The 56,487-nt window shown below is 65.3% G+C and carries 54 protein-coding genes and 1 pseudogene (2 of these 55 running past the window's edge); 30 read left to right on the top strand and 25 right to left on the bottom strand.

Annotation, left to right across the window (positions count from 1 at the left end):
- The 5 genes from X268_RS29420 to X268_RS29400 all read right to left on the bottom strand — a co-directional run.
- Window positions 1-681: the beginning of a sensor histidine kinase gene (locus X268_RS29420; protein WP_128928183.1), read on the bottom strand. 1,167 nt of this gene lie to the left of the window's left edge; 681 of the gene's 1,848 nt are visible here — the first part of the coding sequence; the start codon lies at window positions 679-681; its stop codon lies beyond the left edge, outside the window.
- Window positions 682-830: 149 nt separating this feature from the next.
- A complete protein-coding gene (locus X268_RS29415; RefSeq protein WP_128928182.1) occupies window positions 831-1,421 on the bottom strand; it encodes a hypothetical protein in 591 nt (196 codons plus the stop codon).
- Window positions 1,422-1,623: 202 nt separating this feature from the next.
- Window positions 1,624-2,937 (bottom strand): tetratricopeptide repeat protein, encoded by a 1,314-nt coding sequence (locus X268_RS29410; protein WP_128928181.1) that lies wholly within the window; start codon window positions 2,935-2,937, stop codon window positions 1,624-1,626.
- A 16-nt stretch (window positions 2,938-2,953) separates the two neighbouring features.
- A complete protein-coding gene (locus tag X268_RS29405) occupies window positions 2,954-3,964 on the bottom strand; it encodes an aldo/keto reductase (protein WP_128928180.1) in 1,011 nt (336 codons plus the stop codon).
- A 98-nt stretch (window positions 3,965-4,062) separates the two neighbouring features.
- Entirely contained in the window at window positions 4,063-4,488 is a 426-nt protein-coding gene (locus X268_RS29400) for a PaaI family thioesterase (protein WP_164937987.1), read from the bottom strand.
- Between the two features lie 70 nt (window positions 4,489-4,558).
- On the opposite strand from X268_RS29400, the gene X268_RS29395 reads away from it, so the two are divergent.
- A complete protein-coding gene (locus tag X268_RS29395; protein WP_164937986.1) occupies window positions 4,559-5,185 on the top strand; it encodes an NUDIX hydrolase in 627 nt (208 codons plus the stop codon).
- A gap of 53 nt (window positions 5,186-5,238) precedes the next feature.
- Window positions 5,239-6,456, top strand: a complete 1,218-nt coding sequence (locus X268_RS29390; RefSeq protein ID WP_128928177.1) for a hypothetical protein — start codon at window positions 5,239-5,241, stop codon at window positions 6,454-6,456.
- A gap of 96 nt (window positions 6,457-6,552) precedes the next feature.
- Here the strand turns inward: X268_RS29390 and X268_RS29385 are convergent, their stop codons facing one another.
- Window positions 6,553-6,870, bottom strand: a complete 318-nt coding sequence (locus tag X268_RS29385) for a hypothetical protein (protein WP_128928176.1) — start codon at window positions 6,868-6,870, stop codon at window positions 6,553-6,555.
- Between the two features lie 195 nt (window positions 6,871-7,065).
- Here X268_RS29385 and X268_RS29380 point away from each other — a divergent pair, with 195 nt between their 5' ends.
- The 5 genes from X268_RS29380 (at window position 7,066) to X268_RS29360 (ending at window position 12,320) form a co-directional block, all read left to right on the top strand.
- Window positions 7,066-7,545 (top strand): hypothetical protein, encoded by a 480-nt coding sequence (locus tag X268_RS29380; protein ID WP_164937985.1) that lies wholly within the window; start codon window positions 7,066-7,068, stop codon window positions 7,543-7,545.
- 358 nt (window positions 7,546-7,903) lie between these two features.
- Window positions 7,904-8,851, top strand: coding sequence for a TAXI family TRAP transporter solute-binding subunit (locus tag X268_RS29375; protein ID WP_128928174.1), 948 nt, complete (start codon window positions 7,904-7,906; stop codon window positions 8,849-8,851).
- A 153-nt stretch (window positions 8,852-9,004) separates the two neighbouring features.
- On the top strand, window positions 9,005-11,122 hold the full coding sequence (locus X268_RS29370; RefSeq protein WP_128928173.1) for a TRAP transporter permease: 2,118 nt from the start codon (window positions 9,005-9,007) through the stop codon (window positions 11,120-11,122).
- The gene (locus X268_RS29365; RefSeq protein WP_128928172.1) at window positions 11,083-11,502 is read left to right on the top strand and encodes a DUF1850 domain-containing protein; all 420 of its coding nucleotides are present in this window, start codon (window positions 11,083-11,085) and stop codon (window positions 11,500-11,502) included. Before X268_RS29370 ends, X268_RS29365 begins: the two co-directional genes overlap by 40 nt.
- An 11-nt stretch (window positions 11,503-11,513) precedes the next feature.
- Entirely contained in the window at window positions 11,514-12,320 is an 807-nt protein-coding gene (locus X268_RS29360; RefSeq protein WP_128928171.1) for an SDR family NAD(P)-dependent oxidoreductase, read from the top strand.
- 166 nt (window positions 12,321-12,486) lie between these two features.
- Here the strand turns inward: X268_RS29360 and X268_RS29355 are convergent, their stop codons facing one another.
- Window positions 12,487-13,257, bottom strand: coding sequence for a hypothetical protein (locus tag X268_RS29355; protein WP_128928170.1), 771 nt, complete (start codon window positions 13,255-13,257; stop codon window positions 12,487-12,489).
- A 111-nt stretch (window positions 13,258-13,368) separates the two neighbouring features.
- A complete protein-coding gene (locus X268_RS29350; protein ID WP_128928169.1) occupies window positions 13,369-14,913 on the bottom strand; it encodes a cation:proton antiporter in 1,545 nt (514 codons plus the stop codon).
- A 138-nt stretch (window positions 14,914-15,051) separates the two neighbouring features.
- Between X268_RS29350 and X268_RS29345 the strand changes: the two genes are divergently transcribed.
- From X268_RS29345 to X268_RS29325, 5 genes are all read left to right on the top strand, one after another.
- A complete protein-coding gene (locus X268_RS29345) occupies window positions 15,052-15,816 on the top strand; it encodes a tetratricopeptide repeat protein (RefSeq protein WP_128928168.1) in 765 nt (254 codons plus the stop codon).
- Between the two features lie 184 nt (window positions 15,817-16,000).
- Window positions 16,001-17,392 (top strand): tetratricopeptide repeat protein, encoded by a 1,392-nt coding sequence (locus X268_RS29340; protein WP_128928167.1) that lies wholly within the window; start codon window positions 16,001-16,003, stop codon window positions 17,390-17,392.
- 344 nt (window positions 17,393-17,736) lie between these two features.
- The gene (locus tag X268_RS29335; protein WP_128928166.1) at window positions 17,737-19,647 is read left to right on the top strand and encodes a propionyl-CoA synthetase; all 1,911 of its coding nucleotides are present in this window, start codon (window positions 17,737-17,739) and stop codon (window positions 19,645-19,647) included.
- A 146-nt stretch (window positions 19,648-19,793) separates the two neighbouring features.
- A complete protein-coding gene (locus tag X268_RS29330; RefSeq protein ID WP_128928165.1) occupies window positions 19,794-20,060 on the top strand; it encodes a hypothetical protein in 267 nt (88 codons plus the stop codon).
- Between the two features lie 226 nt (window positions 20,061-20,286).
- Window positions 20,287-21,015, top strand: a complete 729-nt coding sequence (locus X268_RS29325; protein ID WP_128928164.1) for an OmpW/AlkL family protein — start codon at window positions 20,287-20,289, stop codon at window positions 21,013-21,015.
- Between the two features lie 103 nt (window positions 21,016-21,118).
- Here X268_RS29325 and X268_RS29320 read toward each other — a convergent pair whose 3' ends face one another.
- Complete coding sequence (locus X268_RS29320) at window positions 21,119-21,814, bottom strand: DUF1013 domain-containing protein (RefSeq protein WP_164937984.1); 696 nt, start codon at window positions 21,812-21,814, stop codon at window positions 21,119-21,121.
- A gap of 265 nt (window positions 21,815-22,079) precedes the next feature.
- Here X268_RS29320 and ispH point away from each other — a divergent pair, with 265 nt between their 5' ends.
- Genes ispH through rnhA form a run of 3 tightly spaced genes read left to right on the top strand, consistent with a single transcriptional unit; the run spans window position 22,080 to window position 24,499 of the window.
- Complete coding sequence (ispH, locus tag X268_RS29315) at window positions 22,080-23,048, top strand: 4-hydroxy-3-methylbut-2-enyl diphosphate reductase (RefSeq protein WP_128928162.1); 969 nt, start codon at window positions 22,080-22,082, stop codon at window positions 23,046-23,048.
- 6 nt (window positions 23,049-23,054) lie between these two features.
- Complete coding sequence (locus X268_RS29310) at window positions 23,055-24,038, top strand: homoserine kinase (protein WP_128928161.1); 984 nt, start codon at window positions 23,055-23,057, stop codon at window positions 24,036-24,038.
- Window positions 24,035-24,499, top strand: coding sequence for a ribonuclease HI (gene rnhA / locus X268_RS29305; RefSeq protein ID WP_128928160.1), 465 nt, complete (start codon window positions 24,035-24,037; stop codon window positions 24,497-24,499). The genes X268_RS29310 and rnhA overlap by 4 nt, the downstream gene beginning before the upstream one ends.
- A 116-nt stretch (window positions 24,500-24,615) precedes the next feature.
- Here rnhA and X268_RS29295 read toward each other — a convergent pair whose 3' ends face one another.
- The 6 genes from X268_RS29295 to X268_RS29270 form a co-directional block, all read right to left on the bottom strand.
- Window positions 24,616-25,101 carry a peroxiredoxin gene (locus tag X268_RS29295; protein ID WP_128928159.1) on the bottom strand — a complete coding sequence of 162 codons (486 nt, stop codon included), beginning with the start codon at window positions 25,099-25,101 and terminating at the stop codon, window positions 24,616-24,618.
- 120 nt (window positions 25,102-25,221) lie between these two features.
- Entirely contained in the window at window positions 25,222-25,776 is a 555-nt protein-coding gene (locus X268_RS29290; protein WP_128928158.1) for a DUF924 family protein, read from the bottom strand.
- Between the two features lie 15 nt (window positions 25,777-25,791).
- Entirely contained in the window at window positions 25,792-27,477 is a 1,686-nt protein-coding gene (locus X268_RS29285) for a long-chain fatty acid--CoA ligase (RefSeq protein WP_128928157.1), read from the bottom strand.
- A gap of 188 nt (window positions 27,478-27,665) precedes the next feature.
- Window positions 27,666-29,153 (bottom strand): D-alanyl-D-alanine carboxypeptidase family protein, encoded by a 1,488-nt coding sequence (locus X268_RS29280; protein WP_128928156.1) that lies wholly within the window; start codon window positions 29,151-29,153, stop codon window positions 27,666-27,668.
- Window positions 29,154-29,341: 188 nt separating this feature from the next.
- Window positions 29,342-31,150 (bottom strand): glucan ABC transporter ATP-binding protein/ permease, encoded by a 1,809-nt coding sequence (locus X268_RS29275; RefSeq protein ID WP_128928155.1) that lies wholly within the window; start codon window positions 31,148-31,150, stop codon window positions 29,342-29,344.
- Between the two features lie 85 nt (window positions 31,151-31,235).
- The gene (locus X268_RS29270) at window positions 31,236-32,288 is read right to left on the bottom strand and encodes an ABC transporter substrate-binding protein (protein WP_128928154.1); all 1,053 of its coding nucleotides are present in this window, start codon (window positions 32,286-32,288) and stop codon (window positions 31,236-31,238) included.
- 229 nt (window positions 32,289-32,517) lie between these two features.
- Between X268_RS29270 and X268_RS29265 the strand changes: the two genes are divergently transcribed.
- From X268_RS29265 to X268_RS29235, 7 genes are all read left to right on the top strand, one after another.
- A complete protein-coding gene (locus X268_RS29265) occupies window positions 32,518-32,886 on the top strand; it encodes a hypothetical protein (protein WP_128928153.1) in 369 nt (122 codons plus the stop codon).
- A gap of 118 nt (window positions 32,887-33,004) precedes the next feature.
- Complete coding sequence (gene hisE / locus X268_RS29260) at window positions 33,005-33,409, top strand: phosphoribosyl-ATP diphosphatase (protein ID WP_128928152.1); 405 nt, start codon at window positions 33,005-33,007, stop codon at window positions 33,407-33,409.
- Window positions 33,410-33,455: 46 nt separating this feature from the next.
- Entirely contained in the window at window positions 33,456-34,058 is a 603-nt protein-coding gene (locus tag X268_RS29255; RefSeq protein WP_208764398.1) for a YqaA family protein, read from the top strand.
- Between the two features lie 46 nt (window positions 34,059-34,104).
- Entirely contained in the window at window positions 34,105-34,641 is a 537-nt protein-coding gene (locus X268_RS29250; RefSeq protein ID WP_128928151.1) for a hypothetical protein, read from the top strand.
- 30 nt (window positions 34,642-34,671) lie between these two features.
- Window positions 34,672-36,072, top strand: coding sequence for an aspartate ammonia-lyase (locus X268_RS29245; RefSeq protein ID WP_128928150.1), 1,401 nt, complete (start codon window positions 34,672-34,674; stop codon window positions 36,070-36,072).
- Window positions 36,073-36,336: 264 nt separating this feature from the next.
- On the top strand, window positions 36,337-37,305 hold the full coding sequence (locus tag X268_RS29240) for an NAD(P)H-dependent flavin oxidoreductase (protein WP_128928149.1): 969 nt from the start codon (window positions 36,337-36,339) through the stop codon (window positions 37,303-37,305).
- A gap of 22 nt (window positions 37,306-37,327) precedes the next feature.
- Complete coding sequence (locus tag X268_RS29235) at window positions 37,328-38,101, top strand: thioesterase family protein (protein ID WP_128928148.1); 774 nt, start codon at window positions 37,328-37,330, stop codon at window positions 38,099-38,101.
- 99 nt (window positions 38,102-38,200) lie between these two features.
- Here X268_RS29235 and X268_RS29230 read toward each other — a convergent pair whose 3' ends face one another.
- On the bottom strand, window positions 38,201-38,974 hold the full coding sequence (locus X268_RS29230; RefSeq protein WP_128928147.1) for an AraC family transcriptional regulator: 774 nt from the start codon (window positions 38,972-38,974) through the stop codon (window positions 38,201-38,203).
- A 97-nt stretch (window positions 38,975-39,071) separates the two neighbouring features.
- Here X268_RS29230 and X268_RS29225 point away from each other — a divergent pair, with 97 nt between their 5' ends.
- The gene (locus X268_RS29225; RefSeq protein ID WP_128928146.1) at window positions 39,072-39,992 is read left to right on the top strand and encodes a DMT family transporter; all 921 of its coding nucleotides are present in this window, start codon (window positions 39,072-39,074) and stop codon (window positions 39,990-39,992) included.
- Between the two features lie 286 nt (window positions 39,993-40,278).
- Here the strand turns inward: X268_RS29225 and X268_RS29220 are convergent, their stop codons facing one another.
- On the bottom strand, window positions 40,279-41,841 hold the full coding sequence (locus X268_RS29220; protein ID WP_128928145.1) for an AMP-binding protein: 1,563 nt from the start codon (window positions 41,839-41,841) through the stop codon (window positions 40,279-40,281).
- A 108-nt stretch (window positions 41,842-41,949) separates the two neighbouring features.
- Between X268_RS29220 and X268_RS29215 the strand changes: the two genes are divergently transcribed.
- From X268_RS29215 to X268_RS29200, 4 genes are all read left to right on the top strand, one after another.
- Window positions 41,950-42,915 carry an NAD(P)H-dependent flavin oxidoreductase gene (locus tag X268_RS29215; RefSeq protein ID WP_164937983.1) on the top strand — a complete coding sequence of 322 codons (966 nt, stop codon included), beginning with the start codon at window positions 41,950-41,952 and terminating at the stop codon, window positions 42,913-42,915.
- 164 nt (window positions 42,916-43,079) lie between these two features.
- Window positions 43,080-43,328, top strand: coding sequence for a hypothetical protein (locus X268_RS29210; protein WP_128928143.1), 249 nt, complete (start codon window positions 43,080-43,082; stop codon window positions 43,326-43,328).
- A 135-nt stretch (window positions 43,329-43,463) separates the two neighbouring features.
- The gene (locus X268_RS29205) at window positions 43,464-44,174 is read left to right on the top strand and encodes a hypothetical protein (protein ID WP_164937982.1); all 711 of its coding nucleotides are present in this window, start codon (window positions 43,464-43,466) and stop codon (window positions 44,172-44,174) included.
- Between the two features lie 86 nt (window positions 44,175-44,260).
- Window positions 44,261-44,962 carry a hypothetical protein gene (locus X268_RS29200; RefSeq protein ID WP_128928142.1) on the top strand — a complete coding sequence of 234 codons (702 nt, stop codon included), beginning with the start codon at window positions 44,261-44,263 and terminating at the stop codon, window positions 44,960-44,962.
- Between the two features lie 48 nt (window positions 44,963-45,010).
- On the opposite strand, the gene X268_RS29195 is transcribed toward X268_RS29200, so the two are convergent.
- The gene (locus tag X268_RS29195; protein WP_128928141.1) at window positions 45,011-46,582 is read right to left on the bottom strand and encodes a winged helix-turn-helix domain-containing protein; all 1,572 of its coding nucleotides are present in this window, start codon (window positions 46,580-46,582) and stop codon (window positions 45,011-45,013) included.
- 312 nt (window positions 46,583-46,894) lie between these two features.
- Here X268_RS29195 and X268_RS29190 point away from each other — a divergent pair, with 312 nt between their 5' ends.
- Window positions 46,895-48,256, top strand: coding sequence for a class-II fumarase/aspartase family protein (locus tag X268_RS29190; RefSeq protein ID WP_128928140.1), 1,362 nt, complete (start codon window positions 46,895-46,897; stop codon window positions 48,254-48,256).
- 112 nt (window positions 48,257-48,368) lie between these two features.
- Complete coding sequence (locus tag X268_RS29185) at window positions 48,369-49,625, top strand: aminopeptidase (RefSeq protein WP_128928139.1); 1,257 nt, start codon at window positions 48,369-48,371, stop codon at window positions 49,623-49,625.
- Between the two features lie 161 nt (window positions 49,626-49,786).
- On the opposite strand, the gene X268_RS29180 is transcribed toward X268_RS29185, so the two are convergent.
- Window positions 49,787-50,341, bottom strand: a complete 555-nt coding sequence (locus X268_RS29180; protein WP_164937981.1) for a hypothetical protein — start codon at window positions 50,339-50,341, stop codon at window positions 49,787-49,789.
- A gap of 235 nt (window positions 50,342-50,576) precedes the next feature.
- Here X268_RS29180 and X268_RS29175 point away from each other — a divergent pair, with 235 nt between their 5' ends.
- Window positions 50,577-51,032: a cupin domain-containing protein gene (locus X268_RS29175; RefSeq protein WP_164937980.1), complete on the top strand. Its 456-nt coding sequence runs from the start codon at window positions 50,577-50,579 to the stop codon at window positions 51,030-51,032.
- 58 nt (window positions 51,033-51,090) lie between these two features.
- Here X268_RS29175 and X268_RS29170 read toward each other — a convergent pair whose 3' ends face one another.
- The 6 genes and pseudogenes from X268_RS29170 to X268_RS29145 form a co-directional block, all read right to left on the bottom strand.
- Window positions 51,091-52,167, bottom strand: coding sequence for an amidohydrolase family protein (locus X268_RS29170; protein WP_128928136.1), 1,077 nt, complete (start codon window positions 52,165-52,167; stop codon window positions 51,091-51,093).
- Window positions 52,168-52,277: 110 nt separating this feature from the next.
- Window positions 52,278-52,799 (bottom strand): hypothetical protein, encoded by a 522-nt coding sequence (locus tag X268_RS29165; protein ID WP_128928135.1) that lies wholly within the window; start codon window positions 52,797-52,799, stop codon window positions 52,278-52,280.
- Between the two features lie 74 nt (window positions 52,800-52,873).
- A complete protein-coding gene (locus X268_RS29160; RefSeq protein WP_128928134.1) occupies window positions 52,874-53,818 on the bottom strand; it encodes an EamA family transporter in 945 nt (314 codons plus the stop codon).
- Between the two features lie 70 nt (window positions 53,819-53,888).
- The gene (locus tag X268_RS29155; protein ID WP_128928133.1) at window positions 53,889-54,701 is read right to left on the bottom strand and encodes an MBL fold metallo-hydrolase; all 813 of its coding nucleotides are present in this window, start codon (window positions 54,699-54,701) and stop codon (window positions 53,889-53,891) included.
- Between the two features lie 91 nt (window positions 54,702-54,792).
- The gene (locus tag X268_RS29150) at window positions 54,793-56,322 is read right to left on the bottom strand and encodes a permease (protein WP_128928132.1); all 1,530 of its coding nucleotides are present in this window, start codon (window positions 56,320-56,322) and stop codon (window positions 54,793-54,795) included.
- Window positions 56,319-56,487, bottom strand: a pseudogene (locus tag X268_RS29145) (ABC transporter ATP-binding protein) (its annotated part continues 527 nt past the right edge of the window); the annotation flags it as partial. The pseudogene X268_RS29145 and the gene X268_RS29150, both read right to left, overlap by 4 nt.

The raw sequence follows: 56,487 nt of genomic DNA, 5'->3' as shown, positions 1-56,487 counted from the left end.
CGCCGAGGTCAGGATCGCGGAGCGGGCAGGTAGGGAGGCGACGCGATCGCGGACCTCGCGCAGCACGGCGCCGGACAGATCGGTGATTTCGAGGTCGGGCATGGCGGCCGCGAAATCCTGCTTCCAGTGTCCGTATGTCAGCGGATTCTTCCAGGCCTCGCCGACGAGCACGACACGGTTGAGATCGGGAACGACGGCGCGCGCTGCAGTCAGCAGCTGCGCCGGTCTCACGCGCGCGAAGACGGCTGTCGAGTTGGGCAGGAACAGCGCGCGCGTCTCGGGAAGATCGGGGACGAAGCCGTAGACGACGGGCGCGGCCGGCCAGATCTCCAGCTTGTGCTTCTGGAGGAATTTCGCCGCTGCGACGCCGATCGAAACGATGACGTCGATCGGCCGCTGCGCGTATTTGGTCTTGAAGTGGCCGACCAGACTCTCTTCGTAGCCGGGGTCCGGGAAGCGGGTGAGATCGAGGCTCTCGCCGTAGGTCACGGTGTGGCTCGCCCCGTTCGGCTTTGCGGCGGCGCGGATGCCGGCAAAGATCTCGGAATAGAACGGCGAGCGAAAATCGGCTTCTTCGAGGACCAGAATCGAACGCTGCCGCTTGCTGTCGGCGGCGATGCATTCGCACGACAGGCTTGCGAGCAGGCAGACAATCAGGATGCGCACCAGCCCGGTGATCATGCGCGTTGCTGGACTCTCGGCCCCGCCTTCGTTTGCAGTCGCGCCTCCGCGATGAGGACGCGCACCAGAGCATACAAGCCAGGCCTGGAGTTTCAAAACGGAAGCAAGCGCGTTCGCACCAAGACTGAGCGGGGCGAGACGAAGTGCCGCTACTTGAACGGATCCTGGATCGAGGGCGACGACTGCCGGATGCGGCGCACGCTCACCGGCGTACCGTCGGAGACGAACAGCAGTTCATACCGGCGGCCTTCGTTGTCGGTCGCCGAGCAGGTCACGTCGTTCACCTTCCTGGCCGCGAAGTTGCCAGTCTGGCGGCAGACACCGGTGGAGGTCTGCTCGGCCGGCACCGGCAGGCCATCGACCCTGGGCCGGTCCTTGGAGTTGAGCAGCATGCGGTCGATCGGCAACTCGTAGGAATTGTCGTCGGCGCGCTTGCCGTTCTCGCCGGAGAACGACACGACGTGGCTGTCGTCAGAGGGATCATCGACCGCAACTGCGAAATTGACCCGGCCCGTGTCGCCATGGGCATAGGCCACCGTCTTGCAGGCGAGGGTGCGGCCGGCAACCTTGAACGTCTTGCAATGGCCGGACATCAGCGCCAGCAGGTCGATGAAGGCGGTCTGCTGCGCCGGCGGATTGTTGACCCGGATCGGTTCGGAAGTTTCGGCAAAACAAGGACTTGCCCAAGGACTTGCCAAGGTGATGGCCAAGACGGCGAGGACCGGTCGGCGGAGGCGCATGGTCAGGCTCGTGTGCCAGGGGGCCGCGGCGGCGGGGAACTCCCGCACCATAACCATTGAACCGCAAATTGGTTGCGATCCCGTTTGTTCTGCAACACCCGTCTGGAATACCACCGCGTCACACCCCAACGGCGATTCGCCCAATCGCCCACCCCGTCCGTCCGGCACTTGCCGTCAGACTGGTGTTTTTTTCGTGGCAAAGCTAGCCCATCGCCGTCTGCCAGCGCGCATCGCGAAGCGACGGCCGGCGGTGCAGGCGGGCGTCCAGCAGGGCGCGGGCGCGGGGCAACTCGCCGCTGCGCATGAGCGCGACGATGTAGGTGTCTTCGATCAACTCGCGCTGGGCGTGGCTGCCGCCGATCCGCACGACCTCTGTGAGAACAGGCGCGAGCATCTGCACGCATGAGGCGTAATCCTCGTCCGCGAAAGCTGCGAGCGCGCGGAAGATCGCGGGCACGACGGCGCCGGCCGGCAGCTTGCCCTCGGCGAGCCGCTGCTCGATGGTTGCAAGCCGCGCGGCGAGCGCTTCGCGGTTTTGCGTCGCCGCCGAGAACAGCGCCATGTGGACGTCGGCAAAGGATAGGCTGGACTTCGGAAACAGCTTTTGCGCGGCGGCGTCGGCCTCGAGCCACAGCGCCCTCGGCACGCTGTGGCCATAAGCCGAGAGGCGCCACAGCAGCGAGGCGGCGTCGGTGATGACGTTGAGCGGCGGCGCCTGCGTGACCGACGGCTGGAGCACGTCGGCATAGATCGACAGCGCGCGGGCCGCATCGCCATGCTCGAGCGCACCGAGCGCCTGGTGCCAGCGGATATGGCCGTGCAGGATGCCGGCGCGGTCATAGCCCGGTATCCAGTCGTCGACGAGGCGATCGGCCGCCTCGATCGAGCCGTCCTCGAACATCGCATGCAGCACCGCGTGCGCGGCATGGGCATTGGCTCGGCGGAGGCCGAAGCCGCGCTCGGTGACGGCGCGGCCGCGCGCGACGTCGCCGTTCTCGGTCATTGCCCAGCCGGCCATGGTGAGAAACCACCAGTCCTCGCCATAGTGCTGCGCGACGCGTTCGCACAGCTCGTGCCGCGCGCGGTCGTGGTCCGCCATGCCGGAGAAGGCGAACAGGCCGAACGCGCCGAGCGGCAGCGACAGCACCAAGGCATCGCGCGGCCAGCTCTCGATGTGCTTCAGGGTCGATGCGATCGCGTCCGGCAGCCGGCCTTCGATCGCCAACGCCAGCGTCTCGACATGCGCGCGCTCGCGCTCCGTGCCGCGCCTGGTGACCAGCTCACGCGCGAGCGCCGCCTTCTGCCGTGCCAGATCGCCCTGCTGGTAGAAGGCGTGCACGCGGGCGCGGGCGATATGGGCCAGCGCGAAGTCGGGGTCGGCCGCAATCGCGCGCTCCAGCGTCTCCGCCGTGCCGGTCCAGCCCGCGAGCATGAGGTCGACGCCGTCGCGATAGGCGCCGGCCGCCGCATCGGATGCAGTTGAGAGCGGCAGGCCGTAGCGGTCTTCGTGTGCCATCGTCGTCCCCGAAAGTTCACGCCGTCCGTGCGCGGCGGCCTTCGATCGGATAGGCGGGATCGTTGTAGCCCGGCGTCGAGGGATGGCCCGGCACGACCAGGCGGTCGATCAGCGCCTCGTCCTCCGCAGTGAAGCGATAGTCGAGCGCGCCGATGTAGCCGTCCCATTGCTCCTCGGTGCGGGGGCCGGCGATCACCGACGAAACGAAGGCGGAGTTGAGCACCCAGGCGACCGCGAACTGGCCTGCGGTGATGCCGTTCTTCTCGGCGTGCGCCTTGATCTCCTGCGCGAGCCGCAGCGATTCGGGCCGCCATTCGGTCTGCATCATGCGGGTGTCGTTGCGGCCGGCGCGGGTCTCCTTGTCGGGAGCCGCATCCACCTTGTACTTGCCGGTGAGCACGCCGCGCGCCAGCGGGCTGTAGGGGACGATGCCGAGGCCGTAGTAGGAGCAGGCCGGAAAGTGCTCGACCTCCGGCATGCGGTTCATGGCGTTGTAATAGGGTTGGCTCACCGCCGGCCGGTCAATGCCGAGGCGGTCGCAGATGTTGCAGATCTCGGCGACGCGCCAGGCGCGGTAGTTCGAGACGCCGAAATAGCGCACCTTGCCCGCGCGGATCAGATCGCCCATCGCGCGCACCGTTTCCTCCAGCGGCGTCGCGTGGTCCTCCTTGTGCAGATAGTAGATGTCGATGTGATCTGTGCCGAGCCGCTTCAGGCTCTCGTCGGCGGCCTGCAGCACCCAGCGCCGCGACAGCCCGCCGCGATTGGGATCGTCACCCATGGGATTTGCGAGCTTAGTGGCAAGGACCCAGGCGTGGCGGTTGCCGGCGATGGCGCGGCCCACGACTTCCTCGGAGCCGCCCTTCGAATAGGCGTCGGCCGTGTCGATGAAGTTGATGCCGGCGCCGCGCACCTTGTCGATGATGAGCTTTGACGCGGCTTCATCCGTCGGTCCGCCGAACATCATGGTGCCCAGGCAAATCGGCGACACTTTCAGGCCGCTGCGGCCGAGCTGACGGTATTGCATGGGCTATCCTTGCTGCTTCTTCGTGGGAGCAGCATAGCCAGCAACGCCCGTCATTGCGAGCGCAGCGAAGGGTGTGGTCGGCTGCGGGCAGCCGCCCGCTACCCCGGCCCCTTCAAGATCTTGAACACGCCGTTCGCCATCACGATGCAGCGGTCATCGACCGTCACCTCCGTGCTCATGAAGATCAGGCTGCGGGTCGAGCGCACCACGCGCGGGCGGGAGATCAGGATGTCGCCGATCTGGCCGGCCTCGACGAAATGGGTGTCGAGCTGCACCGTCGCCATGTACTCCTTGCCGGAGACGTAACGGGCGGTCATGCCACAGGTGCGGTCGGCGAAGGTCATCATCACGCCGCCCTGGACCATGCCGCGGCGGTTGTGATGCTTGTCTTCGGTCGCGAGCGCGAATTCGTATTGGCCGTCGCCCTTGCGCTGCCACAACGGGCCGATCAGGTGCACGAAGCCGGTGGTCTCCAGAATGCTCCAGCCCTCCGATTTCAGCCTTGCGGCGGCCTTGCTCGTCATCTCTCCGTCCATCCCTGCAACGCTGTCTCTCCTCGTTTCATCAGATGCGGTCCTGGTGTAGTCAAGCATCATGAGACCTTTCGGCGATGCCACCAGACGGAATATCGAAGCCGCCTGCGCCTCCTTCGCGCGGCTGCCCGCGGAGGCCGAGCCATCGGCGCTGAAGCGCGCCGCTGTGGTTCTGGCGCTGACAGAATCCAGTGACGGCGACGACACGGCCTTCCTGCTCACCAGGCGCGCCTCGCACCTGCGTGCGCATCGCGGCCAATGGGCGCTGCCCGGCGGACGCTGCGATGCCGGCGAGACGCCGGTCGAGGCCGCGCTGCGCGAGCTCGACGAGGAACTCGCGCTCAAGCTCTCGGCCGACGCGGTGCTCGGCCTGCTCGACGATTATCCGACCCGCTCCGGCTATCTGATCACGCCGGTCGTGGTCTGGGCAGCCGACAGTGCCCCGATCAAGCCGAACCCGGACGAGGTCGCTTCCGTCCATCGCATCGCGCTCGACACCATCGAGCGCGACGGGGCGTTCGATTTCACCGCGATCCCCGAAAGCGCCCGCCGCGTGATCCGCTTCCATCACCAGATGAGCCTGATCCACGCGCCGACGGCTGCCCTGATCTACCAGTTCCGCGAGGTGCTGGCGGGGCGGCACACCCGCGTCACCGAGCTGGAACAGCCCGTGTTCGCCTGGAAGTGATGGTAAACAGCGCGTTAACGTGACGGTTACCGGATGCCTGCTAAGAGGGCGGCATGCATCGATCGATTCGAAACACATGGGCGTTGGTTCCACTTGCGCTGGCCCTGATCACGCCCGCCGCAAGCGGCGGTGAAGCCGACGCGCTGCCACCGGCCGTCCGCAATGCCAATGCGCAGTTGCTGTCGCAGTTCTTTCCGCAAGGCGCGGGCGCGTCGCCCGCCGTGCTCGAATATCGCCGCAAGCTCGCGGAGTACCAGGCGGCGCGCGCGGCCTTCGACGCCGAGGCGGGCGCCTATTGGAGCCAGATCTCGGAGAAGCGGAAAGGCCGCAACGCCAAGCGGCGCAGCGGGCAGCAGATCACGCTGGATGATTACGTGCTGGAGCATCCGCCGCTTTACACCGGGCCGAAGAAGCCGGTGAATCCCGAACCGGAGGAAACGCCGGACCGGCCGCCCCGCAAGCCTATTCCCGTGGTTGCCGATTTCCTGCGCGCGGCGCAGGAGCTCTACCAGTTCACGCCGCAGCGCCCCACAAGCGAGCTCGAGTTCAAGCGCGCCTATGCGCGCTACGCGCTCGCCTCCGGACTGACGCGCGAGCAGGCCGTGCGGGTCTATTCGTTCGAGACCGGCGGTACCGGCAGCCACGACGTGCAGGCGGGAATCGAGCATGGCGGCAAACGCGCGATCTCGACCGCGATAGGCTACAACCAGCTCCTGACCACCAACAGCGTCGAGCTGCTCGCCGAGCAGGGTCATGAGCTCGTTCGTGCGCTCTCCGAGAAGGTGGCGCGCATGTCGGGACCGGCGCGCCAGTCGCTCGAGCACAAGCTCGCTGTTCTGAAGAAGATGGTGGCGCATGCCAAGTCGGTGCCCGACACCTGGTCGGAGCACGAGAAGATCGGCAACACGGCGCAGGGCTGGGCCATGCATGCCATGGTGCTGGACATCGATGTCGGTCCGATGCTGCAGACCCACAAGCTGCTGACCTCGGTGCTGTTCGCCCGCGCCAAGGGCTACACCCGTCCGCTGACCGCCGCCGAGCTCGAGATGATGAACCTCACCGGCGACGGCACCGGGCTCGACATGGTGACGATGCCGCAGGCGATGCGCGAGCAGGTGCCGACCTCGAACTTCTTCCAGCGCGGCGGCTACGAGCGCACCCCGGTCGCGATCCGCCACAACACGGTGGCCAAGCTGCTTGCCGTGACGGATGAGCGGATGGACGCCAACAGCGGCAAGCCCGGTGCGCGGGAATTGGCGGGCGCGTTTTAGCCCTTGCCCGCCACACACTCGGTGTCATCACCCGCCTTCGCGGGTGATGACACCGAGTGTGTGACTCTGCAATCTCCCGCCAGCCCAATCAAGCTTCTACTGATCCGGCCCGAACTTGAACTTGCCGTCGCCTTCGAGATAGGGGCCGCTGCGCATGTAGAGCTGGCCGTTATGGCCGATGAAGAACAGGGTGCCCCTCGGCACCTTCTTGGCGCCCTTCAGGAGCTCGCCGGCATTGCTGGTGCCCATCTTGTAGGAATAGGTCTTGCCCTCCCGGTCATAGGCATAGCCCATGTCGGGTTTGAGCTCCCACGGGGTTGCCGTGGTTTGCGCGCATGCGGGCGCGGCGAACGCGCCAAGCAGCGTTACGATTGCAACCGAAACAAGTGCAAATGCCTTCGTTGAAAATGCCATGATCCCATCCTCCCCGTCGTTGGGAGCGTCGGCTTGAACAAATCACGAACGGTGTGCCCCGGTCAATTTGCGAAAGCGCCGCAGCGCTTCACGTCTTGCCCAGCAGTTTGTGATTTTCCCTTCGTCCCCTCGCGACTATGTTCCGCTTTCCGTCTAGAACGCAACTCGACAAAATTATTGGTGGGGATGATTCGGATGCGCCATGTGATCAAACTTTGCTGGGCTGCTGCATTGTCGTTGACGGCGCTGGCGCCGGCCGCCCGGGCCGATGACTACCAGCTCAGCCACAACCAACGCATCTCGTGCAGCCGCGGCCTTGCCCCGGGCAAGCTGAACACGGCGACCTGCAAGTCCTACACCTATCTCTTCAACACCAAGACCTCGGAATATTTCCGCTGCCAGGTTTCGCTGGCGCTGACCCGCGACAACAAGGAAGTCATCAACGTCCAGACCGACGGCGGCTGCACCAAGAAGCCGCGGGTCTTCGAGGTCGACGGCAAGTATGATTTCGACGCCACCGAGACCGAGCCGCCGAACACCAACTCGTTCTTCGGTCCCGGCGGCTATTCGGTGTGGGCCGCCGACGTCGGCGCGCAGAAGGTGCGCGGCTGCATCATCATCTCCTCCGGCCTCGGCTCCGACATCTCCAAGTGCCTGGACATGACGTTCCAGTGAGGATGCCTCTCCCCGCTTGCGGGCAGCACAATCGCATTTGAACATTCAGCGGAGGTCGTCATGCCCGGGCTTGTCCCGCCTGCGCGGCCGAAGCCGCTTCGCGAGGCGAAGGCCCGGGCATCCACGTGCTACGTGGAAAGGCGTGGATGGCCGGCACAAGCCTGGCCATGACGGAGTGGGTACTCTCGGTGCCCTGGTCCACGCCTATGCGATCGTCCACGCTGCGCCACGTCGCCGCAGCCCTCAAGTTCCCCAAAATAGAGCCGGATCGGCCGCAGTCCTGTTTTGCCTTTTGGATGGGTTGCCCCGCCCGCCTCATCCGGCCAATTTCGCCGCGGTTTGGGGAGTATAGAAAATCATGAAACGGACCATTTTTGGCGTGGCCGCGGCTCTTGCTCTGGCGGCGTCGGCACCTTGCGCGCAGGCGCAATCCTTCATCAACGTGCTGACCGGCGGCACCTCCGGCGTCTACTATCCGCTCGGGGTCGCGATCGGAAAAATCTACGGCGACAAGATTCCGAACGTGAAGACGCAGGTGCAGGCCACCAAGGCGTCGGTCGAGAATTTGATCCTGCTGCAGCAGGGCCGCGGCGAGCTGGCGTTCACGCTGGGCGACTCGCTGAAGGCCGCCTGGGACGGCGAGGAGGAGGCGGGCTTCAAGACCAAGCTCGACAAGCTGCGCACCATCGGCGCGATCTATCCGAACTACATCCAGATCGTCGCCACCGCGGATAGCGGCATCAAGACGCTGGCCGACCTCAAGGGCAAGAGCCTCTCTGTCGGTGCGCCGAAGTCGGGCACGGAGCTGAACTCGCGCGCGATCCTCAGCGCGGCCGGCATGAGCTACAAGGATCTCGGCAAGGTCGAATATCTGCCGTTCGCCGAATCCGTCGATCTCATGAAGAACCGCCAACTCGCAGCGACGCTGCAATCGGCCGGCCTCGGCGTCGCCTCGCTGAAGGACCTGTCGACCTCGAGCCCGATCACGGTGGTGTCGGTGCCGAAGGAGACCGTCGACAAGATCGGCCCGCCCTTCATCTCCGCGGTCATTCCGGCCAACACCTATACCGGCCAAGACAAGGACGTGCCGACCGCTGCCGTCGTCAACTACCTCGTCACCAGCTCGGCCGTGTCGGACGATCTCGCCTACCAGATGACCAAGCTGGTCTATGAGTCGCTGCCGGAACTCGCCAACGCGCATGCGGCCGGCAAGGAGATCAAGCTCGAGACGGCGGCCAGCGGCAGCCCGGTTCCGCTGCATCCCGGCGCGATCCGCTATTACAAGGAAAAAGGGCTGATCAAGTAATCCACTTCATCCGTCATTCCGGGGCGATGCGAAGCATCGAACCCGGAATCTCGAGATTCCGGGTTCGGCTCTTACGAGCCGCCCCGGAATGACGAAGTGAGTGAACGCCCGGGTCAAGCCCGGGCATGACGATTTCAGGGCGGGGACATATCGATGTTGCAGGCAGAGGGCACCGAAGCTGCGCCCGAGAAGGTCAAGGTCGAGTTCGACAATTTCGAGCACGGTTTCCCGGAAGGATTCGGTCCGGGCGGGTGGGGCGCGCTCGCTTATTGGATCGGCATCGCCTTTGCCACCTTCCAGCTCTATGTCGCCGCCTTCAACTATCTGCCGAGCCAGGTGGTGCGCGGCGTCCATGTCGGCTTCCTCGTTCTCCTCACCTTCGGCCTGATCGCCAATTTCACCGCCAAGAGCAATTTCGGCCGCGCGCTCGGCTGGGTGATCGGCGGCGCCGGCTTCTTCTGCGGCCTCTATCAGTGGATCTTCTACGCCGACCTGATCGCGCGCGACGGTGATCCGACGCGGCTCGATCTCGTGGTCGGCACGCTGCTGGCGGTGCTGATCTTCGAAGGCACGCGGCGCCTGATGGGCGCGGCGCTGCCGCTGATGTGCGGCGCCTGCCTCGTCTACTGGTTCTTCGGCCAATACCTGCCGTCGCCGCTCAATCACCGCGGTTACGACTTCGACCAGATCATCACGCATCTGTCGTTCGGCACCGAAGGCTTCTACGGCGTGCCGATCTACGTCTCGGCGACCTACATTTTCCTGTTCATTCTGTTCGGCTCGTTCCTGGAGCGCGCCGGCATGATCCAGCTGTTCACCGACGTCTCGCTCGGCTTGTTCGGCAAGACGCGCGGCGGACCGGCCAAGGTCGCGGTGTTCGCCTCGGGCATGATGGGCACGATCTCCGGCTCCGGCGTCGCCAATGTGGTCACCGTCGGCCAGTTCACGATTCCCCTGATGATCAAGTTCGGCTACCGCCGCGCTTTCGCGGCCGGCGTCGAGGCCACGGCCTCGATGGGCGGCCAGATCATGCCGCCGGTGATGGGCGCGGTCGCCTTCATCATGGCGGAGACGCTCGGCGTGCAATATTCGGAGATCGTCAAGGCGGCGGCGATCCCTGCGATCCTCTATTTCGCATCGGCCTTCTGGATGGTGCATCTGGAAGCCGGCAAGCACGGTCTCGTCGGCATGAAGCGCTCGCAGATCCCGAGCGCCTGGAAGGCGCTGGTGACGCGCTGGTACCTCGTGCTGCCGCTCGCCGCGCTGGTCTACATGTTGTTCGAGGGCTTCACGCCGCTCTATGCCGGCAGCATGGGCCTCGCGCTGACGGTGGCGCTGATCCTGGGGACCAGCATCACGGCGGGCGTTTCGGCGACGGTCGTCCGCTACATCTTCTGGATCGGCCTTGCGCTCGTCGTCGCCGCACTGTCGCGCGACGGCCTTCAGATCGTGCCGGTCGCTTGCGTCGTCGTCGGATTGATCGTGATCACCGCCTTCGTCCGCGGCGGCATTGCGGCGCTGCGGGCCTGCCGCGACGCGCTGGCCGAGAGCGCGAAATCCGCCATCACCGTCGGCATGGCCTGCGCCATCGTCGGCGTCATCATCGGAATGATGTCGCAGACCGGCGTCGGCACCATCTTCGGCGGGTGGGTGATCGGGCTCGGCGAGAAGAGCCTGTTCCTGGCGCTGATCATGACCATGTTGCTGTCGATCCTGCTCGGCACCGGCATTCCGACCATCCCGACCTACATCATCACCGCCGCGCTCGCCGCGCCCGCGCTGGCCAAGCTTGGGGTGCCGCTGATCGCGAGCCACATGTTCGCGTTCTACTACGGCATCATGGCCGACCTCTCGCCGCCGGTGGCGCTTGCCGCGCTCGCGGCGGCGCCGATCGCGAAGGAGAACCCGGACAAGATCGGCTGGGAGGCGATGCGCATCGCGCTCGCCGGCTACGTCATCCCCTTCATCTTCGTCTATTCTCCGGCCTTGATGCTGCAAGCCGGCGATCCCATGGCGGCCAAGCTCGGCTTCTACGGCGCGGTGGCGCTGGCGGGCCTGAAGGCACTGGTGGCGATCGGCCTGTTCGGCACGGTGGCGATCGGCTTCCTGTTCACGCGGCTGACGCTGATCGAGCGCCTGGTTGCACTCGGCGCCGCGTTCTGCCTGCTCGGCGAATTCCCGTTCAGCGACACCGCGGGCTTTGTGCTCGCTGCGGCGATCGTGCTGTGGCAATGGCGGCAGCGTCCGCCGGCGCCGGTCGAGGCGGTGTGAGCCTCTGCTTCGCAACCGCTGTCGGCGTGAAGGCGCTGGCCCTGTCCGCGTTCACGCTTGCATGGACCCATTCGATCGCGAAGGTCGACTGGCAGGAAGACTGGCGCGTCACGCCCGCTGGCCTCGAACTGGTGCAGGCCCGCGTCAAGGGCACCGGCCCCGGCATGGAGCCGCCGCCCGAGGCGCGGCTGGTCGATGGCTGGTTTCAGTGGCAGCCGAAGCGAGCCGCCATGCAGGAGGTCGTGCTCGGCAATTCGGGCGCAGCCGGGGAATGGCGGCTGTGCCATGACGGAGAGTGCCGGACGCTGTCGGAGATTGTCGGGCATCCCATTGGTGCTAACGTCATCAAGATGAGCATCTGCAAACAACAAGAGAAATAAGGGAAATCATGATGGATCGGCTCAAGGGCAAGGTTGCAATGGTGGTGGGGGCCGGCTCGATCGGGCCTGGCTGGGGCAACGGCAAGGCGACCGCGGTGACCTTCGCGCGCGAAGGCGCGCTGGTGTTTTGTGTCGACCGCAATGGCGCAGCGGCCGAGGAGACTGCGAAGATCATCAGCGGCGAGGGCGGTAGAGCGACGGCGTTCACGGCCGACGTCTCGCGGCCGGCGGAGATCGAGGCGATGGTGGCGGCATGCCTGAAGGCCTATGGCCGCATCGACGTGCTCGACAACAATGTCGGTATCGCCGAGATGGGCAGCGTGGTCGAGGTGACCGAGGAAAGCTGGGACCGGGTCTTCAGCGTCAACCTCAAGAGCGCCTATTTCGCCATGAAGCACGTCATTCCCCTCATGGTGAAGCAGGGCGGCGGCTCGATCATCAACATCTCCTCGATCGCCTCGATCCGTCACATGGGCATCTCCTACGTGACCTACGGCACCTCCAAGGCGGCGATGAACCAGATGACGCGCACCACGGCGATCGAGTTCGCGCGGCATCATGTCCGGGTGAATGCGATCCTGCCCGGCCTGATGAAGACGCCGATGGTGGAGCATTCCGCCGGCCTCGCCAACAGCTACGCCAAGGGCGATGTCGAAGCGATGTGGCGCGCCCGCGATGCGCAGGTGCCGATGGGCCACATGGGCGACGCCTTCGACGTTGCCAACGCCGCGCTGTTCCTCGCCTCGGACGAATCGAAATATGTGACGGGGATCGAGCTCGTGGTCGACGGCGGGATCACCTGCAAGGCGGGGGCGTAGCCTCCCAGGCCAGTCCCGTCATCCTGAGGCGCGAGCCATGGCGCGCAACGCGCGACATGGGGAACCTCGAAGGATGAACGGGGCCGGTGCAGCCGGGCCGTCGCCCTTCGAGGGCCGCTGAAGAAGCGGCCACCTCAGGGTGACGGATTAGAGCTTAAGCGGCTGCCTACTGCGCCAGCGCCAGAATTCCGCCGGCGAACGAATGCCACGCGGCGCTCTCGCTGACCGGCCAGTTCAGGACCTTCACTGCCAGCAGCGCCAGCGTGCCGTAGATATAGACCGGGTGCACGCGACCTTCGCTGCGCCAGTCGCGCACCATGGCGGCGACGAGCAGGAGCGAGGCAACGACGGCCGGCGCGATGGTCACCGGCACCGGCGGCGGGCCGGGCGGTCCAGGAGGGGCCAGGAAGGTCAGGAACCAGCGTGCAATCGCAGCGTCGAGGATCGAAACTGCGGCCAGCAGCATCAGGCGCTTGTGAATCTCGGGTCTACGCGTGTTCGCGATGGCAAGCACGAACACGACCGCGAAGAATGCGATCCCGCTCATCGGCACGATCGAGAAGCTGATGCCGGCCTCCTTCTGCCCGAGCGCTGCGGAATGCTGCATCACATGCACCGAGGCGAGGAAACCGAAGATCGTCATCGCGGTCGCGAGCGACACCCCAGCGATGCCGAGCGAGCGGTGATTGACCACCCGGCCGGAGGCCGCGAGCCAGGTCTGCAGCACGAAATAGAGAGACCAAGTGAAGAACAAGAAGCCGTGAAAGTGGATCACGGGGCTTGCGGACAATGTCCGGCTGGCGAGGGGCACCCAATAGGTCGGTGCGAAGCCTAGAAAGGCGGTGGCCGCGCAGGCCAGCGCCATGTGGAAATAAAAATATCGTGCGGGCGACGCATCTCGCGCGCGGACACGACGGTCGTCGGTCAGGGTCGTCATCAGGAATGAGTCTTGGGAGGCGGGGTTTGGTTCAAACTGCGGGACGCTGTGTGTGGCTTGGCGCACGTTGCTGAACGCCCCAAAACCCGCCGTGGTCCCGGACAGCGGGGTCTAACCGCCCGCGCTCAATTCTGCGCGATCGAGCTCCTCTTCGATCCGGTGGAAGGCGTCGTCGCCGATCACCTCGGTGGCGCGGAGGTCGAAGATCGATTTGCGCGCGGCCGCGATGGCGCGGCGGCGCAGGGGATCGGCGGGCAGTTCGCCATTGGCGACGCCGCCGTTGGGATCGCTCTCGGCCTGCATCAGGATGGCTCGGTATTCGAGCCGCAGGATCTCCGCCTCCTCCGATGGATCGCTCTCGATCGCATCGAGCGCGGCACGATAGGCGACGGCGCGCGCATACGCGACCTCGGTGCCGACGGGATCGTCGTCCTTGAGGCCGAACGCCAGGATCAGCGGCCGCAAGGTCAGGCCCTGGATCACCAGCGATCCCAGCACCACCGCAAAGGCGATGAAGACGATGAAGTCGCGATAGGGAAAATTCTCCGGCAGCGCGAAGGCGGTGGCCAGCGTGACGAGGCCCCGCATGCCGCACCAGGAGATGATGAGGCCGCCCTCGGGCGAGGCGACGGCTTTGGGATCCCTCGGATGATAGATCCCCTGCGCGACCAGCACACGCAAGGTCGTGCGATAGAACGTCACCCAGCCGAGGCGCACCAGGATCACGGTCAGCAGGATCCAGGCCGCGGCCACGCAATATTCCCAGCGCACGTCCGCATCCAGCCGCGTCCAGATCGGCCGCATCTGCATGCCGATCAGCATGAAGGCGAGCACGTTGAGCACGAACACTGTGGTCTCCCAGACCGCATAGGATGGCACCCGCAGCCGCGCCGGCATGCGCTCGCCTGCCGTGCGCGCGAGGGGGATGGCGTAGACCACGATGGTGAGGATGCCGGAGAGGCCGAGATGCTCGGCGCCGATCCAGATCATGAAGGTGGTGGCGAATTGCACGATGATGGCGCTCGGCGCCTCGGTCACCCGATCCATGAACAGCGGGATGATGCGGCCCGCAAGCAGGCCGGCGATGACGCTGCCGACCAGTGCCAGCGCCATGGTCGGCGCGACCTGGGCCCATGTCAGATGCTCGGCGGCGACCGCGCCGACCGCGATGCGGTAGATCAGAAGCGCGCTCGCATCGTTGAGCAGGCTTTCGCCCTCCAGCACCTTCACCATGCGGTAGGGTAGTTTCACCTGGCTCAGGATCGCGACCGCGGCGGCCGCATCGGGCGGCGCCACGATGGCGCCGAGCGCAACCGCGGCGGCCCAGGGCATGTCAGGCACCAGCCGGTGCGCGACGAAGGCGACGCCGGCCGTGGTCAGGCCGACCGCGGCGACGACCAGAGTCGAGACCGGAACCCAATTGTTGCGCAGATCCCGCAGCGAGGTGTCGAACGCGGCATCGAGCAGGACCGGTGCGACAAAAAGGGCCAAGGCCAGGTCCGGCTGCAGCGCCCAGGACGGACTGGACGGCACGAAGGCGATCAGCGCGCCGCCGATGGCGAGAAAGGTCGGGTAGGGGACCTTGATCCGTCGCGCCAGCGCCGATAATCCAACAGCGCCGAGTAGAAGCGCGATGATCCATTCGAATGTCGACACGATGATCCCCGAACCGATAGGAGTGACGCCGCAGGCTAGCACCAATCCGGCCGCATCATGGATAGCACGGCGCCGAAGCGAGACTTAAAGGCAAGACTGAAGGCGAGACCGAAAACAAGATTTCCGACTGCAAAGAGCATGCGTTTTCGAAAACTCATTCAATCGTCAGGTGCCGTATTGCTGAGCGCGCTCTCGCTCGCCGCCGCCCAGGCTGCGACCGGCGGCGAGCCGGCTGCGGTGATACAGGTCGATGTCGCGCCATGCCTCGCGGCCACCGCGGCGGACGACATCGATAAGGCCGCGATGGCCTGCGCGGCCGTAATCGACAACGAGAAGACGGCGAAGGGCGATCTGATCAAGGCGCTGATCGCGCGCGCGGCGCTCTATGCGCGGCACGACCAGGTCGACCGCGCCATCGCCGACGACAGCCGCGTGCTGTCGCTCGACCCCACGCTTGCCGACATCTTCAATGCGCGCGGCGAGCTCTGGCTCAAGAAGGGCGACAAGCCCAAGGCGGTGCAGGATTTCGGCGCGGCCCTCAAGATCGATCCGAACCACGAGAAGGCCAAGGCCAATCACAAGGCGATGGCGCGCGAGCTCGAGCGGATCGGCGCGCAGATGGCCGTCGCCGGCAAGCCCAGCTTCAATTGCGCGCGGGCGCGCCGTGCGGTGGAAAAGGCGATCTGCGCCAATCGCGAGCTCGCCGATCTCGATCGCGAGATCTACGGATCGCATCTGCGCGTCATCCGCGAAGCCCAGAGCCCGGCGGAGGCACGCAAGATCCAGCGCGAGCAGGACGATTTTGTCGCGCGCAGGAACGCCGGATACGGCCGGCCGGGCTATGATCTGAAGAAGGCGATGCAGGACAGGCTGCAGCAGATCAACGGGGTGGATAGGTATTGAGGCCCTTCGCTTTACGGAGGCGTCATGCCTGGGCTTGTCCCGGGCATCCACGTTCTTCGTGCGGCGGGTTGGATGTGGATGGCGGGGTCAAGCCCGGCCATGACAGCGTGGACAGATGTGGTTTGAACCCATCCATTCCCTGCCGCGACAATGGTGAAAACCTGACGTCACGGAGCCCAAAGTCATGTGCGGCATGCATCTTCCCGCGCAGGCGTCCTCGTTTACCAAAACCTCGCTGTGTGCGCTCCTCCTCGGCACGGCGATGAGCCTTGCGCTCGTTGTCCCGGCCTCGGCTGCCGCCGATTGTGTCGCCGGCAGCAACGCTGCCCCGACCGAGTTGATCCCGGCCTGCACCGTCATCATCGACCAGGCCGCAAATCCCGCGTCCGACCGCGCCGCGGCCCTGCTGGTTCGCGCCGACGCCAATGCCCGGACGTCGGGCGGCCTCACGCAGGCCTTGAGGGACATCGACCGCGCGCTTGCGCTCGACGGCAGGAATGCGAAGGCCTGGCGCCTGCGCGGCGACCTGCTGCGCGAGGCCGGCGGCGATCTCAATCGCGCCGCGGCCGACCTCGGCAAGGCCATTGAGCTTGATCCGGCGGATGCGGAGGCCTACGAGCTGCGCGGCGTCGTCTACACCAATCAGCGCCGGCTCGACCGCGCGCTCGCCGACTACGACCAGGCGATCAAGCTGAAGCCGGACAATGCGCAGGCCTGGTCCGACCGCGGCGTGGCGCATTACCTCGGCGGTGACAACGAAAAGGCGATCAGGAATTTCGACGAGGCATTGCGGCTCGACCCGAACCGGGCGCGCACCTACACCAATCGCGGTGCGGCTTATAAGAAGCTCGGCCAGCTCGACAAAGCGGTCACCGATGACGGCGAGGCGATCAGGCTCGATCCAAAGGTGCCGGAGTATTACGACAATCGCGGCCTCGCCTATGCCGCGATGGGCGAGTACGACAAGGCGATTGCCGATTACGACCAGGCGATCCGGCGGGAGCCGCGCGCGAACTTCCTGACCAACCGCGGCGATTCCTACCAGTTCAAGGGCGAGCTCGGCGCCGCTCTGAGTGACTATGATGCCGCGCTCAAGCTCGATCCGAATTTCGCGAAAACCTACAACAACCGCGCCGTGCTCTACAAGAAGATGGGCGAGCGCGCAAAGGCCCTCGCCGATTACGAGATGGCGCTGAAGCTCGACCCCGACAACGAGAACGCAGCGAATGGCCGCCGCACCATGGTCGCCGAGATCGCGAAATTCGGCGCGGCGTCCCCGGGCCCGATGCATGCGCGTTCGTCCGATGATCGCGGTCCGTCATTCGATTGCGCCACCGCAAAGCGCGAGGTCGAGAAGGTGATCTGCGCCGATCCACAGCTCGGTGTGCTCGACCGCCAGATCGCCGAGGCTTACGAGCGTGTGCTGAAATCCGCGAGCAGACGCGCGGCGGACGGCCTGCGCAAGTCCCAGCGCGATTTCCTCGTCACGCGCGATGCGAGTTTCCGTCGCCCCGGCTATGACCTGAAGAAGGTCATGCAGGATCGCCTGCAGCGGCTGAATGCGATGGAGAGCTAGGCGGGTTCTTCGCCTCTCCCAGCCTGCGGGGAGAGGCCGGAATTTGCGAGAGCAAATTCCGGGCGAGGGGGAGTCTCCGCGAGCTTTGCCGATGCTGCCCCTCGCTCCAACCCTCTGAGCGCGAGCGAAGCTCGTCGCGGCCCCGTAAGAACGGGGCGAGGGAGGGCACCGCCGTGCGGCCAGGCCGTACCTCCACCAAAACACCTCCTTTTCAGCTTGAACCGCGGCCCGTTCCCGGGAAAATAGCCCGCAACCAAGGCCGGCATTGATCCTGGTCATGGCGGGACGCCCGTCCTGCCATGAGGCTCAAAGCCAGGCAGAATAAAGGGAACGGGAGCGCGGGAATGAACGTCGACGGTAAAAGTCGTTATCACGAGGTCCATGCGCGTTCGCTCGCCGACCCCGATGGCTTCTGGGCCGAAGCCGCGAAAGAGATCGACTGGATCGAGCCGCCGAAAAAGATCTTCGACCCCTCGCAAGGAACCTACGGCCGCTGGTTTACCGGCGGCGTCGTCAACACCTGCTACAACGCGCTCGACCGCCATGTCGAACGTGGCCGCGCGGACCAGGTCGCCCTGATCCATGATTCGCCGCTGACGGGCAGCGTCACCAAATTGAGCTATGCCGAGCTGCTGAAGGAGGTGCAGGCGCTTGCCGCCGTCATGCAGGATTTTGGCGTCGCCAAGGGCGATCGTGTCATCCTCTATATGCCGATGGTGCCGGAGGCGGTGGTTGCGATGCTCGCCTGCGCGCGGATCGGGGCGGTGCATTCCGTGGTGTTCGGCGGATTTGCCGCGAAAGAGCTTGCCACCCGCATCGACGACGCGCAGCCGAAACTCATCCTCTCCGCAAGCTGCGGCATCGAGCCCGGCCGCATCGTGCAGTACAAGCCATTGCTCGACGAGGCGATCAAGCTTGCCGGCAGCAAGCCCAAGGCCTGCATCGTGCTGCAACGTCCGCAGCTCACTTGCGATCTGACCCCGGGCCGGGACTACGATTGGGCGAGCCTGCGCCGCAAGGCGCTGAACGACGGCAAAAAGGCGCCGTGCGCGCCCGTTGCTGCGACCGATCCGCTCTACATCCTCTACACCTCGGGCACCACAGGCATCCCGAAGGGCGTCGTGCGCGACAATGGCGGCCATCTCGTCGCGGTGAAATGGTCGATGTTCAACCTCTATGGCGTCAAGCCGGGCGAGGTGTGGTGGTGCGGCTCCGACATCGGCTGGGGGGTCGGCCACAGCTACATCGTCTACGGCCCGCTGCTGCACGGGGCGACCACAATCATGTACGAGGGCAAGCCGGTCGGCACGCCCGACGCCGGCGCGTTCTGGCGGGTGATCTCCGAGCACAAGGCGGTTGCGTTCTTCACCGCGCCGACCGCGTTCCGCGCGATCCGCAAAGAGGATCCGGACGGAAGGTTCATCCGGCAATATGACCTGTCGAAATTCCGCACCCTGTTCCTCGCCGGCGAGCGGGCCGATCCGCCGACGGTCGAATGGGCGGAAGCGCAGCTCAAGGTGCCGGTGATCGATCATTGGTGGCAGACCGAGACCGGCTGGTGCATCGCCGGCAACCCGGTCGGGCTCGGCATGCTGCCGGTGAAGCATGGCTCGCCGACGGTGCCGATGCCAGGCTACCAGGTCGATGTGGTCGACGAGGCGGCGAAGCCGGTGGGACCCAACACCATGGGCTCGATCGTCATCAAGCTGCCGATGCCGCCGGGCTGCCTGCCGACGCTGTGGAATCAGGATGCGCGCTTCAAGGAAGCCTATTTGAGCGAATTCCCCGGCTATTACAAAACCTCGGACGCCGGCTACAAGGACGAGGACGGCTATGTCTTCGTCATGGGCCGCACGGACGACATCATCAACGTCGCCGGCCACCGGCTCTCGACCGGCGGCATGGAGGAGATCCTGGCCTCGCATCCCGATGTCGCCGAATGCGCCGTGCTCGGCGTCAAGGACGCGATCAAGGGCGAGGTGCCCTGCGGCTTTCTGGTGCTCAAGGCCGGCGTGAAACGCGCCCCCGCCGAGATCGAGAAGGAGATCATCGCACTGGTGCGCGACAAGCTCGGACCGGTCGCCGCCTTCAAGCTCGCGATCACCGTCGGCCGCCTGCCCAAGACGCGCTCCGGAAAGATTCTGCGCGGCACCATCAAGAAGATCGCCGACGGCGAGTCCTGGACCATGCCGGCGACGATCGAGGATCCCAAGGCGCTCGACGAGATCGGGGAGGCGCTGAAGGGGCGGGGGTGAGGTGCTCTCTGTCATGCCCGGGCTTGCCGTCTTCGCATAGCTGGCGGGCGCCGGGACCCGGCATCCATCAATGGGCAAGCAACTGCCTTGATTTCGATGGATTGCCGGGGCAAGCCCGGCAATGACGAATGAGACAGGACCGACCAATGTCAGCCAAGCTCGCGCAGTATGGGGCCATCTCCCTGCTCGCCATCGTTCTTTCCGCCTGCTCCGCGCGCCACCAGAATGCGGTGGCGGTCGGCGGCGACGATGACGATGCCGTCTGCCAGAGCCGGGGCTATGCGCAGGGCTCACCGGAATACGTGGCCTGCCGCAAGGACCGCGACGTCCAGCGCAATGCCGCGACCGCCCGCGCCGACCGCCGCCAGCGCGATCTCGGCGAATACATGCTGAACCATCCCGAGCGGCCGTAGTCATCTGAGCACGTGCAGGTAATAGACCGAAGCGGCTCGCCGTTCTCAGGGGCTATCACCGCGCCAGTCGCTCGCAGTGTCGTTTACCGTTGCAGATATGCAACGCCGTGGCCGAATTGCGACGCATCAGTCCGGATTTGATGCAGGTCAAATCCGAGAGCGCCCCCTTTCTGCTGTGACATCTGTGATCGCGCAACGGAGCGCGCATGGCTGTAAGGGGAATTCAATGCGAAGGACTATTCGGAATGCCGCACGGCTGGTGGTGCTCGCCGCCGCGTTCGGTGGGGCGCTTGCATCGGCGCAAGCTGCGGATCTGCCAATCTATACCAAGGCACCGCCGGCAGCGGAGGCGTGGAATCCTTGGATGATCCGTCTGCGCGTCCTTGGCGTGTTGCCGGACGGCGGTGGCAGCTCGGTCAATGTCGCGGGTGTGCCTGCGCTATCGTCGCCGAATTCGGGCCTTCACATCAGCAACCAGGTCGTTCCCGAACTCGACATCTCTTATTTCTTCACGCAGAACATCGCGGCTGAGTTGATCCTCGGCGTCACGCGGCATCACCTCACCGGATCGGGCACGCTGCAGGGGCTTGATATCGGCAAGACCACGCTGCTGCCGCCGACGCTGACCCTGCAATATCACTTCACCAATTTCGGCGCGTTCAAGCCCTATATCGGCGCCGGCGTCAACTACACGGTGTTCTTCAATAACTCGGCATCCAACATTCCGTTCGCGGGGCTCGCCGTCACCAACCTGCACGTCAGCAACCAGTGGGGCGGTGCCGTGCAGTTCGGTTTCGACTACATGCTCAACAAGCATTGGGGTCTCAACGTCGACGTGAAGAAGCTGTGGCTGCAGCCAAATTACTCGGCGATGGTCAACGGCGCGATTCCGGTCACCGGCACCGCGCATATCGATCCGTGGCTGGTCGGCGCGGGTGTGACGTACAAGTTCTGAGGTCTTGCGGCGTCCGTCTCGACGGCCGGATGCTCACAAAACAAAAACGCGGCAGGTTTCCCCTGCCGCGTTTTTTGCATTCGATCGAAACGAGAGCGGAGCCTTACTCTTCTTCGTCTTCGTGCTTCTTGCCGCCGAGCGTTTTCAGCTTGGCGAACACGGCGTCGACGTTGAGGTCGTCGCTCGACTTCTCCGCGGGCTCGTATTCGTCCTTGCGGGTGGTCTCGGAGGCTGGCAGCAGCGTGGCGCCGCCATAGGCTGCGTCGATCGGCTTTTCCTTGGCCGCGCGCTGCACCTCGAAATCGAGCTCGATCTGCGAGCAGAGGCCAAGGGTGACGGGATCGATCGGGGTGAGCTGGGACGTGTTCCAGTGGGTACGATCGCGCACGCTGGCAATGGTGCTTTTGGTGGTGCCGACCAGGCGCATGATCTGCGCGTCCTTCAGCTCCGGGTGGCTGCGCAGCAGCCAGAGGATGGCGCTCGGGCGCTCATGACGGCGCGAAACCGGGGTGTAGCGCGGGCCCTTGCGCTTGGGCTGCGGCGGCAGCACCACCTTGCTCTCCTGCAGGCGGAGCCGATAATCCGGATTCTTCTCGCCCTTCTCGATCTCCTCGCGGGTGAGCTGGCCGTTGGAGAGGGGATCCATGCCCTTGATGCCCTGGGCCGCATCGCCGTCGGCGATCGCGCGCACCTCGAGGGGGTGCATCTTGGTGAAATCGGCGACCTGGTCGAAGGTCAGCGCGGTGTTGTCGAGCAGCCAGACGGCGGTCGCCTTGGGCATCAGAGGTGCGTTGCTCATGGCAAATCTCCTTTGTGCTTCGCCCGCCCCTCTGGAGGCGAAACCGGTGGTCATCAGCGATGACAGGGAATTCGCGCTATATAAGCCCGGAGGGGGTAGCCACGCAATGGTTCTGCTATAGATAGTGCCTTGACAGCGCCCGAAAGGGGGCCCAATTCCCTTAGAAATCGCGGTATAGTTCAAGCCGACCGTTTTAAGCCCCATTCCATCCATCGACCGCCCCCGCCAGAAGGCGAAACGGGTGATTCGGTCACGAGATCGCTCAATGTCAGCCAAACCAGACCTCAAGATCGTGCTTTGTTCTCCTCGCGGCTTCTGTGCCGGGGTGGTCCGGGCGATCGACACCGTGGAACGGGCGCTCGATAAGTACGGCGCCCCCGTCTATGTTCGCCATGAGATTGTGCACAACAAGTATGTCGTCGACGGGTTGAAGAAGAAGGGCGCCATTTTCGTCGAAGAGCTCGCCGAGATCCCCGAAAATACCTCGGCGCCGGTGGTGTTCTCGGCCCATGGCGTGCCGAAATCGGTTCCGGCTGACGCCCAGTCCCGCAACCTGTTCTCGCTGGATGCGACCTGTCCGCTGGTGACCAAGGTGCATCGCGAGGCCGCGATCCACTTCAAGCGTGGCCGCGAGATCTTCCTGATCGGCCACTCCCATCACCCCGAGGTGGTCGGCACGCTCGGCCAGCTTCCCGTCGGCGCCGTGACCCTGATCGAGACCGCCGAGGACGCCAAGACGATCCCCCCGAAGGACCCCAACAACCTCGCCTTCGTGACCCAGACCACGCTCTCGATCGATGACACGGCGGAAATCGTGGCGCTCCTGAAGGAGCGCTTCCCCAACATCAACGGCCCGCACAAGGAAGACATCTGCTACGCCACCACCAACCGCCAGCTCGCGGTGAAGAAGGTGGCGCCGGTGGTGGACGCGCTGATCGTAGTCGGTGCGCCGAACTCCTCGAACTCGCAGCGCCTGCGCGAGGTCGCCGAGCGCGAGGGCTGCAAGATCGCGGTGCTGGCGCAGCGCGCCGCCGATCTCGACTGGGGCAAGTTCGGCAACATCACCAGCCTCGGCATTACCGCCGGTGCCTCGGCCCCGGAAGTGATCGTCGAGGAGATCATGGACGCCTTCGCCGAGCGCTACACGCTGCATGTGGAGACGGTCTCGGCCGCGGAAGAGAACGAGTTCTTCCCGCTGCCGCGTCAGGTGCGTCCCGAAGCTGCCGCCGAGTAGACCTCTATGGCGGTCTACACCGACGTCGCCGCCGACGAGCTTGCGGATTTCCTGAAGCAATACGATCTCGGCGAACTGCTCTCCTACAAGGGCATCGCCGAGGGCGTTGAGAATACCAACTTCCTGCTGCATACCAGCCAGGGGTCGTTCATCCTCACGCTCTACGAGAAGCGCGTGGCGAAGAACGATTTGCCGTTCTTCCTCGCGCTGATGACGCATCTGGCCGAGCACGGCATCAACTGCCCGCTGCCGGTCAAGGGAAAAGACGGCGAGGCGCTGCGCGAGCTGTCGGGGCGCCCTGCGGCGATCATCACCTTTCTCGAAGGTATGTGGCCGCGCAAGCCGAACGTGGCGCATTGCGCCGGCGTCGGCGCGGCACTGGCGAAGATGCATCTGGCCGGCGCAAATTTCGCGATCAAGCGTGCCAATGCGCTGTCGGTCGCGGGCTGGCGGCCGCTGTTCGATGCGGCCTCACACCGTGCCGACGAGGTGCAGCCGGGCCTGCGCGCGTTCCTCGCCGCCGAGCTCGACCATCTCTCGAGCGGGATCTGGCCGGACGATCTGCCGGAAGGCGTGATCCACGCCGACCTCTTCAACGACAACGTCTTCTTCCTCGGCGACCAGCTCTCCGGGATCATCGACTTCACCTTCGCCTGCAACGACATGCTGGCCTATGACGTCGCGATCTGCCTCAACGCCTGGTGCTTCGAGCCGGATCATTCCTTCAACGTCACCAAGGCGCGTGCCTTCCTCAACGCCTATGGCCGGGTGCGCAAGCTCTCCGAAGCCGAAGAGGTCGCGCTGCCGCTGCTGGCGCGGGGCGCTGCGATCCGCTTCCTGCTGACGCGGCTGGTCGACTGGCTCAATGTGCCGCCGGGCGCGCTGGTCAAGCCGAAGGATCCGCTCGAATATGTCCGTAAGCTGCGCTTCCACCAGAGCGTGACGAGCGTGCGTGATTATGGGCTGATGCCATCGGGGCTGGTGGCGTGAGCGAGCGTCCCAATGTCACGATCTACACCGACGGCGCCTGCTCGGGAAATCCCGGGCCGGGCGGCTGGGGCGCGATCCTGAGGTTCGGCGACAAGGAAAAAGAGCTCAGTGGCGGCGAGCGCCACACCACCAACAATCAGATGGAGCTGATGGCGGCGATCTCGGCGCTCGAAGCGCTGAAGAAGCCGTGCATCGTCGATCTCTACACCGATAGCCAGTATGTCCGGCAGGGCATCACGGGCTGGATATTCGGCTGGAAGCGCAACGGCTGGCGCACTGCCGACAAGAAGCCGGTGAAGAATGTCGAGCTATGGCAGCGCCTGGACGCCGCGCTGAAGCAGCACGACGTCCGCTGGCACTGGGTCAAGGGCCATGCCGGTCACCCCGAGAACGAGCGCGCCGATCAGCTGGCGCGCGACGGCATCGTGAAGGCAAGGCTGCAGCAGCGGGTGGCGGAGTAATTGAATGTCATTCCGGGGCGCTCGCGTCAGCGAGCGAACCCGGAAGTTCGAGATTCTCAGGTGCGCAATTGCGCACCATAGTTCGGTGCTGCGCACCACCCCGGAATATCTTCAGCTTACAGCTGCCCGAGCAGCGTGTCGCCGCCGGAGACCTCGACCTTGCCGGGCATTGCCTCGAGGTTGAGCTTCTTGACCACGCCGTCCTCGACCAGCATCGAATAGCGCTTGGAGCGGATGCCGAGGCCGTTGGCGGAGGCGTCCAGCTCCATGCCAATCGCCTTGGTGAAGTCGGCATTGCCGTCGGCGAGGAAGATCGCCTCGTCGCGCTGGTCAGTATCGCGCTTCCAGGCGTTCATGACGAAGGCGTCGTTGACGGAGACGATGGCGATGGTATCGACGCCCTTGTCCTTCATGGCATAGGCGTTGAGGAAGATGCTCGGCAGATGCATCTTGTGGCAGGGGCCGGGGTAGGCGCCGGGCACCGCGAACAGTGCCACCTTCTTGCCCTTGAAGATGTCGTCGGTGGTCTTCACCTGCGGGCCTTCCGCCGTCATCACGCGGAATTTCGCCTCGGGCAGCTTGTCGCCAGTCTGGATCGCCATCGTCGTTCTCCCTGAAAATCGATCCTGCCTTTTAGACCGTGCGGCGGGCCTGCACAATATTGCCGGCGGGCGAAGCGGCGAGAGCTTGAAGCGCTCGCTGGGCCCTTCACCCTCATGTCATCAACCGGCGAAGCCGCCATTGTCGAGAAAATCCTGCTCTTCCGCGGTGGTGTCGCGGCCGAGGAGTTGGTTGCGGTGGGGAAACCGGCCGAACCGCTGGATGATCTCGGCGTGCATCCTCGCGTATTTCAGGTTCTTGGCATTCTCGGTGTTCTGAAACAGCGCGATGCAATGCAGCTGGTCGGGCAGGTGCTCCGAATGCATGAAAGGCAGATAGAGGAATTCGAGCAGGAGCGGGTCGACCCTGCCATCGACTCCGCGGTCGATGGCGCGGCGGGCAGCGTCGCGCGCCAGGCCGTCGCTGGCGAAGGTCTGGGAGGTGCCGCGGAACATGTTGCGGGGAAATTGGTCGAGCACGATCACCAGCGCGAGCGTGCCGTCGTCGGTGTCTTCCCACGATGCCAGTCCGCCGGCGGCCGCCTTCTGCCAGAGTGGAAGAAAGCGGCGCCTCACCTCCGCGTCGAAGGCGTCGTCACGCGCGTACCAGCGCTCGCTGCCGGCCTCGCGCCAGAAGGCGAGCACGTCTGACGGCGCGATGTCGCTGCCGGCTTTCATGAACCGCAGAGGCGCTTACGCGGCCTGCGCGTTCTTCTCGTCGCGCAGCTGCCGACGCAGGATCTTGCCGACATTGGTCTTGGGCAGGTCGTTGCGGAATTCGATGTGCTTGGGCACCTTGTAGCCGGTGAGCTGCTCGTGACAGAACTTGATCACCGCCTCGGCGGTGAGGTTCTGATCCTTCTTCACCACGAAAGCCTTCACCGCTTCGCCCGACTTGGAATCGGGGATGCCGATCACGGCGCATTCGAGCACGCCCGGATGGCTCGCGATCACTTCCTCGACCTCGTTCGGATAGACGTTGAAGCCGGAGACCAGGATCATGTCCTTCTTGCGGTCGACGATCTTGGTGTAGCCCTTCTCGTCCATCACGCCGATGTCGCCGGTGCGGAAATAGCCGTCCGCGGTCATCACCTTGGCGGTCTCCTCCGGCCTGTTCCAGTAGCCCGACATCACTTGCGGACCCTTGGCGCAGATCTCGCCGGCCTGGCCGAGCGGGACTTCGTTGCCCTCGTCGTCACGGATCGAGATGTAGGTCGACGGCACGGGGATGCCGATCGTGCCCGTGAACTCGGTCGCCGTTGCCGGATTGCAGGTCAGCGTCGGCGAAGTCTCCGACAGGCCGTAACCCTCGGCGATGAAGCATCCGGTGACCGCCTTCCACTGCTCGGCCACGGGGCGCTGCACCGCCATGCCGCCGCCGTTGGAGATCTTCAGCTTGGAGAAGTCGAGCTTCTTGAAATCGGGATGGTGCATCAAGCCGTTGTAGAGCGTGTTCACGGCCGGGAAGCTGTTGACCTGGTATTTCGCCAGCTCCTTGATGAAGCCGGGAATGTCGCGCGGGTTGGGGATCAGCAGATTGCAGCCGCCGGCGCGCACCGCGAGCAGGTAGCAGGCCGTCAGCGCGAAGATGTGATAGAGCGGCAACGCGCAGACGATCATGAGCTGGTCGACATGCGGCGGTGCGGCGATCGCGGGCTGCAGCCAGGCGTCGTTCTGCAACACGTTGGCGACGATGTTGCGGTGGAGCAGGGTGGCGCCCTTCGAGACGCCGGTGGTGCCGCCGGTATATTGCAGGAAGGCAACGTCGCCCGGCGAAAGCTTCGGCTTGTTGAAGGTCATGCCGCGGCCGGCCGACAGTGCGTCGTTGAAGGAGACCGAACCCGGCAGCGACCATGCCGGTACCATCTTCTTGACGCGGCGGACGACGAGATTGACGATCACGCCCTTGAAGCCGAGTAGGTCGCCCATGCTGGCGACGATGACGTGCTTCACCTGCGTCTTGGCGATCACCTGCTCGACGGTGTGGGCGAAATTCTCCAGCACGATGATGGCTTCAGCGCCGGCATCCTTAAGCTGGTGCTCGAGCTCGCGCGGCGTGTAGAGCGGATTGACGTTGACCACCGCAAAGCCGGCGCGCAGCACCGCGGCGGTCGCGACCGGATATTGCAGCACGTTCGGCATCATGATGGCGACGCGGGCGCCGCGCTGCAGCCCGCGGCCCTGCAAATAGGCGGCGAGCGCGACCGACATCTGGTCGAGGTCGCGGTAGCTGATCGACTTGTCCATGCAGATGAACGCCCTGCGGTCGGCGAACTTGGTGAAGCTCTCCTCCAGGAGGTCGACCAGCGATGCGTATTGGGTCGGCTCGATATCGGCGGGCACGCCAGGCGGATATTGCTTGAGCCAGATGCGCTCCATGGAAAACTCCCCTCATCTACCAGAGCCCGTTGTGTCTCGGGCTTGCCTCATTGCCGCCAGTATCGAGCCTGCCGGAACGGGTGGCAAGCCGTCGAGGCTTAAGGCAAAGGTCGGGGAGTAGCTACTGGAATCGTCGCGAACGGCGCTGCCGCGGGTGCGAAGCGCCGGCCGTCGCGGCGAGGCCGCCGCTAACTGTTGTTGGCCGGCTTGGCGGCGGGCTTGGTCGCGGATTTGGGCTTGGCGGGCTTCTGATCGCCGCCTGCCACCGGCTTCTCGGCGGGTTTTGCCGCCGTGTCGTGCCTGGCGGCAGCATGCTTGGGCGCCGCAGGTTGCGCCGCGGTCTTAGCGTCGTTCTTGCCGTCGCTCTTGGCCTCCGCCGGCTTGACAGCTGGCTTCGCCGCCGCCGTCTTGATGTCCTTGCTGGCGTCCTTGCCCGCGTCTTTGGGCTTGTCGGTCGCATCGGGCTTCTTGGCCACGCGCGGCTTCTTGCCACGTGGCTTGGATGCGGCCTGCTGGTCGGCATCGGCCGCAACCGCCGCGATCAGGGCGGTGCCGGTGCGGGTCGGGCCGGTATAGACCAGCACGGGCTCGGTCGGCGCCGGCGCCGAGGCCATCAGCTCGGATGCCTTCATCAGCGGCGGCTGGAGGCCGGCGGGGAAGAACGTTATCTGGGCTTCGCCACCGGTGGCCGAGGCCGATCCTGAAGTGCCGCCATTGGCAGCAATCAGCGCATCGTCGTCGTCGCTGGCCGGCCGCTTGCGATGGCCGCCGCACATCTCGTCGCGCAGGTTCGGCGGCGAGGTGTCGACCGGCACGAGATTGTCGACCGTGCCGAGCGAGGGGCGCAGCCAGGTGAGATTGTCCGGAGCGAAGCCGCGCTCCAGCAGCTGCGCCGCCTTCACCGCGCGCGCGGTGCCGGAACTGGCGCCCAGCACCACTGCGATCAGCCGGCGGCCGTTGCGCGTGGCCGAGGCGACGAGATTGTAGCCGGAGGCGCAGATGAAGCCGGTCTTGAAACCGTCAGCGCCGGGATAACGGCCGATCAGCTTGTTGAAATTGCCGGTGATGCGTTTGCCGAAGCGGATCGCAGGGATGTGCACGAAATATTCGTATTCCGGCAGGTCGCGCAGGAACGAGCGCGCCAGGATGCCGAGGTCGCGCGCCGACGTGATCTGGCCGTCGGCGGGCAGGCCGTTCGGATTGACGTAGCTGGTCTGCGTCATGCCGAGCTTCTTCGCGGTGTCGTTCATCATCGCGGAGAAGCCGTCGATCGAACCGCCGACGCCTTCGGCAAGCACCACGGCCATGTCGTTCGCCGACTTGACCATCATCATCTTCAGCGCGTTGTCGACGGTAAGCTGCGTCCCCGGACGGAACCCCATCTTCGAGGGCGATTGCGAGGCTGCCGTCGGCGAGACCGTGAGCAGCGTGTCGAGGGTCAGCCTGCCATCCTTGACCGCCTTCAGCGTCACATAGGCGGTCATGATCTTGGTGACGGAGGCCGGATACCAGGGAATGGTCGCGTTTTCCGCCTGCAGCACCTTGCCGCTGTCGGCCTCGATTAGCAGCAGCGCTTCGGCGCTCGCCGCGCGCGGCGAGAGCAGCGCGGCACATGCGAGGCTCGCGGCGAACAGGTTGAACAGGGACTTGCGAAGCAGCGGGCGTAGGGCGTGCACTATCCGATTCCGGTCCTTGGAGACCCGCCGGTTCCGGCGGCTCTCGTGATCTGATTGTCGGTTCTGAAATCCAGCGCCGCCGCTTGCGGCGTCGCAAACCTATACCGGCTGGTGCGTCGAGAATAGGGGGCTGGGCGCGGTATTCCGCAATGAAATAGGCCGAATTTCGACGGCGCTGTAGGGACTTCCTAGGGAGACTTGGCCGCCGTTGCGGCAGCCTCGGACGCCGTCACGCTGGCCCGCGTGCTTGCTTGAGCGGTTTCATGGACCATGAACTGCGCCCGGGCAAGCTCGGCAAAATGGCCGCCTTTGGCCACGAGTTCATCGAAAGTTCCGCTTTCGATCACGCGCCCATTCTCGAACACCAGGATCCGCGTGGCGTTGCGGATGGTGGAGAGGCGGTGGGCGATCACGAAAGTGGTGCGGCCCTTCATCACTTCGTCGAGAGCGGCGTTCACCTTGGCCTCGGTGACGGCGTCGAGCGCGGAAGTCGCCTCGTCCAGGATCAGGATCGGCGGGGCCTTCAGCAGCGCGCGGGCGATCGACAGGCGCTGCCGCTCGCCGCCGGACAGCATGCGGCCGCGCTCGCCGGCATTGGTCTCGAAGCCTCCGCTGCGCTCGATGAATTCGAGCGCCTGTGCGCGCTCCGCCGCCTGGCGCATCTCGGACTCGGTCGCATCCGGCTTGCCAACGCGCAAATTCTCCGCGATCGAACGGTTGAACAGCAGCGCTTCCTGGAACACGACGCCGATGTTCCGCCGCAGCGAGGTCAGTGTCACGCCGCGCACGTCCATGCCGTCGATCTTGATGAAGCCGGATTGCGGATCGAAGGCGCGGTGCAGCAGCGCGATCGCGGTCGACTTGCCGGCGCCGGTCGGACCGACCAGCGCGATGGTCTGGCCGGGCAGCGCGGTGAAGGTGAGGTCCTCGATCGCCGGCCGCTTGCCGTCATAGGAGAAGGTGACGTCGTTGAACTCGACGAGGCCGGACAGCCTGCCGGCGTCGATCGCGTCGGGCCGGTCGTGTACTGCGGGCACGGCGTCGAGCACATTGAAGAACTCGCGCAGGCGCGGCGCTTCCATGAACACGCTGTTGATGAAGCTCACGACCTGCTCGAGCTTCTGGATCAAGAGCGTGGCAAAGCTCACGAACATCACGATCTCGCCGACCGAGGTGAGGCCCTGGTCGTGCAGGGCGATGCCGAGCGTGAAGATCGCCAGCACCGTGATGGTGGTGGAGGCGCGGGTGATGACGGTGACGAGCGCCCACCACGACAGCACCGGCATCTGCGCGGCGAGCAGCTCGTCGGCGACCGAGCGCAGGCCCTTCACCTCGGATTCGACGCGGACGAAGCTCTGCACCAGCGCCACGTTGCCGAGCGCATCGGAGGCGCGGGCGGAAAGCTCGCTGTAGTGCTCCTCGACTTCCATCTGCATACCGAAGGTCTTGCGCACCACGAAGGTCGTCAGCGCAGTGAAGACGATGCAGAGCACGAACAAGAGGATCGCGAGCCGCCAGTTCAGATAGAGCGACAGCGGCAGCAGCACCGCGACCGAGAGGATCGCGGCGAAATGCTCGCGGAAGAAGCCGAGCCACAGTCGCCACAAGGCGTCGGTACCGTTGAGCATCACCTTCATCAGGCGGCCCGAATGGGTGCCGGAGTGAAAGGTCAGCGGCAGTTGCAGGATGTGCTCGAAATAGCTGGTCAGCACCGCCTGGCGCTGGCGATGCGAGAGCCGGTCGGCTTGCAGGGCCACGAGCGCGCTGCACAGGATGGTGAAGAGCCCGAACGCGACCCAGGCCGCCAGGAACGGCCAGGCCGAGCTGGAGCCGGCGACCGTCTTGCCGGAGAGCACGTCGACGATCCGGCCGAACAGCACGGGTTCGGCGAATTGCGCCCCCGCCAGCAGCAGATTGGCCACCGCGAGCAGCCAGCCCAGCCGCGCCTCCTTGCCGAGCAGCTCGAGAACGCGGGTATAGAGACGGAGGATGGACATGCGGGCGACGAACTCGAGCGGATGACGGAGCCCGCATTCTAAGCAGGGATCGCGCGCGAGATATAGCGGAAGCTGTCAGTTTTTCTCAGTTGATCAGCCGCCCCGCGACCGGCGGCAGGAACCGGTCGTCGAAGATATCGCTTGCGGCAGGGCGCTTGCGGGATTTGAAGTCCTGCGCGATCTGGCCGATCGAGCGCTCCAGGCGCAGTGGCTCGATACCGCCGAGACCGTTGCGCCTGACCTCGTCGCTGAGGATGTTGTCGGCGAGGACGGTACGCACACGTTCCAGCTCGAGCTCGCGGTCGCCGCCGTCGATGCGGCTCGCAACCTCGTCCGCCGCGCGCGCCGGCTCCTTGACGGTCGCCGCGATGCCGGCGATCAAGGCGCGGACGAAGCCTTTCACGGCCTCCGGCTTTGCCGCGGCGAAGGCGGCGTTGGCCACCACGGCGAAGCCATAGGCTTCGCAGCCATAGTCGGCATAACGCAGCACGACGAGATCGGCATCGGGCACGCCGCGATCGCGCAGGTTCACCGCCGAGAGATAGCTGAAGCCCGCGACGGCATCGACCTGTCCCGCGGACAGGATCGGCTCGCGCACCGCGGGGCTGATCCTGTGGAATTTGACATTCGATGCCTTGATGCCGTTCTGCTGCGCCAGCGCCGGCCACAGCCGCATCGACAGATCGCCGTCGGCGACGCCGACGGTCTTGCCGTCGAGATCGGGCAATGCCTGGATGCCGCGGCTCCTGCGCGCGACGATCGCGTAAGGGGCACGGTTGAACAGCACGAACACCGCCTTGACCGGCGCAGCGTCCTCCTTGTCGCGAAACCGGATCAGCTCGTTGATGTCGACGAGCGCAAGCTCGCTGTCGCCCTTGGCGACGCGTGCGAGCACCTCCGGCGATCCGGTTGCGCTGCTGAAGGCCACGTTGAGACGCTCGGCGCCGAAGCTGCCGTCCTTCGCCGCAAGAAAGAACGGCGCCATGCTCGCGTCGAGCGGGCGGTCGAAGGTGAAGTGGATCGCAACGGAGGGCGGCGCGGCGGTCTCGGCCGCGCTGACATCGCGTGCAACGAGTGTTGAAAGCGAGATCGAGAGGGCCAGCAGGCAACGAAGCGCGATGGTCTTGAATTCCGACATCAGTTGCGCCGGTCCCGCATTGTTATGGCTTTGTGACGCTTGCAGCGCCGGCTGGCGAGCAGTCTGTCCGCATCAACATGAACGGCGGATGAGCGGCGGTTGCGTCACGATTACGCAACCCCGTTCAGCTTGTGTTGGGGTTGGGGAACCCAACTTAGGCTATGCGGGTTTGAAAGGCATGAGCCTGTCCGCAGGCGTCCATTCCAGGTCCCAAAGGAGGGCCCAAGACATGTTCGAGCGATTCTCCAAGTTTGCGGGCCGAAAGGCCGTTCTTGCGACCGCCGCGGCGCTGGCGTTGACCGCGGTTGCCCCGACCGCTTCCTATGCGGGCGGTCGCCACTGGCATGGCGGCGGAGGCGGTGCGGCCGCTGCTGCGGCTTTCGCGGCCATCGGCACCGGCCTTGCCATCGCCGCGACCCGTGACGCCTACGCCTATGACTACGGTCCGGGCTACGGCTATTACGGCGGTCCGGTCTATTACAGGGGCCCGGCCTACGGTCCCTATTACGGCCCGGGCCCGAACTACCAGTATCAGCGCTATGGCGGCACGGCTCCGTCCGAGTTCTGCGGCCAGGGCTATTACCAGAATTGCTACTAGAGCCCCGGCAGCCGGGGTTAACCGGGACAGGCCGTCGCGCTTGCCGCGCCGGCCTGTTTTTTGCTTTTATTGTAGCACGTTAACGCGCTCGCCATTTGTTTAGAGTAGTTTGAGTACCATGAGTGATTCGCTTGAGCGGCTATATCTGGCTGTGCTCGCGGCCAGAGATCTTGATCCGGCAACATCGCGCACGGCCCGGCTGTTTCAGCGCGGGCCCTCGAAAATGGCAAAGAAGCTCGCCGAAGAGGCGATCGAGGTCGTGATCGATGCGGTCAATGGCGACACCGACGCCGTAATCCGGGAAAGCGCCGATCTCTTGTACAATCTCACCGTGCTCTGGGCCTCGGCCGGGGTGCGCCCCGAGGACGTCTGGCGCGAGATGACACGGCGGGAAAACATGCTCGGCATCGCCGAGAAGCTGCCGAAATCGTCGATGAAGCTGCCTAAGGTCGCGTCATCGCGCGTGGCCGCCAGGCGGCCAATTGTCGCGCTCGAGGGCCGTGCGGCGCGCAAGCGCCACTAAAGCGCGACGAAAACGTCACAAAACTCGCGATGGACAAATCCGTCCCATGGTGCTTCATCGCGGCGCCATGCTGAAACGTATCTACGACTGGTGCATCGACGCCGCCCACAAGCCCTACGCGCTCTGGATCATGGGCATCGTGTCTTTCGCCGAAAGCTCCTTCTTTCCGGTCCCGCCGGATGTCATGCTGATCCCGATGTCGCTGGCGCGCCCGCAGCGCGCCTGGCTCTATGCGGCCGTCTGTACCGTGACCTCGGTGCTCGGCGGGGTTCTCGGCTACGCCATCGGTGCGCTGCTCTACGACTCGCTCGGTCATTGGCTGATCCAGCTCTACGGGCTCGGCGATCAGGTCGACGGCTTCCGTGCCAAATACGCCGAATGGGGCGCGGTGATCATCCTGCTCAAGGGGCTGACGCCGATCCCGTACAAGCTCGTCACCATCACCTCGGGCTTTGCCGGCTACAATCTGCTCTTGTTCGTCCTGTTCTCAGTGGTTGCGCGCGGCGGACGCTTCTTCATCGTCGCGATCCTGCTCAACCGCTATGGCGACTGGATCCGCGTGAAGATCGAGAAGCATCTCGGTCTCGTGGTGGCGGTCGGTGCCGCGGCGCTGGTGCTCGGCTTCGTCATCGCCATCAAGCTGATGTAGCGCCAGCGGCTTTGCCGCCGGGCCGGCTTCGGCTACGGTTGCCGTCATGATGGTTCGATCCGGCAATCCCGCCCTGCGGCTCGGGACGCTGATGTCAGCAGTGCTGCTGCTCCTGCTTGCCGGCGGGACGGCTTGGCCGCAATCCGCGCCGCCGGCGCTCGGCCTGCGGGAGCAGGGGGCGCAGGCCGCGCCGCCGCCATCGACCCCCGCAGCTTCGGCGCCGCCGGCGGCAGCGGAAAATCCCGGGCTGATCAACGAAATGGGCAAGCTGTTCGACAAGCTGCCCTCGATCCTGCCGCCGATCAAAAGCCCCGGTGAAACCATGAACGACCTGTCGCGGCTGACCAAGCCCTCGACCATGGTCTCGGGCCGCATGGCCTGTCCGGCCTCGTCGAACGGCGCGCCCGATTGCAAGCAGGCCGCCGACCTCCTGTGCCAGAGCAAGGGTTACAAGGAAGGCAAGAGCCTCAATGCCGACTCCGCGGAAAAATGCTCGGCCAAGGTCCTGATCCCGGGCAGGCAACGCAAACCGGACGACTGCCGCACCGATACATTCGTGACCAGCGCGCTGTGCCTGAATTAACGGACGTCGCGCGAGCAACAAGGAGTGCCCATGAGCCGTACGGAGCAGGACTTCCTCGGACAGCGTGAGATCGCCGACGACATCTATTACGGCGTCCAGACCATCCGGGGTAAGGAGAACTTCCACATCACCGGTATTCCGATGAACCAGGAGCCTTACTTCGTGAAGGCGCTCGGTTACGTCAAGAAGGCCGCCGCCATGGCCAATCGCGATCTCGGCGCGATCGACGCCAAGGTCGCGGACGCGATCATCCTCGGCTGCGACCGCGTCATCGCCGGCGACATGATGGACCAGTTCGTCACCGACTTCATCCAGGGCGGCGCCGGCACATCGACCAACATGAACGCCAACGAGGTGATTGCGAACCTCGCGCTGGAATTGCTCGGCTTCGCCAAGGGCGACTATCAGCACGTCAGCCCGAACGATCACGTCAATTACGGCCAGTCGACCAACGACACCTATCCGACCGCTTTTCGTCTGGCGCTGATCCTGCGGCTCGAGAGCTACATGACCGCGCTGCGCCAGCTCCAGGAAGCCTTCTTCACCAAGGGCCGCGAATTCGATCGCGTGCTGAAGATGGGCCGCACGCATCTGCAGGACGCCGTGCCGATGTCGCTCGGCGCTGAATTCCGGGGCTGGGGCACCACGATCGGCGAGGAGGTCGATCGCATCTCGGAAGCACGCGCGCTGCTGCGCGAGATCAATCTCGGCGCCACGGCGATCGGCACCTCCGTGACCGCGGCCGTCGGTTATCCCAAGCTCGCGGTCCGGCACCTGAGCGCGCTGACCGGCGTCGACTTCATCCTCGCCGGCGACCTGGTCGAGGCAACCTCGGACACCGGCGCCTATGTGCAGCTTTCCGGCGTGCTGAAGCGCACCGCGAGCAAGCTGACCAAGATCTGCAACGACATCCGCCTGCTCGCCTCCGGCCCGCGCGCCGGCTTCAACGAGATCAACCTGCCGCAGCTTCAGCCGGGCTCCTCGATCATGCCCGGCAAGGTCAATCCCGTCATCCCCGAGGTCGTCAACCAGACCAGCTTCCTCGTCATCGGCCTCGACACCACGGTGACACTGGCAGCAAGCGCCGGTCAGCTCCAGCTCAACGTGATGGAGCCGGTGATCTCGTTCGCGCTGTTCTTTTCGATCCGCACCATGGAGCGCGCCGTCAACAGCCTGCGCGAGAACTGCGTGGTCGGCATCACCGCCAACGAGGAGCACACCCGCAACATGGTGCTGAACTCGCTCGGCATCGTCACGGTGCTGAAGCCGCTGCTCGGCTACAAGCAATGCGCCGAGATCGCGCGCGAAGGCTACAAGAGCGGCAAGTCGCTGCACCAGATCGTGGTCGTCGAACGCAAGCTGCTGACGCAGCAGAAGTGGGACGAGATGTTCTCGTTCGAGCGGTTGATCAACCCGGATTTAATTTCTTGACGTCATTCCGGGGCGCGCGAAGCGCGAACCCGGAATCCATCCTACCATTCGCGCTGAGGCCCGATGGATTCTCTGATGCGCAATCGCGCATCATAGCTCGACGCTTCGCGTCGCCCCGGAATGACAGGAGAGGAATTCCGCTGCTTGGAATTGCGGCGGTCGCTCCCCCGCGGCGGCCAAACGCAATACTTGACAGTGGAAAGATTGCCTTGTTGGTATGCTGCCCAACCTTCCATTGACCGGCTAACAGAGGATCGTTTCGCAATGTCCATGCCCGCCTTGTTCAAGGGGCGTCTGTCGATCCCCGTGATCGGCTCGCCGCTCTTCATCATCTCGGTGCCCGATCTCGTGATCGCGCAGTGCAAGGCGGGTGTGGTCGGCTCGTTTCCGGCGCTGAACGCGCGGCCGCCGGAGCTGCTCGACGAATGGCTGGCCCGCATCACCGAGGAGCTCGCGGCCTATGACCGTGCCCATCCCGACAAGCCGTCGGCGCCGTTCGCGGTCAACCAGATCGTGCACAAGTCGAACAACCGGCTTGACCACGACATGCAGCTTTGCGCCAAGTACAAGGTGCCGATGATCATCTCCTCGCTCGGGGCGCGCGAGGAGCTGAACCAGGCCGTGCACGGCTGGGGCGGCATCGTCTTTCACGACGTGATCAACCAGAAATTCGCGCACAAGGCGATCGAGAAGGGCGCCGACGGCCTGATCCTGGTCGCGGCCGGCGCCGGCGGCCATGCCGGCACCATCTCGCCGCTGGCCTTCGTCGCCGAGACGCGCAAGTGGTTCGACGGCCCGATCGCGCTGTCGGGTGCGATCGGCAACGGCAAGGCGATCCGCGCCGCGCGCATCCTCGGCGCCGACTTCGCCTATATCGGCTCCGCCTTCATCGCGACGAAAGAAGCCAACGCGGTCGAACGCTACAAGGAGATGATCGCCGGTTCGAGTGCCGACGACATCGTCTATTCCAATCTCTTCACCGGCGTGCACGGCAACTATCTCAAGCCCTCGATCCTCGCCGCCGGCATGGATCCCGACAATCTGCCGACCTCCGATCCCTCCAAGATGAATTTCGGCACCGACGCCTCCGGCGAGCGCGCCAAGCCGAAGGCCTGGAAGGAAATCTGGGGCTCGGGCCAGGGCATCGGCAGCATCGACAAGGTCGTCCCCGCCGCCGAACTGATCGCGCGCTTCAAGAAGGAATACGACGAAGCGGTCGATCCGCCGCTGTGATCGTCCCGAGATCGAGTGCAGCATGACCGCCATCTACCGCGTCGACGGCAACAACGTCGTCACCAGTCCGGATGCCGCCGGTCCCTGGGACCGGCGCATGCAGCACGGCTCGGCGCCCGCGTCGCTGGTGACATGGGCGGCCGAACGCATTCCGGCGCCTGTTACGATGGACATCGCGCGCGTCACCATCGATCTGATGCGCCCGGTGCCGGTGGCGCCGCTCGCGATCGTGACCGATGTCTTGCGCGAGGGTCGCAAGATCCAGCTCTGCGAGATCAAGCTGCTGGCCGACGGCGTGCAGGTCGTCGGCGCAACCGTGCTCAAGATCAAGCGCCAGGCACTGTCGCTGCCCGAGGACGTCAGGGAGCTGCCGGTCACGCTGGCCTCGCCTGAGGATTCGCTGGTCGAGGACGGTCACGCCGCCACCAGCCCGTTCGTGCGTTCGGTCTCGATGCGTGCTGCGCGCGGCCGCTTCGGCCAGGCCGGCGCCGGCGCGATCTGGTTTCGCGTCGATCATCCGTTGATCGAGGGCGAAGCGATCTCCCAGGCCATGCGCGCAATGGTCGCCGCCGATTTCTCCAACGGCACCGCCTCGACGCTGGATTTCCGCGCCTGGACCTACATCAACGCCGACCTCACGGTCAGCTTCGCACGCCAGCCGGTCGGCGAATGGATCTTGCTCGACGGTGAATCCTGGATCGGCCCCGACGGCACCGGGCTCGCAATGTCGCGCCTCGCCGACAGGCAGGGTTATTTTGGCCGTGCGGTGCAGAGCCTGGTGATCGAGAAGCGGTGAGGCACTCTGGAACACCTGATTCTGCCGGGTCGAGCCAGGCGATGACACCTGACGCGCCGTGAGCGCTCGCGGACTCGGCGCCTGCGCACCGTCACCGCCTCAACGATAAAACATCGACGGCGGCACGCCAAAGTGCCGGCGGAACATTGCGGCAAAGGCGCTTTGGCTGGCGTAGCCGCAATCGAAGGCGACGTCGATGATCTTCTCGCCGGAGGCGATGCGACGCAGCGCATGCAGGAGGCGCGCCTGCTGTCGCCATTGCGCGAAACTCATCCCGGTCTGTCTCGCGAACAGGCGGTGAATTGTCTTGGCGGTGACCCCGACGCGCCCGGCCCAATGCTCGACGGTCGAATTGTCCGATGGGTTGTCGGCGATGGCTGAGCAGATCGTTCGAAGCCTGGTGTCTTCGGGGAACGGCAGATGCAGAGGCAGTACGTCCGAGACGCGCAGTTCGTCGAGCAGCAGCCGCATCAACCGTCCGTCGCGGCCGGCCTCGTCATAGTCGACGGGAATGCGCGTTGCCGCAACGACCAGCTCGCGCAGTAGCGGCGACACTGCGATGACGCAGTTCTTCTCCGGCAGATGCGCTGCGGCGTTCGGGTCGACGAAGACGGTGCGGATCCGTACCCGCCCCGACATGATCGTCTCATGGTCGAGACCGGGTGGGAGCCATACCGCGCGGTTCGGCGGCACGATCCACGTGCCCGCCGCCGAACGCACCACCATGACGCCTTCGATGGCGTAGAGCAGCTGTGCGGTCGGATGCGCGTGCACGCCGGTGGAGGCGCCATCGGGATAGTCCACCTCCATCGCAGTCAGCGCGCGCCTCGTGGCATGGAACGCAAGATGCCGTGTGGTGAGCTCGTCCAGCATGTCCCAATCTCGACAGTCCCGGTCATTCTAGAGCGATACGGACGCTGGCGAAAGCATTACGCTTGGCCTCGACGGTTTGAATTCAAGAGTTGAAGCCATGACCAACAAGGCCGCCTTCCTCTATCCGTTCTTCGCGATTGTGCTGTGGGCGGGCAACGTGATCGTCTCACGGTTGTCCGCTCACACCATCGGGCCCGAGGCGATCACGTTCTATCGCCTGCTGCTCGCGACCGGATGCATGAGCCTGTTCGTCGCCGCGCCGGCCTGGCGCAACCGGACGGTGATCTGGCGGCATTTCGGACAGTTCGCGGTGCTCGGCTTCCTTGCGATGTGCCTGTTCCAGAGCTTGTCGTATCTCGCTGCCGAGACCACCAGCGCGACCAACATGGCGGTGTTTACGGCGCTGACGCCGCTGCTCACAGTGCTGCTGAGCGCGGTGCTGCTTCGGGAGACGCCGACCGTCGGACTGGTCGGCGGCGGCATGCTGTCGCTCGCCGGCCTCGTCTATCTCGTCAGCGGCGGCGATCCGGTCGCACTGCTGCGGGGCGGCGTGCGTCCCGGCGATCTCCTGATGTTTGTCGCCGCGCTGGTCTATGCGCTCTACGGCGTCCTGCTGAAGCGTTGGGACCTCCCGGTCGCGGGCTGGCAATCGACCTACATGCAGGCGCTGTGCGCGCTCGCGATCATGTTTCCGGCATTCCTCGCGACGCCCGCTCCGATGCGCGCGCTGAACACGGAGACGTTGCCGCTGATAGCCTATGCTGGAGGTCTTGCCTCGATCGTGCTTCCGTTCTTGTGGGTTCGCGGTGTGCAGGTCCTCGGTCCCAACCGCTGTGCGATCTTCATGAACTTGCTGCCTGTGCTCGCCGCGCTCGGCGCCATCGCGCTGCTCGGCGAACCCGTCCGCGCCTTCCACATCATCGGGGGAGGGGTCGCGCTTGCTGGCGTCGCCTGCGCTGCGCTGTTTCGTCGGCCATTATGGATGTCGGACCCGGCTGTGCCGGCGCTGGGTGATTGAACGGCAAGCTTCCGCCGCCGCGGAAGGGATGCTTGCCATCCTGCCAGTTCACATTCCGTAGAAGATCTTGATCTCCCACAGCACCACGACGATAGCCGTGATCAAGGTGATCGCGGCGACTGCACTTTCCAGGGAAGCGACTCTCATGCCTTACTCCGCTTCCCAGCCCCATCAGCGGTCTAGGTGATTCCCCGATTCGCCGGCAATTGTGCGGGCGTGGCGGGCGCACACTCCGTTGCGCGTTGTGGTCTCCGGGCCACAACGACACCGTAGAATTCCGGGGTATCTACCCCACCATCCGGTCCCTTCCGCTCCAGAACCCCGCACGCAGTACCTTCTTGTCGATCTTGCCGACGCCGGTCATCGGCAATTGCTTGACGAACTGGATCTGCTTGGGCGCATGCGCCGAGCCCTTTCGCACCTTCACCAGGTTGATCAGCTCGTCCGGATCCGGTCTTGCGCCATCGCGCGGGACTACGATGGCGGTGACGGCTTCGCCCCATTTCTCGTCGGGAATGCCGACGACCGCGACCATGGCGACATCGGCATGTTGCGACAGCACGTCCTCGACCTCGCGCGGGAAGATGTTGAACCCGCCGGACACGATCATGTCCTTCTTGCGGTCGAGGATGAACATGTAGCCGCGCTCGTCCTTGCGCGCGATGTCGCCGGTGTGGACCCAGCCGTTCTTCAGCGTCTCGGCGGTGATGTCGGGCCGCTTCCAGTACTCCGCCATCACATGCGGGGCGCGCACGCAGATCTCGCCGGCCTCGCCCGTCTTCACCTCCTGGTCGTTGTCGTCGAGGATCTTGACCTCGCAGGCTGCGATCGGGAAACCGCAGGACAGGAACAGTTCCGGCGTCTTGGGATCGTGATCCGCCTTGCGCAGCACCGAGACCGGATAGCATTCGGTCTGGCCATAAAGCTGGGAGAACACCGGCCCGATGCGCTCGATGCCCTCGACCAGCCGGCTCGGCGACATCGCTGAGGCCCCGTAGAGCACCAACTCGAGCGATGACAGGTCGGTCTTGTCAAGCGCAGGATGGTCGAGCAGCACGTAGATCATGGTCGGGACGAACAGCGTGAAGTTGATGCGCTCGCGTGCGATCGTGGTGAGCACGGCCTCGGGATCGAAACCTTTGAGCATATGCACCGTGCCGCCGCGCATCAGGGTCGGCAGCACTTTGGTGCCCGCAACATGGCTGATCGGCGCGACGGTGAGATAGCGTGCCGCGTCGGGGATCTCGAAATCGGCGAGGATGGCGCCGGCGGCTCCGGCATTCTCGCGGTGATAGCGCAGCGCGCCCTTGGATTTTCCGGTGGTGCCGCCGGTATAGTTCAGCGTCGAGAGATCGTCGAGGCTGGCGAGATTTCGCGCGCTGGCGTGTCCCGCGCTCTCGATCGCTGCCAACAGATCGAGACCGTAGCCGGCCGGTCCTATGGTGAAGACCGCCCTCAGCCGGCTCGCCCTCGTGGCAAGCTCGCCGCCGCGGTCGCGGAAGGCGGCCGCATCGACCACCAGCATCTCGGCCTCGGCATCTTCGAGCTGGAACAGCTGGTCCTCCAGCGATCCCAACGGATGCAGCCAGGTGACGCAGAGCCGCGACAATTGCGCGGCAACGCCGGCGCACCAGGTGTCGGCGCGGTTCGCAGTGAGGAAGGCGACGCGTGCGCCCGGCGGCAATCCGAGCCGCATGAATACATTCTGGACGCGCCCGATCAGGTCGATGGTGCCTTGGTAGCTCAGCGATCCGCCGGGCCAGGCGAAAGCGGTGCGGCCGGGATAGCGCGACAGCGCCCGTAGCGTCTGCGCACAAGTCGGGGACGATGCGTGGAGCGGATCGGACATATGTTTCCTCGTTGCTTTGTCACCGGCTTCTGGCGTGCCAATGTTGCCGATGACGCTAGCACAGAGACTGCGGGAGGAAACGACAAAGCCCGCACGAGGGAGGAATGCGTGCCATCAGATCGAATGCAACGCTTCGGCGATCGCCTCGCTCTGCCACTGATCGCAGCTCCGATGTTCCTGGTGTCGGGCGTCGAGCTCATGGTCGCGGCCTGCGGCAACGGGGTGATCGGCAGCTTCCCCACCGCGAATTGCCGCAGCACTGACCAGCTCGATGAATGGCTGACCGCGATCGAGACGCGCTTGCGCAGGCACGAAGATCAGGCCGGCCGCAGGGCCGCGCCGCTTTGCCCGAACCTGATCGTGCACCGCTCCAACGCGCGGCTGGAGCAGGATCTTGCCGTGCTGTTGCGGCACAGGCCCGAGATCGTCATCACCTCGGTCGGCTCGCCCGCGCCCGTGTTGACGCCGCTGCACGATGCCGGGGCGCTGGTGCTGGCGGACGTCGCTTCCATCCGCCATGCCGAGCGCGCGGCGGAAGCCGGCGCCGACGGGCTGGTGCTGCTCACCGCGGGCGCGGGCGGGCAGACCGGCTGGCTCAACCCGTTCGCCTTCGTCCGCGCGGTGCGCGCGTTCTTTGACGGCATCATCGTGCTCGCAGGCGGCATCAGCGACGGCCGCGCGCTGCACGCGGCAGAAATGCTCGGCTGCGATCTTGCCTATATGGGCACCAAGTTCATCGCGACGCGCGAGAGCATGGCGGACGAGCGTCACAAGAAGATGCTGGTCGAGAGCAGCGCCGACGACATCTTGCTGACCACGGCGTTCACGGGCTTGCAGACCAACATGCTGAGGCCATCGATCCTGGCCGCCGGGCTCGATCCCCACGATTTGCCGGGACGCGGCGCGATTGACATCGCCAAGGATATCGACGTCGCCGCGCGCGAAAGCCGCCCCAAACGCTGGCGCGATATCTGGAGCGGCGGGCATTCGACCTCTGGGGTCACCGATGTGCCCGCCGTCGAGGGTCTCGTTGCGCGGACCCTCGTCGAATATCGGGAGGCGGTTGGGCGATAGGTTCTGCGCGTCTCCTCGCAAGAACGGGGAGGGGGAGCGAAGACGCCGGTGCATCAATCACAGTTAATCCCGTGCTGTTCCGGCCCGCCCCACTTAACGGCGGATTAACCATCGCCCGCCAAGAATCCCCTCACGGCCGCCAATCAGGACGAGAGGGACAGGCGATGGACTTCGATTATCTCAACAGCAAGACAGCCGCGACGCTGGACGAAATCCGAATTCGCGTCGCCCATGCGCTGGCCCGCCACCCGCTGTGCCGCAACGTCCGCTTCGACGTCGTCAGCGTTCCCCGCACCCGCCGGGGCGGCAACTGGACGGTGACCCTGCAATCGGTCGAGCCGCGCGCGGTCTGGGAGGCCTCGGAGATCGTCGCCGACATCCAGGACGCCTACGATCTCAGCGCAGCGGCCTGATTTCCCTGGCTTTTTCGGAGCGTGTCGCTGCTGGCACACGGATTGTCGCAACGAAAGCACACTCAAGCCTTAATTCGTGCCCTTTTCCCGGGCAACGTTAACAAACTCGTGAAGCGGTCGTTCCCGGAGAGACGTTTGTCCAGAGCCATCACCATCGTCGTCCTGACCTGCTTCCTCGTCCTGGGCGCCGCGACCACCGCCATTCTCGGTCGTGACAGCGTGCCCAGCGTCAGCGCCGAGATGATCACGCAGGCCCCGCCGAAGCAGCTCTCCACCAACCGCGCCGCCAAGGCCGATCGTCTGGTCCCGACCCTGGCCCTGGCCTCGGCTGCGATCGAGCCGGTCCAGGTTCCCGCCGACAGGCTCGCCCAGGCGCCGGTGTTGACCGAGCCGCTGCGCCAGGCCTTTGCCGCGGCCACGCCGTCCGATTTCCCGATGCCAAAGTCGTCGAGCGTGTCCGAAGCGCCCGCCGCGGCGGAGGTTCCCGCGGTCGAAGTTCCGGCCAAACCGAAGGTGGTGGCCAAGCCGCAGCCGCCGAAGACTTACGCGCTGCTGTCCGACGCACAGATCGCGGGCATCAGGGATCGCCTGAAGCTGTCGTCGTCGCAGGAATATTACTGGCCGTCAGTCGAGACCGCGCTGCGCAACGTCGTGCGCAAGATCTCGGCCAACAAGCTTTCCAATCCGCAGGCGCCCGGCGTGCCGATCGATCCGAATTGCGACGAGGTCCAGCAGCTGAAGTCGGCGGCGATGCCGCTGCTGTTCCAGCTGCGTGACGACCAGAAGGAAGAAGTGCGCAAGCTTGCTCGCATCATCGGGCTCGAAAAGGTCGCGCAGCAGATTTGACCTGCAAGTTCCTCCGGGAACTGCTTCCACATCAGGAACATCCGGCAATCGACGCGCGTTGCTCGCCCCAATGAGGGAGTGGATCAATGCGCGCCTCGACAGCCTATTTCGTCGGTGCCGGAACGATCATCGCCGCCATCGCCGTTGGTTTGGGCGGCGGCATCGTCGCCGGCAACATCATGAACCCCGTCACGTCCAAACAGGGCCCGGACACCAGCAAGATGGCGCAGCGCGCCGAGTCCGCCGGCACGCCGGCGATCAACGCACCCTCGGAACGCGTCAATTATCTCACCGGCTCGCAAGCCTTCGGCACGATGATCGCGACGCCGGCGCAGGCCGAAGCGACAAAGCCTGAAGCCGCAAAGCCTGATGCGCAGCCCACCCAGGCGAGGGTCGAACCCGCAGCACCGCCGCCTTCACAGGCGGCCGCGGGCGAGCCGCCCAAGGAACAGTCCAAGCCTCCGATCGCATCGTCCGCGAAGGCCGCAAAACCGGCCGACCAGCAGGCCTCGGCCGACGCGGTCTCTTCGCCCGAAAATGCCTATGCCAAAGCCCGGGACTCCGACGTGAAGCGCGCCGCGTCAGATCGGCGCCGGATCGAGCGCCGCGAGCGCTGGGTCGAGCGCCGCCACTCCTACGAAGGCCGCGAGCAGCGCGGCATGCGCGACCGCACCGACTGGGACGACGTCGCGCGCAACATCCGCGAAGATTCCGATACGCGCGATTACGCCGGCCGGCCGCGCGGCGGCTTCCCGCAGATCAGGCTGTTCGGCCCCGACGACGATTAGCGCGCAGCGCGCGATGAGAGAACGTGCATCGTCATCCTCGCGCGGCCGTCACGTCATTCCCGCGCGCTGCAATCCTTCCAGATAATGCGCCCGATCCTCGTCCCGCAGCATCGGCAGCTCGCGCGTGATCCAGCCGAGCGAGATGCCGGGTTGAGCGCGGCGCAGGCCTTCCAGGGCGGAGGCTGCGAGCGCCGGATCTCCTGACATCCCGGCGGCGGCCGTCAGCACGCGGTGCGCGCCGACGAAGTCACCGCGCTGCCGCAGCGACTCCCGCGCCATCTGCACGGCTCCCTCGTAGTCACGGCCGACGAACCGGGCGTAGGCCGCAACCCCGCAATAGATCGCAGCGAGTGGATCGCGCGGGCTCAGTCGCAGCGCGCGGCGCGCGGCGGCATCGCCGTCCTGCCATCGCCCGGCGTAGCACAGCGTCACGCCGTAAAAGGCATGCGCCATCGCGAAGTTCGGATTGAGCTGCAGCACCAGCTCGAACTCCGCCAACGCGTCGTCGAAGCGGCGGCGGAACAGATAGGTGTAAGCGAGGCCGTGATGGGCCCAGGCGTCCTCGCGATCGGCCTCCACCGCCGCGAGCGCGGCGCGTTCGGCGACCGGCACCGTCGCGGCCATGTCGGCCCAGCCCATATGCGCACCGAAGATATGGCTGGGTGCGAGCAGCCCCAGCGCCTTGCCATAGGCCGGATCGATCGCAACGGCCTTGCCGAGCAGCGCCTGTGCGGCGGCATTGTCCTCGCGGGTGATGCGCCAATGATGCGACAGCGCGCGCATCACGAGGTCCCAGGCATCGAGACTCCCCGGCGGCTTCTGCTGGGCGCGAAAACTTTCGGCGGCATAGAGCTGTGGCTCGATCGCGGCGACGATCGCCTCGGTGATCTCGTCCTGCACGGCGAAGATGTCGGCGAGCTCGCGGTCGTAGCGCTCGGCCCACAGATGGCTTCCGGTCGAGACGTCGTTGAGCTGGGCCGAGATGCGCACGCGATCGCCGCTTCGACGCACACTGCCTTCGACCACGTAGCGTACCCCGAGCTCGCGCGCGACCTCGCGGATATGCACGGCGCGCCCCTTGTAGACGAACGAGGAGTTGCGCGCGACGACGAAGAACCAGCGCAGCTTCGACAGCGCGGTGATGATGTCCTCGCTGATGCCGTCGGAGAAATAGTCCTGCTCGGCTGCGCCGCTCATATTGGTGAAGGGCAGCACGGCGATGGCGGGTCGGTCGGGCAGCGCGAGTGCGGCGCGCTGCGCCTCGGCGGTGCGGCCGGGTTCCGGCAAAATCGCGCCACTCATCGCGCCATTCTTGGCCTCGACATCGCCGACGAAGCGAAAGCCCTTGCGGGCGATGGTGCGGATCAGCGTCTGGCTTGCGCCGCTGTCGCCGATCGCCTTGCGCGCGGCGTTGATCCGGCTGGTCAGGGTGGATTCGGAGACGCTGCGCCCGTGCCAGATTTTGTCGATCAACTCGTCCTTGCTGACAACCCGGTCGCGGTTCTGCATGAGGTGGACGACGAGGTCGAAGACCTGCGGCTCCACGGCAACGGGAACCTCCTCGCGGCTCAGCTCGCGCCGGTCGGTATCGAGAAGGTGGTCCCGGAACAGAAACTGCACGTCGAAAACTCAGACCTCACAACGACATCAGGCAATGATCAAATCAAAAAGGGATTTCAGCTCGATATCTGTGAGTCCGCTCACCGGCCTGCCAGGTTCACTTCAATCGCGTGATGGCAGCCATGCTGTCTGGGATGGGAATACAATCAACGGGATTTTGACGGCTTTGCCGGCAGACCTGCCAGGCCCCGTCATTCCGGGCTCACGCTCCGCGCGGCGGAATGTCGGGCGTATCGGGCTTTGTCCTTTGCCGAACTGCCCCGACTGCGTAAGCTATCGGTTCCACACAAAAATCAAACATAAAGAACGCCCATGCCCGCCTTTCCCGCCTCCACCACCGTGCTCGATTCCATGCTGTTCCGCGACGCCTTTGGCACGGCCGAGATGCGGGAGGTGTTTTCCGACGTCGCGCTGGTCGCGCGCTATGCCGAGGTCGAGGTGGCGCTGGCGAAGGCGGAAGCGAAGTGCGGTGTGATTCCGCAGGAGGCGGCCGAGGCGATTGCGGCGCGGACCGACGCCGCCGCGCTCGATTTCGACCTGCTCAGGCAGGAGACCGACATCGTCGGCTATCCGATCCTGCCTTTGGTGCACCAGATGGTGAAGCAATGCGGCGACGCCGGCCGCTACGTGCATTGGGGCGCGACCACGCAGGACATCATGGACACCGCCGTGGTGCTGCAGCTCCGCGCGGCGCTGGAGATCGCCGAACGCGACATCGCCGAGCTCCGCGGCATCCTGGCGAACCTCTCGAAACGCTATCGCGATACGCCGATGGCGGGGCGCACTCACCTGCAGCAGGCGCTGCCGGTGACCTTCGGCTACAAGACCGCGATCTGGCTCGCCATGTTCGATCGCCACGCCGAGCGGCTGGCGCAGTTGAAGCCGCGCGTGCTGGTCGGCCAGTTCGCCGGCGCGGCCGGCACGCTGGCCTCGCTCGGCGACAAGGGGTTCGAGGTGCAGGAGGCGCTCTGTGCCGAGCTGAGGCTCGGCGTTCCCGCCTCGACCTGGCACGTCGCGCGCGACGGATTTGCAGAAGCCGTGAATTTTCTCGCGCTCGTCACCGGCTCCCTCGGCAAGATCGCGCTCGACATCATGATCATGGCCTCCACCGAGTTCGCCGAGGTCTACGAGCCCTTCGTCAAGGGGCGCGGGGCCTCCTCGACCATGCCGCAGAAGCGCAACCCGATCTCGTCGGAACTGATGCTGGCAGCGTCCAAGGCGGTGCGCCAGCACGCCGGCCTGATGCTCGACGCCATGGTGCAGGATTTCGAGCGCGCCACGGGTCCCTGGCACGCGGAATGGATGGCAATCCCCGAAAGCTTCGTGCTGACGGCAGGCGCGCTGCACCAGGCGAAGTTCGCGCTCGCGGGCCTCATCGTGGACGAAGCCAGGATGAATGACAATCTCGCCGTCAGCCGCGGCCTGATTGTGGCCGAGGCGGTCATGATGGGGCTGGCGCCGCAGATCGGCCGGCAGGAGGCCCATGACGTGGTCTATGACGCCTGCCGGCAGGCCAATGAGAAGGGCATGAGCCTGGCCGACGCGCTGTCCGCCGACGCGCGGATCGCGAGCCGCATCGATCGCGCCACGATCGAGGCGCTCACCTCACCAAGAAATTACCTCGGGCTCGCGCCCGCGATGGTTGACCGGGTGCTGAAATCGGCAACGCGTTGAAAACCAAAATGCGCAAAACTGCGTATCTTCTCGGTGTCGCAAGGTGCTCGCGCACTTGCACCTCGTGATGCTAGACTTAGATTGAACGATAGACTTCGGCAGAGGGCACCGCATGACTGATCACCGCAATTCCGCCGCTCCCATCGATCCCGTAAAACTCGACCGGCTGGCCGAGGTGGCGGTGAAGGTGGGCCTGGGCTTGCGGCCGGGACAGGATCTGCTTCTGACGGCGCCGGCCATCGCGCTGCCGCTGGTGCGGCGGATCGCCGTGCATGCCTACAAGGCCGGCGCAGGTATCGTGACGCCGATCCTGTCGGACGAGGAGATGACGCTGGCGCGCTACCGCCACGGCCACGACAGCAGTTTCGATCGTGCCGCCGGCTGGCTCTACGAGGGCATGGCCAAGGCGTTCTCGGACAATACCGCACGGCTCGCCATCGTCGGCGACAATCCGATGCTGCTGTCGGGCGAGGATCCTTCCAAGGTGGCGCGCGCCAGCAAGGCGAATTCGATGGCCTATCAGCCCGCCCTCGAAAAGATCGTCAATTTCGACACCAACTGGAACATCATCGCCTATCCGAGCCCGTCCTGGGCCAAGCAGGTCTTCCCGGACGATCCCGAGGACGTCGCGGTCGGCAAGCTCGCGGATGCGATCTTCGCGGCATCCCGCGTCGATCGCGAGGACGCGATGGGCAATTGGGCAAGCCACAATGCGGTGCTGCGCGAGCGTACCAACTGGCTCAACGGCCAGCGCTTTCGCGCGCTGCAATATTCGGGGCCCGGCACCGATCTGACCATCGGGCTTGCGGACGGCCATGAATGGGAGGGCGGCGCCTCGCTGTCCAAGAACGGCATCAGCTGCAACGCCAACATTCCGACCGAAGAGGTCTTCACCACGCCGCATTGCCGCCGCGTCTACGGCCATGTCGTGAGCTCGAAGCCGCTGTCCTATCAGGGCACGCTGATCGACAACATCGCGGTGCGCTTCGAGGACGGCAAGATCGTGGACGCCAAGGCCTCGCGCGGCGCGGAGGTGCTCAACAAGGTGCTCGACACCGATGAGGGCGCCCGGCGCCTCGGCGAAGTGGCGCTGGTGCCGCATTCCTCGCCGATCTCGCAGAGCGGGCTGTTGTTTTACAACACGCTGTTCGACGAGAACGCGGCGTCTCACATCGCGCTCGGCCAGTGCTATTCGAAATGCTTCGTCAACGGCGCGCAGCTCACCCCGCAGCAGATCGCGGCGCAAGGCGGCAACCAGAGCCTGATCCACATTGACTGGATGATCGGCTCCGCCGAGACCGATATCGACGGCATCTTGCCCGACGGCAGCAAGGTGCCGGTGTTCCGCAAGGGCGAGTGGGCGAAGTAACGCGCTTGCGGCCATCCTTCGAGACGCCCGCCGCTGGCGGGCTCCTCAGGATGAGGTCGTGTTTCGTTGCGAGACCTTAGACCCTCATGGTGAGGAGCGCCGCCTTACGGCGCGTCTCGAACCATGCAGGCCGAGGACATTCGTCCCCTCAAAGCCTTTTCTCACGCCGCCGCATTGCGCAGCATCGGGTTGTTGTCGATGCTGAAACGGTTGAACAGCGTCGTGAACGGGCTGCCGTCGGTGGCCCGCACGATGGCGTCGGACGCCGCGATCGCCTCGTAGAGTGCGCCGACGGGATCGGCGGCCTTGCCGAGGTCGAGACTCCTGTGGATCTCCTCGCGCGCCGCGTTGATCTCGTCCTCGTCGTCGAGCGTTGCCTCCAGCGCCTCCGCCGCGCGCCGCATTTCCTGGAGGTCGCCGCCGCCCGAAAATTTGAGGATGTCGAGCCAATAGGGGCGGGCCACGACGAGCTGGACGAACGCCTCGAAACTGTCCGCGATGATGCCTGCGCGGCCCTCCGACGAGACGTAGAGCACTTTCTGCGACGGCAGCAGCACGAACGCGCCGCCGGTGCCGTTACTGCCGATCTGCCGGGGATCCTCGATGCCGTCGATGGTGAACCAGGCCTCCTCGTCCGGCACGAAGGAGACGTCGAGGCTGGCAAGCCGGGCGACGACCGCACGATCGGCTGTTACAACCTCGGGCGTGAGGGGCATCGGCATGGCTCCGTTTTGGTGATTCCGCGCACTTTGTCGCACCCCGAAAGGGATCGGTTCATGTGCGCGAATTTGCAGGGAAATCGCGACGTTAACCGCGTTGTGCCTGCAACTACCGGCTGATTTTCAAGGCCTGCGTAAGAAAGAATTAAAAACCGATGACTAGCGTTCCCGACATCTTTCGAAACATCCGGGCCGAGGCCCGGCATACTTATTATATCCCCTGGGGAAGAAGATGTCGCGCGCATTGATTGAAATCGGGAATTGCAATGTCGACCTCGAGCTGCGGCCGATCGAGCCGTCCTGGATCATCGAGGGCAACCCGGTCTCGCGTTCGCACATCCTGTCCACCAGCGCCGACGGCACCGCCTCGACCATCATCTGGCACTGCACCGAAGGGCGCTTCAACTGGTACTACGACATCGACGAGACGATCATGATCATGGAAGGATCGATCGTGCTCGAGAGCGATGGGCTCCCGCCGAAGCGCTACGGCCCCGGCGACGTCATCTTCTTCCGCGACGGCGCGCATGCCAAATGGCATGTCGAAGGCTACGTCAAGAAGATCGCCTTCTGCCGCAAGACCAATCCCGTGATGATCGGCTTCCTGATCAGGGTCGTCAACAAGCTGAAGAAGATCTTCACCTCCACCGGCGAGCGCCGCCCGGCCTCGCTGATGGGCGCAGGCTAGAGCTCTCAACAACGTTTCAAGGACGCTTCCCAGCGGCCACGACGAAGAGGGGGCGGGATCACCCTCCCGGCCCCTCTTCTCGTCGTGACGGCAGCTGGAGCCGATAGACGTCTATCGCGGTCTGCGAGAACAATGCGGTCTTCTCAGCCTCGCTCAGCTTTGAGGTGATACGCTTGAAGGCGTTGAAGATCACCTGGTAGCTGCACTGGCCCTTGTCCGGCGGGAAATTGCTCTCGAACATCGCGCGCGTCGGACCGAACGCCTCGATGCAGGTCTCGACATAGGGCCGCCAGGCCGCGGCCAGCTCCTCGGACGTCGGCGGCCTCTCGCGCAAATGGAAGTCGTAGCCGAGCAGGCACATCGCGAGCCCGCCGAGCTTCACCACCACGTTCTCGCATGTCGCAATCTCCCGGATCGAGGCGCGCCATTGCGCAAACACCTCCTCGCGTCGTCCTGCGAAGCGGCCGGTTGCTGCCGGGCCGCCGCAATGGTCGAGCACGATCCTGGTGTCAGCGAAGGCGCGTGCCAGCTCGGTGAGCTCGCCGATCTGCGGATGGAACAGCCAGGCATCGAAGCTGAGTTTGAGGGGCGCGAGGCAGGCAAAGCCTTTGCGGAAGGCCGGGTCCTGCAACAATCCCTTCGGCCTGTTCGCATACATGCCGGCGACAACAGGGTCTTCGTCCCAGGCCGAGGAATGCCGGATGCCGCGAAAGCGGCCGTTGCCTGCGGCGATCTCGGCTTCCAGCACGCCCTTTGCGGCATCGCCGAGCAGCAGATTGGCGTGGCTGACGATGCCGGCGCAGATCGCGGCCTTGCCGTAGCCACCGCTCGCGCTCATGGCGGCGACGCCGTTGGCGAACTCGACCTCGCCGACGGGCCGGAACGCCTCGGGTCCATGCGCGCGGTACATCGACCGGCAATCGACATAGACGGTGGCGATGACGTTGTGGCCGGAGCCGATGTCGGCCGCCATCTCCTCGATCAGATAGCGGTGCCCGCGATTCCACAGATGGTGATGCGGATCGACGATCGGCCGCAAGGGATCGATGATCTCCTCCCGATGCAAGGCGAGCCAATCCTCACGCGGCTCGACGAACAGCCCGCTCGTGTTGGCGGGCACACCGCTTGCTGCCATCGGCGTTCGCTCCCTGTGTTGTTGTGTGGGGAGCCTAGCACCTCATCTCCGTATGCAGCAGCGCGCCTCGCGCAACCGCACCCATCATCGCAAGCAACGCGGCATCGTCGTCAGCCCGTCCGCCGTGTCGCTCTCCCCTCGACTACCAGCCGCCAGTCCGCTGCCGTGGCCGGCTTGACCTCCCCACGCCAAAGGAAGGAGTCGCCGGTGATCTCGGTAAAGCTCCAGCGCGTCAGGTCGCCGGCTTCGGTCGTGCCTTCCTGCACGATGTCCTGCCCGCGCGGACGGCCGATCTGCTGGCGGAATACGCTCCGGCCGGGATCGAACCAGGAGATTCGCCACGCATCGATGCCTGGATCGTAAACGCGCAGCGTCGTGCCGTACCAATTGCCGGCGATCGGAAAGGCCGGACTGCCTGCGGGACGGGGAATGATCCAGACGTCCTGGACGGCGCGGCCCTCCAGAATCCAGCCGAAATGAATTTCGCCCGGCGCGACATGTTTCGTTTCATCAGGGCCATGGGCCGTGATCTCGGCCTCCCAGTCGCCGACGAAGCGGCCGTAGAGCTGGAGCGCCGCGGCGTGCTCCGGGTTCGGTCCATCGGCGTGTAACAATCGTGCAAAATCGGTCATGGCAATCTCCTGTCATGGCGAGATCAGCACGGCCGGCCCGCGGAGGACTTGGAGAAAATTGCCGTCGGCGATCGTCAGATCTTGCGCGGGGACAGACGCGCCATACTCGTGTCGGCACTGTCTTTCGTCTGCCTGCTCCCTGAACGTTCCGCCCACCAAATGACGATGACGGAGACGATGACGAGGCTCGTGCCCAGCATCATCATGCGTGAGAACGGCTCGCCGAGCACGACGGTTCCGAGCAGCACCGCGATCACCGGATTGACGAACGTGTAGGTCGATACCAGCGAGGTCGAGACGTTCTCCAATAGCCAATTGTAGGCGACGAATCCGATCACACTGCCCGAAACGATCAGCCAAAGCACCGCTGCAAGCGAAGTTGGCGAGACGTCGCCCGGGCTGAAGGTTTCGATCTCGCCCGCCAGCCAGCTGATCGCGAACAAGACGATCCCGCCGATCGAAAGCTGCATGCCCGACAGCGGGATCGCGGACGTCTCGCTCGCCATGTTTCGGGACAGGACGGTCCCGGCCGACCATGACAAGGCCGCAGCCAGCAGCCAGACGATGGGAAGAATGCTGATGCCGGCCTGCTCGACATTTTGCCATGCCACGAGGCCGACGCCGAAGAAACCCGGCACCAGCGCAAGAAGGGCTGCGGGCTTGGCTCGCTGATCGCCGGGGGACAAGGGGTCGATCAGCAGGATCCAGAACGGGATCGTTGCGAGCACGATGGCTGCCACGCCCGAAGGAACCGATTGCTGCGCGAAGGCGAGCACGCCGTGGCAGCCGACAAAGAAGAGCAGCCCGCACAGGCACGCCGTCGCCCAGGTCTGCAACGATACATTCGCAATCTGCCGGCCGCTCATCGCCAGTAACACGATGCCACCACAGAACGAACGCAACGCCATCAGCAGAAACGGCGGAATCGATTTCAGGCCCAACGTGATGGCGAAGTAGGTGGAACCCCACAGCAAATAGATGGCGGCGAACGCGCCGATGACCAGGAACCTTCTGCTCATGATTGCTCCGATCGAAGACGATCTCGAAGCAACCAAGTCGGAGGAGGTTGATGCGTTCCGGTTTCGCGCCTCAGACGCCGTCGAGGATGATCACCGTCGGCTTGGTCGGCAGCGTATCCCGCGACATCCGGAACGAGCGATCGATGCGCCGGTCGATCTCGAACTGCTGGCCGATGCGGCGCATGAAGTCGTCGAGCGGGGTGGCGAAGCGGTGCATCGGCAGCACCACCGAGGCGCGCAAGCGCTTGGTGATGTCCGATATGCCTTCGAGCGACATGGTGTAGGTGCCGTCGATCGGCACCATCACGATGTCGAGCCGCCCAATCTGGGCGAAATGGCTATCGTCGAGCTTGTGATGGAGGTGGCCCAGATGGCCGATGCAGAGGCCCGCGACCTCGAAGATGAAGATCGAATTGCCGTCGCGGATCATGTCGGCGCCGGCATCATCGCCGAAATAGCGGCGGATATCGGTGGTGACGTTGCGGACGAAGGTATCGCCGATGCGCTCCGACACGATCGCCGGCTTGCCGTCCTCGCTCCAGCCATGCAGCACGTGGGGAATGCGCCTGTCCGGAAACAGAGTGTAGTGGGTGCTGTGGGCGCGGTTCATGGTGACGACGTCGGGCAGCCGGCCGACCTGATAGGCGCCGCTGTAGTCGGTGGCGATGCGCAAGCCGCCGGGCGTGTCGATGTAGTAGGTGGAATGGCCGGCATAGGTGATCTCGACCTCGGCGGAGCCGGCGGCCGGCCGGAACGCGACCGGCATGACCTGCGGAGCCGCATTGGCCATCGCCAGGCATTCGCTGCGCTGGGGCTGCTGGGCGAGGGCAGGGGTCAGGAATGCGCCGAACAGCGCCAGAGCCGCCGAAACCAGTCGCCGCATCGATCCGTCCCCGATGACTTCACGGCGAAGTCTAGCGTGCAATGCAGCGCCTCGCCAATGGGGCGGGATCAACAGCGCGTCAGTGTCGCACCTATGGCTCGCGTTTTGGGCTGAACTTCCAGGTGACCGCGACGAGCCCTGCGGTGATCAGGCCGCTGATCAGGCCGGCGATTGGCAAGGCGAGCAGCAGGGCGGCGCTGGCGGCCCAGCCGATCGAGGAGAAGGCCTCGGCAATGGTCGCCAGCCGCGACGAGGTTTGCCGGCGTCGGAATTGGCTGCGCCGGGCCTGCACCCGGAACCAGAGCTGGATCGCGGTCGCGGAGGCTGCGCTGATGATGATCGCGGCGGCACTGATCGCAGCCTGGGAGGGCGAGGCGAACGCCAGCGCCGCGACCAGCGGGCAGAAGATCACGGCGATCGCGATCAGCACTACCTCGGTCTTGGCACGAATGACGCTGGACGGCGTCAGCGGCGCGGTGGCGACCAGGTCGGGGGCGTCCTCGCCCGAGATCGTCAGCCAGGCGAGCCCACCGGCGAGCTGTCCGGCCGCCATCACGATGACGGGCGTGATCAGCGTCAGCGCCGCGGCGCTGTCGGCAAAATTGCGCCAGAGCAACAGCGCCGGCGGCACCAGGTAAAGCAGCTGCATCAGGGTCTGGGAGATCAGCCAGGGATCGCGCCACAGCAGCGAAAATTCCTTGCGCCGCAGCGCCTGCTGCCGCGAGCCGGCGCGGAACGGGCGCTCCTTCGCCCGCCTGCTGCCGGAGCCGCCATAGGCCGCGGCATCGATCGCCGTGTCGGCGAAGCGGTGCGAGAAGATCGCCATGACGCTTCCGAGCAGGACCAAAGCGAGCGCCAGGAGCAGCAGCAGCGCCTCGCTGTCGCCCATCACAGCCCGCGCCGGCCACCACCAGATGCTGCCGACATCGGGCGCGTAGGCGGCCGCGGTCCCGGAGGTCAAAAGGGTGAAGCGCGACAGTGTGCCGTAGGACATAATCGCGGCGACCTGGAGCGCGATCACGAAGCCGGCGCCGATGATCGCGGCGAGGATCTGGGCGATGAGGCGCGTTCGCGCCGGGCCGATCAGGCGAAACAACAGGATGGTGGCGGCGATCGCGATCGCCGCGGCCGACAGGCCCATGGCGGCGACCACCCCGAACGCCGCGAGCCAGCGCGCGCCGCCGCCGATCACGAGCACGTCGATGAAGGGCGTCGAGAACAGGAGCGCCATCGCGGTGACGGTCAGTGCGATCGCGGCGATGCGGACCGAGAACAGATTGGCGAGCCGCGCAGGCGAGGACATGATCAGGTCGAGATCGGCGCGGGCGTAGAACACCCGCGTCACCGACTCGATCGCCTGCGACAGCATCAGGGTCCAGGCCAGGAAGATCGTCGCCGTGATCACGATCAGCGCGGATTTGTCCAAAGGCAGCTGCAGGTCGGCGAAGCGGCCGATCACCGCCCAGGCCGGCAGGTGCAGCAGCGCGGCGAAGCAGACTATGCCGATGATTGCGGCGCGCGTCCGCTTGCGCCGTCCGCCGGTCATCATGGCGAACCATTCGCGCCAGGCGAGCCGGAGCTCGTGGCGGGCAAACCAGGAAAGCGCGGTCGCCGAGCTCATGCGGCTTCCGGAAGCGTCACCAGCGCGATGAAGAGATCCTCCAGGCTGGTGTCGGCATGGCCGTTCTGCTGGCGCAATTCGGTCAGCGTGCCTTCGGCCACCAAGCGCCCCGAGGCGATCACGCCGATGCGGTCGGCCATGCGCTCGGCGACCTCGAGAATATGC

The sequence above is a fragment of the Bradyrhizobium guangxiense genome (genome assembly GCF_004114915.1).
GTDB lineage: Bacteria > Pseudomonadota > Alphaproteobacteria > Rhizobiales > Xanthobacteraceae > Bradyrhizobium > Bradyrhizobium guangxiense.
This window is presented reverse-complemented; position numbering and strand designations above follow the sequence as displayed.

What these genes read in the sequence shown, in the direction of transcription:
- X268_RS29415 (WP_128928182.1), bottom strand. Translation starts at nt 1,421, where the DNA reads ATGCGCCTCCGCCGACCGGTCCTCGCCGTCTTGGCCATCACCTTGGCA.
- X268_RS29410 (WP_128928181.1), bottom strand. Translation starts at nt 2,937, where the DNA reads ATGGCACACGAAGACCGCTACGGCCTGCCGCTCTCAACTGCATCCGAT.
- X268_RS29405 (WP_128928180.1), bottom strand. Translation starts at nt 3,964, where the DNA reads ATGCAATACCGTCAGCTCGGCCGCAGCGGCCTGAAAGTGTCGCCGATT.
- X268_RS29400 (WP_164937987.1), bottom strand. Translation starts at nt 4,488, where the DNA reads ATGACGAGCAAGGCCGCCGCAAGGCTGAAATCGGAGGGCTGGAGCATT.
- X268_RS29395 (WP_164937986.1), top strand. Translation starts at nt 4,559, where the DNA reads ATGAGACCTTTCGGCGATGCCACCAGACGGAATATCGAAGCCGCCTGC.
- X268_RS29390 (WP_128928177.1), top strand. Translation starts at nt 5,239, where the DNA reads ATGCATCGATCGATTCGAAACACATGGGCGTTGGTTCCACTTGCGCTG.
- X268_RS29385 (WP_128928176.1), bottom strand. Translation starts at nt 6,870, where the DNA reads ATGGCATTTTCAACGAAGGCATTTGCACTTGTTTCGGTTGCAATCGTA.
- X268_RS29380 (WP_164937985.1), top strand. Translation starts at nt 7,066, where the DNA reads ATGCGCCATGTGATCAAACTTTGCTGGGCTGCTGCATTGTCGTTGACG.
- X268_RS29375 (WP_128928174.1), top strand. Translation starts at nt 7,904, where the DNA reads ATGAAACGGACCATTTTTGGCGTGGCCGCGGCTCTTGCTCTGGCGGCG.
- X268_RS29370 (WP_128928173.1), top strand. Translation starts at nt 9,005, where the DNA reads ATGTTGCAGGCAGAGGGCACCGAAGCTGCGCCCGAGAAGGTCAAGGTC.
- X268_RS29365 (WP_128928172.1), top strand. Translation starts at nt 11,083, where the DNA reads ATGGCGGCAGCGTCCGCCGGCGCCGGTCGAGGCGGTGTGAGCCTCTGC.
- X268_RS29360 (WP_128928171.1), top strand. Translation starts at nt 11,514, where the DNA reads ATGGATCGGCTCAAGGGCAAGGTTGCAATGGTGGTGGGGGCCGGCTCG.
- X268_RS29355 (WP_128928170.1), bottom strand. Translation starts at nt 13,257, where the DNA reads ATGACGACCCTGACCGACGACCGTCGTGTCCGCGCGCGAGATGCGTCG.
- X268_RS29345 (WP_128928168.1), top strand. Translation starts at nt 15,052, where the DNA reads ATGCGTTTTCGAAAACTCATTCAATCGTCAGGTGCCGTATTGCTGAGC.
- X268_RS29340 (WP_128928167.1), top strand. Translation starts at nt 16,001, where the DNA reads ATGTGCGGCATGCATCTTCCCGCGCAGGCGTCCTCGTTTACCAAAACC.
- X268_RS29335 (WP_128928166.1), top strand. Translation starts at nt 17,737, where the DNA reads ATGAACGTCGACGGTAAAAGTCGTTATCACGAGGTCCATGCGCGTTCG.
- X268_RS29330 (WP_128928165.1), top strand. Translation starts at nt 19,794, where the DNA reads ATGTCAGCCAAGCTCGCGCAGTATGGGGCCATCTCCCTGCTCGCCATC.
- X268_RS29325 (WP_128928164.1), top strand. Translation starts at nt 20,287, where the DNA reads ATGCGAAGGACTATTCGGAATGCCGCACGGCTGGTGGTGCTCGCCGCC.
- X268_RS29320 (WP_164937984.1), bottom strand. Translation starts at nt 21,814, where the DNA reads ATGAGCAACGCACCTCTGATGCCCAAGGCGACCGCCGTCTGGCTGCTC.
- ispH (WP_128928162.1), top strand. Translation starts at nt 22,080, where the DNA reads ATGTCAGCCAAACCAGACCTCAAGATCGTGCTTTGTTCTCCTCGCGGC.
- X268_RS29310 (WP_128928161.1), top strand. Translation starts at nt 23,055, where the DNA reads ATGGCGGTCTACACCGACGTCGCCGCCGACGAGCTTGCGGATTTCCTG.
- X268_RS29295 (WP_128928159.1), bottom strand. Translation starts at nt 25,101, where the DNA reads ATGGCGATCCAGACTGGCGACAAGCTGCCCGAGGCGAAATTCCGCGTG.
- X268_RS29290 (WP_128928158.1), bottom strand. Translation starts at nt 25,776, where the DNA reads ATGAAAGCCGGCAGCGACATCGCGCCGTCAGACGTGCTCGCCTTCTGG.
- X268_RS29285 (WP_128928157.1), bottom strand. Translation starts at nt 27,477, where the DNA reads ATGGAGCGCATCTGGCTCAAGCAATATCCGCCTGGCGTGCCCGCCGAT.
- X268_RS29275 (WP_128928155.1), bottom strand. Translation starts at nt 31,150, where the DNA reads ATGTCCATCCTCCGTCTCTATACCCGCGTTCTCGAGCTGCTCGGCAAG.
- X268_RS29270 (WP_128928154.1), bottom strand. Translation starts at nt 32,288, where the DNA reads ATGTCGGAATTCAAGACCATCGCGCTTCGTTGCCTGCTGGCCCTCTCG.
- X268_RS29265 (WP_128928153.1), top strand. Translation starts at nt 32,518, where the DNA reads ATGTTCGAGCGATTCTCCAAGTTTGCGGGCCGAAAGGCCGTTCTTGCG.
- hisE (WP_128928152.1), top strand. Translation starts at nt 33,005, where the DNA reads ATGAGTGATTCGCTTGAGCGGCTATATCTGGCTGTGCTCGCGGCCAGA.
- X268_RS29255 (WP_208764398.1), top strand. Translation starts at nt 33,456, where the DNA reads ATGGTGCTTCATCGCGGCGCCATGCTGAAACGTATCTACGACTGGTGC.
- X268_RS29250 (WP_128928151.1), top strand. Translation starts at nt 34,105, where the DNA reads ATGATGGTTCGATCCGGCAATCCCGCCCTGCGGCTCGGGACGCTGATG.
- X268_RS29245 (WP_128928150.1), top strand. Translation starts at nt 34,672, where the DNA reads ATGAGCCGTACGGAGCAGGACTTCCTCGGACAGCGTGAGATCGCCGAC.
- X268_RS29240 (WP_128928149.1), top strand. Translation starts at nt 36,337, where the DNA reads ATGTCCATGCCCGCCTTGTTCAAGGGGCGTCTGTCGATCCCCGTGATC.
- X268_RS29235 (WP_128928148.1), top strand. Translation starts at nt 37,328, where the DNA reads ATGACCGCCATCTACCGCGTCGACGGCAACAACGTCGTCACCAGTCCG.
- X268_RS29230 (WP_128928147.1), bottom strand. Translation starts at nt 38,974, where the DNA reads ATGCTGGACGAGCTCACCACACGGCATCTTGCGTTCCATGCCACGAGG.
- X268_RS29225 (WP_128928146.1), top strand. Translation starts at nt 39,072, where the DNA reads ATGACCAACAAGGCCGCCTTCCTCTATCCGTTCTTCGCGATTGTGCTG.
- X268_RS29220 (WP_128928145.1), bottom strand. Translation starts at nt 41,841, where the DNA reads ATGTCCGATCCGCTCCACGCATCGTCCCCGACTTGTGCGCAGACGCTA.
- X268_RS29210 (WP_128928143.1), top strand. Translation starts at nt 43,080, where the DNA reads ATGGACTTCGATTATCTCAACAGCAAGACAGCCGCGACGCTGGACGAA.
- X268_RS29200 (WP_128928142.1), top strand. Translation starts at nt 44,261, where the DNA reads ATGCGCGCCTCGACAGCCTATTTCGTCGGTGCCGGAACGATCATCGCC.
- X268_RS29190 (WP_128928140.1), top strand. Translation starts at nt 46,895, where the DNA reads ATGCCCGCCTTTCCCGCCTCCACCACCGTGCTCGATTCCATGCTGTTC.
- X268_RS29185 (WP_128928139.1), top strand. Translation starts at nt 48,369, where the DNA reads ATGACTGATCACCGCAATTCCGCCGCTCCCATCGATCCCGTAAAACTC.
- X268_RS29180 (WP_164937981.1), bottom strand. Translation starts at nt 50,341, where the DNA reads ATGCCCCTCACGCCCGAGGTTGTAACAGCCGATCGTGCGGTCGTCGCC.
- X268_RS29175 (WP_164937980.1), top strand. Translation starts at nt 50,577, where the DNA reads ATGTCGCGCGCATTGATTGAAATCGGGAATTGCAATGTCGACCTCGAG.
- X268_RS29170 (WP_128928136.1), bottom strand. Translation starts at nt 52,167, where the DNA reads ATGGCAGCAAGCGGTGTGCCCGCCAACACGAGCGGGCTGTTCGTCGAG.
- X268_RS29165 (WP_128928135.1), bottom strand. Translation starts at nt 52,799, where the DNA reads ATGACCGATTTTGCACGATTGTTACACGCCGATGGACCGAACCCGGAG.
- X268_RS29160 (WP_128928134.1), bottom strand. Translation starts at nt 53,818, where the DNA reads ATGAGCAGAAGGTTCCTGGTCATCGGCGCGTTCGCCGCCATCTATTTG.
- X268_RS29155 (WP_128928133.1), bottom strand. Translation starts at nt 54,701, where the DNA reads ATGCGGCGACTGGTTTCGGCGGCTCTGGCGCTGTTCGGCGCATTCCTG.
- X268_RS29150 (WP_128928132.1), bottom strand. Translation starts at nt 56,322, where the DNA reads ATGAGCTCGGCGACCGCGCTTTCCTGGTTTGCCCGCCACGAGCTCCGG.